55 protein-coding genes (2 of these 55 cut by a window edge) are annotated in these 56,508 nt (G+C 61.6%); 34 read left to right on the top strand and 21 right to left on the bottom strand.

The window, feature by feature from the left end; translation table 11 throughout:
• Nucleotides 1-822: the 5' portion of a homogentisate 1,2-dioxygenase gene (hmgA, locus tag ACFOGH_RS17625; RefSeq protein ID WP_380074479.1), read on the bottom strand. Its footprint begins 540 nt before the window's first position; the window shows 822 of its 1,362 coding nt (coding positions 1-822); its start codon is at nucleotides 820-822; its stop codon lies off the left edge, out of view.
• Between the two features lie 123 nt (nucleotides 823-945).
• Nucleotides 946-2,088, bottom strand: coding sequence for an MFS transporter (locus ACFOGH_RS17620; RefSeq protein WP_380074478.1), 1,143 nt, complete (start codon nucleotides 2,086-2,088; stop codon nucleotides 946-948).
• 73 nt (nucleotides 2,089-2,161) lie between these two features.
• On the opposite strand from ACFOGH_RS17620, the gene ACFOGH_RS17615 reads away from it, so the two are divergent.
• The 3 genes from ACFOGH_RS17615 to bktB are packed head-to-tail and all read left to right on the top strand — an operon-like array spanning nucleotide 2,162 to nucleotide 4,365.
• Nucleotides 2,162-2,587, top strand: a complete 426-nt coding sequence (locus tag ACFOGH_RS17615) for a MarR family winged helix-turn-helix transcriptional regulator (RefSeq protein WP_380074477.1) — start codon at nucleotides 2,162-2,164, stop codon at nucleotides 2,585-2,587.
• Entirely contained in the window at nucleotides 2,584-3,195 is a 612-nt protein-coding gene (gene maiA, locus ACFOGH_RS17610) for a maleylacetoacetate isomerase (RefSeq protein ID WP_380074476.1), read from the top strand. Before ACFOGH_RS17615 ends, maiA begins: the two co-directional genes overlap by 4 nt.
• A 9-nt stretch (nucleotides 3,196-3,204) precedes the next feature.
• Nucleotides 3,205-4,365: a beta-ketothiolase BktB gene (gene bktB, locus ACFOGH_RS17605; RefSeq protein WP_380074475.1), complete on the top strand. Its 1,161-nt coding sequence runs from the start codon at nucleotides 3,205-3,207 to the stop codon at nucleotides 4,363-4,365.
• Nucleotides 4,366-4,371: 6 nt separating this feature from the next.
• On the opposite strand, the gene pbpC is transcribed toward bktB, so the two are convergent.
• Together pbpC and ACFOGH_RS17595 are read right to left on the bottom strand one after the other, a co-directional pair.
• On the bottom strand, nucleotides 4,372-6,414 hold the full coding sequence (pbpC, locus tag ACFOGH_RS17600; protein WP_380074474.1) for a penicillin-binding protein 1C: 2,043 nt from the start codon (nucleotides 6,412-6,414) through the stop codon (nucleotides 4,372-4,374).
• Nucleotides 6,411-11,789, bottom strand: a complete 5,379-nt coding sequence (locus ACFOGH_RS17595; protein WP_380074900.1) for an alpha-2-macroglobulin family protein — start codon at nucleotides 11,787-11,789, stop codon at nucleotides 6,411-6,413. Before ACFOGH_RS17595 ends, pbpC begins: the two co-directional genes overlap by 4 nt.
• 234 nt (nucleotides 11,790-12,023) lie before the next feature.
• On the opposite strand from ACFOGH_RS17595, the gene ACFOGH_RS17590 reads away from it, so the two are divergent.
• Entirely contained in the window at nucleotides 12,024-14,567 is a 2,544-nt protein-coding gene (locus ACFOGH_RS17590; RefSeq protein WP_380074473.1) for a hybrid sensor histidine kinase/response regulator, read from the top strand.
• A gap of 27 nt (nucleotides 14,568-14,594) precedes the next feature.
• On the opposite strand, the gene ACFOGH_RS17585 is transcribed toward ACFOGH_RS17590, so the two are convergent.
• Together ACFOGH_RS17585 and ACFOGH_RS17580 are read right to left on the bottom strand one after the other, a co-directional pair.
• A complete protein-coding gene (locus ACFOGH_RS17585; RefSeq protein WP_380074472.1) occupies nucleotides 14,595-15,104 on the bottom strand; it encodes a transcriptional regulator in 510 nt (169 codons plus the stop codon).
• Between the two features lie 49 nt (nucleotides 15,105-15,153).
• The gene (locus ACFOGH_RS17580) at nucleotides 15,154-16,023 is read right to left on the bottom strand and encodes a hypothetical protein (protein WP_380074471.1); all 870 of its coding nucleotides are present in this window, start codon (nucleotides 16,021-16,023) and stop codon (nucleotides 15,154-15,156) included.
• Nucleotides 16,024-16,282: 259 nt separating this feature from the next.
• Between ACFOGH_RS17580 and ACFOGH_RS17575 the strand changes: the two genes are divergently transcribed.
• From ACFOGH_RS17575 to ACFOGH_RS17560, 4 genes are all read left to right on the top strand, one after another.
• Entirely contained in the window at nucleotides 16,283-18,187 is a 1,905-nt protein-coding gene (locus ACFOGH_RS17575; protein ID WP_380074470.1) for a glycosyltransferase family 2 protein, read from the top strand.
• A gap of 73 nt (nucleotides 18,188-18,260) precedes the next feature.
• The gene (locus ACFOGH_RS17570) at nucleotides 18,261-19,076 is read left to right on the top strand and encodes a hypothetical protein (protein WP_380074469.1); all 816 of its coding nucleotides are present in this window, start codon (nucleotides 18,261-18,263) and stop codon (nucleotides 19,074-19,076) included.
• Nucleotides 19,073-19,804: an FkbM family methyltransferase gene (locus ACFOGH_RS17565; RefSeq protein WP_380074468.1), complete on the top strand. Its 732-nt coding sequence runs from the start codon at nucleotides 19,073-19,075 to the stop codon at nucleotides 19,802-19,804. Before ACFOGH_RS17570 ends, ACFOGH_RS17565 begins: the two co-directional genes overlap by 4 nt.
• 39 nt (nucleotides 19,805-19,843) lie before the next feature.
• Nucleotides 19,844-20,659 (top strand): glycosyltransferase, encoded by an 816-nt coding sequence (locus ACFOGH_RS17560; protein WP_380074466.1) that lies wholly within the window; start codon nucleotides 19,844-19,846, stop codon nucleotides 20,657-20,659.
• Here ACFOGH_RS17560 and rnhA read toward each other — a convergent pair.
• From rnhA to ACFOGH_RS17535, 5 genes are read right to left on the bottom strand one after another with little or no spacing between them, the layout of a single operon-like run.
• On the bottom strand, nucleotides 20,654-21,115 hold the full coding sequence (gene rnhA, locus ACFOGH_RS17555; protein ID WP_380074465.1) for a ribonuclease HI: 462 nt from the start codon (nucleotides 21,113-21,115) through the stop codon (nucleotides 20,654-20,656). The two genes, ACFOGH_RS17560 and rnhA, sit on opposite strands and share 6 nt — an antisense overlap.
• Before the next feature lie 28 nt (nucleotides 21,116-21,143).
• Entirely contained in the window at nucleotides 21,144-21,575 is a 432-nt protein-coding gene (locus ACFOGH_RS17550; protein ID WP_380074464.1) for a DUF3429 domain-containing protein, read from the bottom strand.
• Nucleotides 21,572-22,537 carry a 4-hydroxy-3-methylbut-2-enyl diphosphate reductase gene (gene ispH / locus ACFOGH_RS17545; RefSeq protein ID WP_380074463.1) on the bottom strand — a complete coding sequence of 322 codons (966 nt, stop codon included), beginning with the start codon at nucleotides 22,535-22,537 and terminating at the stop codon, nucleotides 21,572-21,574. The genes ACFOGH_RS17550 and ispH overlap by 4 nt, the downstream gene beginning before the upstream one ends.
• Nucleotides 22,538-22,586: 49 nt before the next feature.
• Entirely contained in the window at nucleotides 22,587-23,216 is a 630-nt protein-coding gene (locus tag ACFOGH_RS17540; protein ID WP_380074462.1) for a hypothetical protein, read from the bottom strand.
• On the bottom strand, nucleotides 23,217-23,789 hold the full coding sequence (locus tag ACFOGH_RS17535; protein WP_380074461.1) for a LabA-like NYN domain-containing protein: 573 nt from the start codon (nucleotides 23,787-23,789) through the stop codon (nucleotides 23,217-23,219).
• A 141-nt stretch (nucleotides 23,790-23,930) separates the two neighbouring features.
• Here ACFOGH_RS17535 and folK point away from each other — a divergent pair, with 141 nt between their 5' ends.
• The 11 genes from folK to ACFOGH_RS17480 all read left to right on the top strand — a co-directional run bounded on the left by folK (nucleotide 23,931) and on the right by ACFOGH_RS17480 (nucleotide 32,510).
• Entirely contained in the window at nucleotides 23,931-24,515 is a 585-nt protein-coding gene (gene folK / locus ACFOGH_RS17530; protein WP_380074460.1) for a 2-amino-4-hydroxy-6-hydroxymethyldihydropteridine diphosphokinase, read from the top strand.
• Nucleotides 24,516-24,610: 95 nt separating this feature from the next.
• Nucleotides 24,611-24,964, top strand: coding sequence for a DNA-directed RNA polymerase subunit omega (gene rpoZ, locus ACFOGH_RS17525; RefSeq protein ID WP_380074459.1), 354 nt, complete (start codon nucleotides 24,611-24,613; stop codon nucleotides 24,962-24,964).
• A gap of 47 nt (nucleotides 24,965-25,011) precedes the next feature.
• Complete coding sequence (locus tag ACFOGH_RS17520; protein WP_380074458.1) at nucleotides 25,012-27,129, top strand: RelA/SpoT family protein; 2,118 nt, start codon at nucleotides 25,012-25,014, stop codon at nucleotides 27,127-27,129.
• Between the two features lie 55 nt (nucleotides 27,130-27,184).
• Nucleotides 27,185-27,901 (top strand): DUF2062 domain-containing protein, encoded by a 717-nt coding sequence (locus tag ACFOGH_RS17515; RefSeq protein ID WP_380074457.1) that lies wholly within the window; start codon nucleotides 27,185-27,187, stop codon nucleotides 27,899-27,901.
• Nucleotides 27,902-27,946: 45 nt separating this feature from the next.
• A complete protein-coding gene (locus ACFOGH_RS17510; RefSeq protein WP_380074456.1) occupies nucleotides 27,947-28,705 on the top strand; it encodes a pyridoxine 5'-phosphate synthase in 759 nt (252 codons plus the stop codon).
• Nucleotides 28,705-29,166, top strand: coding sequence for a hypothetical protein (locus ACFOGH_RS17505; protein WP_380074455.1), 462 nt, complete (start codon nucleotides 28,705-28,707; stop codon nucleotides 29,164-29,166). The genes ACFOGH_RS17510 and ACFOGH_RS17505 overlap by 1 nt, the downstream gene beginning before the upstream one ends.
• A 3-nt stretch (nucleotides 29,167-29,169) precedes the next feature.
• Nucleotides 29,170-29,583 carry a holo-ACP synthase gene (gene acpS / locus ACFOGH_RS17500; protein WP_380074454.1) on the top strand — a complete coding sequence of 138 codons (414 nt, stop codon included), beginning with the start codon at nucleotides 29,170-29,172 and terminating at the stop codon, nucleotides 29,581-29,583.
• Nucleotides 29,584-29,662: 79 nt separating this feature from the next.
• A complete protein-coding gene (gene lepB, locus ACFOGH_RS17495) occupies nucleotides 29,663-30,442 on the top strand; it encodes a signal peptidase I (protein WP_380074453.1) in 780 nt (259 codons plus the stop codon).
• Nucleotides 30,439-31,128, top strand: a complete 690-nt coding sequence (gene rnc, locus ACFOGH_RS17490; RefSeq protein WP_380074452.1) for a ribonuclease III — start codon at nucleotides 30,439-30,441, stop codon at nucleotides 31,126-31,128. Before lepB ends, rnc begins: the two co-directional genes overlap by 4 nt.
• Nucleotides 31,121-32,074 carry a GTPase Era gene (era, locus tag ACFOGH_RS17485; protein WP_380074451.1) on the top strand — a complete coding sequence of 318 codons (954 nt, stop codon included), beginning with the start codon at nucleotides 31,121-31,123 and terminating at the stop codon, nucleotides 32,072-32,074. Before rnc ends, era begins: the two co-directional genes overlap by 8 nt.
• Nucleotides 32,075-32,174: 100 nt before the next feature.
• Nucleotides 32,175-32,510: a DUF1491 family protein gene (locus tag ACFOGH_RS17480; protein WP_380074450.1), complete on the top strand. Its 336-nt coding sequence runs from the start codon at nucleotides 32,175-32,177 to the stop codon at nucleotides 32,508-32,510.
• Here ACFOGH_RS17480 and ACFOGH_RS17475 read toward each other — a convergent pair.
• A complete protein-coding gene (locus ACFOGH_RS17475) occupies nucleotides 32,489-33,115 on the bottom strand; it encodes a Pr6Pr family membrane protein (RefSeq protein ID WP_380074449.1) in 627 nt (208 codons plus the stop codon). The genes ACFOGH_RS17480 and ACFOGH_RS17475 overlap by 22 nt on opposite strands.
• Before the next feature lie 72 nt (nucleotides 33,116-33,187).
• Between ACFOGH_RS17475 and recO the strand changes: the two genes are divergently transcribed.
• Nucleotides 33,188-33,919: a DNA repair protein RecO gene (gene recO / locus ACFOGH_RS17470; protein WP_380074448.1), complete on the top strand. Its 732-nt coding sequence runs from the start codon at nucleotides 33,188-33,190 to the stop codon at nucleotides 33,917-33,919.
• A 68-nt stretch (nucleotides 33,920-33,987) separates the two neighbouring features.
• Nucleotides 33,988-35,205, top strand: a complete 1,218-nt coding sequence (locus tag ACFOGH_RS17465; protein WP_380074447.1) for an MFS transporter — start codon at nucleotides 33,988-33,990, stop codon at nucleotides 35,203-35,205.
• 357 nt (nucleotides 35,206-35,562) lie between these two features.
• Here the strand turns inward: ACFOGH_RS17465 and ACFOGH_RS17460 are convergent, their stop codons facing one another.
• A complete protein-coding gene (locus ACFOGH_RS17460) occupies nucleotides 35,563-37,230 on the bottom strand; it encodes an acyl-CoA dehydrogenase family protein (RefSeq protein ID WP_380074446.1) in 1,668 nt (555 codons plus the stop codon).
• 151 nt (nucleotides 37,231-37,381) lie between these two features.
• Between ACFOGH_RS17460 and ACFOGH_RS17455 the strand changes: the two genes are divergently transcribed.
• A complete protein-coding gene (locus tag ACFOGH_RS17455) occupies nucleotides 37,382-38,152 on the top strand; it encodes a sulfite exporter TauE/SafE family protein (protein WP_380074445.1) in 771 nt (256 codons plus the stop codon).
• Nucleotides 38,153-38,297: 145 nt separating this feature from the next.
• Here ACFOGH_RS17455 and ACFOGH_RS17450 read toward each other — a convergent pair whose 3' ends face one another.
• Entirely contained in the window at nucleotides 38,298-39,896 is a 1,599-nt protein-coding gene (locus ACFOGH_RS17450) for a phosphoenolpyruvate carboxykinase (protein ID WP_380074444.1), read from the bottom strand.
• Nucleotides 39,897-40,263: 367 nt separating this feature from the next.
• Between ACFOGH_RS17450 and ACFOGH_RS17445 the strand changes: the two genes are divergently transcribed.
• The 7 genes from ACFOGH_RS17445 to ACFOGH_RS17415 are packed head-to-tail and all read left to right on the top strand — an operon-like array spanning nucleotide 40,264 to nucleotide 45,605.
• Entirely contained in the window at nucleotides 40,264-40,965 is a 702-nt protein-coding gene (locus tag ACFOGH_RS17445; RefSeq protein WP_380074443.1) for a response regulator, read from the top strand.
• A gap of 10 nt (nucleotides 40,966-40,975) precedes the next feature.
• Nucleotides 40,976-42,667 (top strand): sensor N-terminal transmembrane domain-containing protein, encoded by a 1,692-nt coding sequence (locus tag ACFOGH_RS17440; protein ID WP_380074442.1) that lies wholly within the window; start codon nucleotides 40,976-40,978, stop codon nucleotides 42,665-42,667.
• A complete protein-coding gene (locus tag ACFOGH_RS17435; protein ID WP_380074441.1) occupies nucleotides 42,664-43,083 on the top strand; it encodes an HPr kinase/phosphorylase in 420 nt (139 codons plus the stop codon). Before ACFOGH_RS17440 ends, ACFOGH_RS17435 begins: the two co-directional genes overlap by 4 nt.
• A gap of 7 nt (nucleotides 43,084-43,090) precedes the next feature.
• On the top strand, nucleotides 43,091-44,014 hold the full coding sequence (gene rapZ, locus ACFOGH_RS17430) for an RNase adapter RapZ (protein WP_380074440.1): 924 nt from the start codon (nucleotides 43,091-43,093) through the stop codon (nucleotides 44,012-44,014).
• A gap of 7 nt (nucleotides 44,015-44,021) precedes the next feature.
• Nucleotides 44,022-44,417 (top strand): PTS sugar transporter subunit IIA, encoded by a 396-nt coding sequence (locus ACFOGH_RS17425; RefSeq protein ID WP_380074439.1) that lies wholly within the window; start codon nucleotides 44,022-44,024, stop codon nucleotides 44,415-44,417.
• A 4-nt stretch (nucleotides 44,418-44,421) separates the two neighbouring features.
• Complete coding sequence (locus tag ACFOGH_RS17420; RefSeq protein WP_380074438.1) at nucleotides 44,422-44,691, top strand: HPr family phosphocarrier protein; 270 nt, start codon at nucleotides 44,422-44,424, stop codon at nucleotides 44,689-44,691.
• Nucleotides 44,692-44,723: 32 nt separating this feature from the next.
• Nucleotides 44,724-45,605, top strand: a complete 882-nt coding sequence (locus tag ACFOGH_RS17415; RefSeq protein ID WP_380074437.1) for a lysophospholipid acyltransferase family protein — start codon at nucleotides 44,724-44,726, stop codon at nucleotides 45,603-45,605.
• An 85-nt stretch (nucleotides 45,606-45,690) separates the two neighbouring features.
• Here ACFOGH_RS17415 and ACFOGH_RS17410 read toward each other — a convergent pair whose 3' ends face one another.
• Nucleotides 45,691-46,566: a 3-hydroxybutyryl-CoA dehydrogenase gene (locus ACFOGH_RS17410; RefSeq protein WP_380074436.1), complete on the bottom strand. Its 876-nt coding sequence runs from the start codon at nucleotides 46,564-46,566 to the stop codon at nucleotides 45,691-45,693.
• A gap of 161 nt (nucleotides 46,567-46,727) precedes the next feature.
• Between ACFOGH_RS17410 and ACFOGH_RS17405 the strand changes: the two genes are divergently transcribed.
• Entirely contained in the window at nucleotides 46,728-47,555 is an 828-nt protein-coding gene (locus tag ACFOGH_RS17405) for a DUF6473 family protein (RefSeq protein ID WP_380074435.1), read from the top strand.
• Nucleotides 47,556-47,600: 45 nt separating this feature from the next.
• Here ACFOGH_RS17405 and ACFOGH_RS17400 read toward each other — a convergent pair whose 3' ends face one another.
• The 6 genes from ACFOGH_RS17400 to ACFOGH_RS17375 form a co-directional block, all read right to left on the bottom strand.
• Complete coding sequence (locus ACFOGH_RS17400) at nucleotides 47,601-48,527, bottom strand: electron transfer flavoprotein subunit alpha/FixB family protein (protein ID WP_380074434.1); 927 nt, start codon at nucleotides 48,525-48,527, stop codon at nucleotides 47,601-47,603.
• Complete coding sequence (locus ACFOGH_RS17395) at nucleotides 48,527-49,288, bottom strand: electron transfer flavoprotein subunit beta/FixA family protein (protein ID WP_380074433.1); 762 nt, start codon at nucleotides 49,286-49,288, stop codon at nucleotides 48,527-48,529. The genes ACFOGH_RS17400 and ACFOGH_RS17395 overlap by 1 nt, the downstream gene beginning before the upstream one ends.
• Before the next feature lie 117 nt (nucleotides 49,289-49,405).
• Nucleotides 49,406-49,978, bottom strand: coding sequence for a cob(I)yrinic acid a,c-diamide adenosyltransferase (locus tag ACFOGH_RS17390; RefSeq protein ID WP_380074432.1), 573 nt, complete (start codon nucleotides 49,976-49,978; stop codon nucleotides 49,406-49,408).
• Nucleotides 49,978-50,187 (bottom strand): twin transmembrane helix small protein, encoded by a 210-nt coding sequence (locus ACFOGH_RS17385; protein WP_380074431.1) that lies wholly within the window; start codon nucleotides 50,185-50,187, stop codon nucleotides 49,978-49,980. The genes ACFOGH_RS17390 and ACFOGH_RS17385 overlap by 1 nt, the downstream gene beginning before the upstream one ends.
• A gap of 67 nt (nucleotides 50,188-50,254) precedes the next feature.
• Complete coding sequence (locus ACFOGH_RS17380; RefSeq protein ID WP_380074430.1) at nucleotides 50,255-51,079, bottom strand: SDR family NAD(P)-dependent oxidoreductase; 825 nt, start codon at nucleotides 51,077-51,079, stop codon at nucleotides 50,255-50,257.
• Between the two features lie 89 nt (nucleotides 51,080-51,168).
• Complete coding sequence (locus tag ACFOGH_RS17375; protein WP_380074429.1) at nucleotides 51,169-51,579, bottom strand: SH3 domain-containing protein; 411 nt, start codon at nucleotides 51,577-51,579, stop codon at nucleotides 51,169-51,171.
• Nucleotides 51,580-51,826: 247 nt separating this feature from the next.
• On the opposite strand from ACFOGH_RS17375, the gene ACFOGH_RS17370 reads away from it, so the two are divergent.
• From ACFOGH_RS17370 to lpxK, 4 genes are all read left to right on the top strand, one after another.
• Nucleotides 51,827-54,130, top strand: a complete 2,304-nt coding sequence (locus ACFOGH_RS17370) for a DNA topoisomerase IV subunit A (protein ID WP_380074428.1) — start codon at nucleotides 51,827-51,829, stop codon at nucleotides 54,128-54,130.
• Between the two features lie 140 nt (nucleotides 54,131-54,270).
• On the top strand, nucleotides 54,271-54,516 hold the full coding sequence (locus ACFOGH_RS17365) for a DUF4170 domain-containing protein (RefSeq protein ID WP_284323602.1): 246 nt from the start codon (nucleotides 54,271-54,273) through the stop codon (nucleotides 54,514-54,516).
• Nucleotides 54,517-54,529: 13 nt separating this feature from the next.
• Nucleotides 54,530-55,720, top strand: a complete 1,191-nt coding sequence (locus tag ACFOGH_RS17360) for a 3-deoxy-D-manno-octulosonic acid transferase (protein WP_380074427.1) — start codon at nucleotides 54,530-54,532, stop codon at nucleotides 55,718-55,720.
• On the top strand, nucleotides 55,720-56,508 hold the 5' portion of the coding sequence (gene lpxK / locus ACFOGH_RS17355) for a tetraacyldisaccharide 4'-kinase (protein ID WP_380074426.1). The gene runs 168 nt beyond the window's last position; only the first 789 of its 957 coding nucleotides appear in the window; the start codon lies at nucleotides 55,720-55,722; its stop codon lies beyond the right edge, outside the window. The genes ACFOGH_RS17360 and lpxK overlap by 1 nt, the downstream gene beginning before the upstream one ends.

Here is a 56,508-nt window from a genome sequence, read left to right as displayed (position 1 = left end):
GTGGCCGATGCGGGTGCGGTGGAACTGCCCGCACCATTTCACCACCACCGAAGACGGCACTTCGCGATCTTCAAATGCCGCAACCGGGGTCTTGAAGTCGCGCGGATTGGCCATGCAATTCGCGCCAATCGGCCCGCGTCCCGGCAATGTGAACTTTTGTCCGTAATTCTCGCAGACAAAGCCACGAGCGGGGCCTTCCAGCACTTCAACCCGATACACCAGCCCGCGCGGGATCACCGCGATTTCCTGCGGTTCCAGATCAATGATGCCCAGTTCGGTGCAGAACCGCAGGCGGCCTTGCTGCGGCACGATCAGCAACTCGCTGTCGGCGCTGAAGAAGTACTCATCCTGCATCGACTGCGTGACCAGATAGATATGGCTGGCCATGCCGACCTGCGTGTTCACATCGCCCGCCGTCGTCATGGTGCGCATGCCGGTGATCCAAGTCAGCGCGGCGTCGCCGTGCGGCACCGGATCCCAGCGGTATTGACCCAGCGAGATCACATCCGGGTCGATATGCGGCGCAGATTTCCAATATGGCACGTCGATCTTTTCAAACCGATGCGTGTGCTTCACCGAAGGGCGGATGCGATAGCACCAAGTGCGTTCGTTCTGGTGGCTGGGCGCAGTAAAGGCGGTGCCGGAAAGCTGTTCGCCGTAAAGCCCGTAGTTGCATTTCTGCGGCGAGTTCATGCCCTGCGGCAAGGCACCGGGCAGCGCCTCGGTCTCAAAATCATTGCCGAAACCGGGCATGTAATGGGCATGGGTGCCAAGCGTGGTGGCCGCGCGGTGCAGACCAGAGGGCAGGCTTTGGGTGTTCATGTCAGCCTCGTGCAGCGGGATTCGGGGCGGCGTAAATCTATGTCTGGAAAATATCGTTGCAAGTGCAACGATGTCAAGGTGATTGTCCAAGGCATGGCCAAACACCCGTAAAGCATTATCTTGTTAGCTGTTCATCGCCCGTAGATTGGCCAAGGCTGCAAGGGCAAGCGCACCCGTGACGCAGGCGGTCACCCAGAAAAAGCCATGCGGCCCCATCGCGCCCAGAAACGGCGACATGATCAGCGGCGCGAACACGCCACCGACCAACCCGGCACCGATGATCGTCGGGGCCACCTTGGGATTGTCACCCATCTTGCGCGTTGCGGTGACATATTCGGTCGGGAAGAACATGCCCGCGAAAAAGCCCAAGCCCACAAATCCCACACCCGGCGACCACAGCGCGGCGATCAGCGCCGACGCACAGGCACCCAGCAGCGCCAGCGTGAACAGCGTGAAGGCAGGAAGCCATGTGGCCACCACCATCAGACACAGGCGCGCGGCGAGAAACGCCAGAAAGAACGCCGACAACAGTTGCGCCGCGGCAGTCTCCGACAGCCCGGCCTTGATCAGGGCGGTCGGGCCTAGCCCGGTCAGGCAGGCCTCGACGCTGATTGCCACCGCGCCGAACACCAGCATCGGCAGGTTCAGCCGGAACGGCATGGTCGATGCGGTCGCCGTCACGCTTGCCTCGCGCCCCGCAGGCCCGGCGCAGGCGGTGATCACCACACCGATCACCGCGCAGATCGCAAAGCTCAGCACCGGATCATTGCCAAGCGCCACGAACACCAGTGGCGCACCAATCGCCCCGATGCCGAAGGTGGCGTTCAACAGGCTCAGCATCGCAGGCCCGCGCGCGCCAAACGCCCGCAACATCCGCGGGTTGAACACCACCGTAGCACAGCCATAGCCGGCTCCAAAAAGCACCGCGCCCAGCAGCGTCAGCGGCCAGCCCAAACCCAGTGCCATCAGCCCGACGCCCAATGTCATCAGCGCAACCACCCATTGCGGCGTCGCACGCGCGCCCACCACGAACATCGCCGCCACGCCAATCGAACAGCCGATCCAATGCGCCGAGATCAACAGCCCCGCAGTGCCGATCTGAATGTCAAAGCTGCGCGCAAACACTGGCAGGGCAGGGCCATAGAGCGCTGTTCCCGCACCCATCAGGATGAAACTCGCGATACTGACGGTCAGCAGCGCAAGGTTGGATTTGATCAGGTCGCGCACATCACACTCCGGGTTGCCGCGCCCGGTGTCCCTTGCCAACACGGCACTGTCAACGGCCCCCGCTTGCGAAATCTTTCCCCAGCAGGCAGGCTTGTGCAAAACGAGGCCACAGATGACGAGTTTTGATCTTTCCGCTTTCCTGCCCTATCAATTGGCTGTTGCTGCCAGCCGCATCTCAAAAGGATTTTCCGAGCTGTATCGGGCCGAATTTGGCCTGACGATCCCGGAATGGCGGGTTCTGGCGCATCTGGCGCAGTCGGATCAAGTCTCGGTGCGCGAAATTCAGGCCAAGGTCGATATGGATAAATCCAAGGTCAGCCGTGCCGCCGCCCGGCTTGAAACCGCGGGCCTGATCGAAAAGCGTGAAAACCTAGAGGATCGTCGCCTGCTGGACATGCGGTTGACCGTCAAGGGTCGGGATCTGATTGCACGGATCGTGCCGATTGCCGATGCCTATCAGGCGCAGGTGCTTGCTCAGATCGGCCCCGATGCGGCGATGTTTCGCACCATTCTGCTGCGTTTGCTGGAGGAAAGATGATCAGGCTTTATGACTATTGGCGCTCGTCCGCGGCGTATCGCGTGCGGATGGCGTTGAACCTGCTGGACTTGCCCTACGAAAGCCACCCGGTTGATCTGCTAAAGGGTGAACATCGCAGCGCCGAAAATCTCGCGCGCAACCCGCAAGGCCTTGTGCCGACGCTGGAAATCGACGGGCTGCGGTTGACGCAATCTTTGGCGATCATCGAATATCTTGACGAAACCCGTGGTGGTCTGTTGCCCAAAGATGCAGCCGCGCGGGCGCAGGTGCGGGTCTTGTCCTATGCCATTGCGATGGAAATTGCCCCGGTCTGCAATCTGTCGGTGCGCGATCATGTCGGCTCGATGGGTGTTATGACCAGCGAGGATTGGACGCGCCACTACATCACCAAAGGTCTGACTGCGTTCGAGGCGATGTTGACGGGCAAGAGGCTTTACTGCCACGGTGATCAGGTCACGATGGCCGACCTTTGCCTTGTGCCGCAGGTCTTCAACGCAGAACGTGTCGGTGTTGACGTGACGTTGTTGCCCAAAACCATGCAGATTGTGGCTAAGCTGCGGGAAATCCCCGCGATCGCCGCCGCGCACCCGGATCGCGTCAAACCCTGAAGGGCAGCCATGACCGACATCTATATCCTCTCAACTGCCCGCACCGCCATCGGTGGCTTTGGCGGGTCACTGTCTGCGATGCCGCCGATTGATATCGCAACCTATGCCGCTAAAGCCGCGATTGCACGGGCGGGGATCGAGGCCGCGCAGGTTGGCACCGTGGTTTTCGGCCATGTCATCAACACCGAGCCGCGCGATATGTATCTCGCCCGTGTCGCCGCCATGCAGGCGGGTGTGCCGGAAACCAGCCCTGCGATGAACGTCAACCGCCTGTGCGGATCGGGCGCGCAGGCCATCGTCTCGGCCATGCAGATGCTGATGCTGGGCGACGCCGAAATCGCACTCGCAGGCGGGGCGGAGTGTATGAGCCGTGCGCCCTACGCGGTGCAGTCCGCCCGCTTTGGACAAAAGATGGGCGATACCAAACTGATCGACATGATGACGGGCGCGCTGACCTGCCCGTTTGGCACCGGCCATATGGGCATCACCGCCGAGAATGTCGCCGCCCAATACGGCATTACGCGTGAGGATCAGGACGCCTTTGCGCTGGAATCACAAAACCGCGCCGCGTGCGCGATTGCCGAAGGGCGCTTTGTCTCGCAGATCGCGCCGGTCGAACTCACAGGCCGCAAGGGCCACACCATCTTTGCGCAAGACGAACATCCCAAGGCCACGACACTTGCGGCCCTTGCAGGCCTGCGCCCTGCCTTTGCCAAGGATGGCACGGTGACGGCGGGCAATGCCTCGGGCATCAATGACGGTGCTGCGGCGGTGATCCTGTCGCGCGGCAATCCGGGCGGCGCTGTGGCGCGCATCATGGGCTATGCGGTGGCGGGGGTTGATCCGAAAGTCATGGGCCTCGGGCCGATCCCGGCGGTGCAGGCGCTCTGTGCAAAGCTTGGGGTGACACCTGACAGTTTCGACGTGGTGGAATCAAACGAGGCTTTCGCGGCGCAGGCATTGGCGGTCAGCCGCGATCTGGGTCTTGATCCGGCAAAGGTGAACCCGAACGGCGGCGCGATTGCCTTGGGCCATCCTGTCGGAGCCACCGGGGCGATCCTTGTCGCCAAGGCGCTGGCCGAGTTGCAGCGTGCAGGCGGCAAGACCGCCCTTATCACCATGTGCATCGGCGGCGGGCAGGGCATCGCGCTGGCCATCGAAAAGGCCTGATCGGGCTCAGCGCAGCCGCACCTTTGCCCGCGCAGACCGGCCCGTGGCATCAATCACCGAGAGCGTGATGAAGCCACGTCCAAGGCTGTTCAGGATCGTCTCCCGCCCTCCCAGCGAGATCGCCACCGGCACCCCGTTTGCCAGCCAAGTATAGGGGGCCTTGCCGCCCGACACCCGCACCAGCAGGCCTTCGGGCAGCATTTCCACCTCGGCCCCATCCGGTGGGAAAGCCACGCTGGGCGCGTCCTTGTCGGGCTGGAACGCGGCATTGCGGTTGCGGAACCGCTGCAATGGCTGCGGCAACTCGGCATTCGACACCAACAGCGTCGCGGGCGGCGGATCGGGCTGCGGATCAAGATTGCGCTTCAGCCGCGCGAAGGCCTGAAACAGGATCGGTGCGGCCAGATCGGCACCAAAAGCCCCCGGAACCGGGGTGCCATCCGGTCTGCCCATCCAGACACCAATCACATGCCGCCCATCAAAGCCAATCGCCCAGGCATCGCGGTGGCCATAGCTGGTGCCGGTCTTGTAGGCCAAGCGATTTTCCGGTGCACCGGGCGGCGGTGCAAGCCCCGCCAGAATATCGCCCACCTGCCAGGCCGAGGCCGCTGACAATACCCGCTGTCCCTCCGGCCGCTCGCCATTGATGCGGTGCGTCAACGGCAGCGCAACACCGCCGCGCCCGATGGCGGCGTAAAGCTGCACCATGTCCTCAAGGCTGACGCCAATGCCGCCCAAGGCAATCGCAAGCCCCGCCTGCCCCCCCGGCACGTGATAGCGCACGCCCGCTTTATCCAGTGCTGCCAACAACTTGGCAGGCCCCAGCGCATCGGTCAGCGCCACTACGGGGATGTTCAGCGATTCCTGCAACGCCTCGCGGATACGGATAGTGCCGCGAAAATGGCGGTCAAAATTCTGTGGACGGTAGCCGTTGAAATCTGTCGGCTTGTCCTCGATCAGCGTTTCGGGGTGTGCGAGGCCATCGTCAAACGCCAAGCCATAGATCAGCGGTTTCAGCGTCGATCCGGGGCTACGAATCGCGCGGGTCATATCGACAAACCCCGCCCGCCGATCTGCCTGAAACGCCGCCGAGCCGACCGAGGCCAGCACCTCGCCCGAGGCATGATCGGCCACCACAATCGCCACCTGCAACCGGTCGCCCCGGCTGGCCACCACATCCGCCGCCAAACGCTCCAGCTTGGTTTGCAGCGTCTTGTCCAGCGTCAGTTGATGCCGCTGCTGCCCCGGTTCTTCGGCAATGATCCGGTCAGACATATGCGGGGCCAGCGCAGGGAAGGGGCGTCGCTGTGCAGGCACCACTTCTGTCCGCGCCGCAGCCATCTGCTCGTTGTCGATCAACCCATCGCGCAGCGCCCGCGCCAGCACCCGGTCGCGCGCATCCGTTGCCCGCGCGACAGATCGGTCCGGCCTGCGCGTCTCGGGGCTTTGTGGGATCGCAACCAGCAGCGCCGCCTCGGCGGGCGTCAACCGCACCGGCTCTTTGCCGAAATAGGAAAGCGTCGCGGCCCGGATGCCTTCCAGATTGCCGCCATAGGGCGCAAGATGCAGATACAGCGCCAGAATTTGCTGTTTCGACAGCCGCCGCTCCAGTGCCAGTGCCACCCGCATCTGCCGCAGCTTGCCGTCGATCTGCCCGGTGGTGCCTTCCTCCAGCAGTCGCGCCACTTGCATCGTCAGCGTCGATCCCCCCGACACGACATGCCCGTTCCACACCGCCTGCAAAGCCGCCCGCGCCAGCGCCTGCGGATCAACCCCGCCATGCTGATAAAATCGCTTGTCCTCATAGGCCAGCAGCGCCGCGACATAGCCTGCATCCACATCCGACAGCGCCACCGCCAGCCGCCAACGGCCATCCGCCACCGTATAGGCGCGCAACAACGCGCCGCCCCGATCCAACACCTCGACCGAGGTTTCCACCTGCAACGGCGGCAGCACCGTCGCATCCACCCATTGATCAAAGCGATCATGTGAAAAGGCGGCGAGCCCAAGGCCCGCCGCCAGCACAAACAGAAACCGCGCGCCCATCACTCGGCGATGGTAACGGTGCCCGCATCGGTCCGCCCGGTTAGATCGGGCCGATACATATCCTCAACCGAGGCTGCGGGGTGGTGGAACGTGCCGGGCGAGATCGCCCGCACCACATAGGCCAGCCGGAACGTCGCATTGTCATAGCGGTCAATCGCGGTCAGGAAACGGTCCTGCCGGAATTCGCTATGTGCCACTTCGGTTTCCAGATTCAGCTCCGACAGTGCCTCAGTCCCCGAGGACATCAGGTTCGGGTTGTCGATCTCAAACCCGGCGGGCAGCGGATCGGCCACCATCAACCGCGCCTCGCCTCGGCCAAACGGCGTGACTTCCAGCACGGTGATCAGACGGGTGCCCACCTTCAACCCCTCCAGCGTCGTCGGCTGGCCGTCCATCGTGTAGTAATTGCGGGTGATCGCATAGCCGCTGCCGCCTGCCGGTTCCGGCTCGGACGGCACGCCATAGGTGGTCACGGTCAGCGTGGTGTCGCTGTCGCTTTCGTTCTTCACCACCACCGGCGCGGTATTCGCAGCATCCAGCACCTTGACCAGCGGCCCCGACGCAGGTGCGCCGTCGATCAGGATGCCATCCGTGCCCTTGCGATCAATCAGCGCATTGGCCGCCAGCAGCGCCCAAGTGGCTTCCTGCGTTGAAAGCGCCGAAGTGGTGGCGATGCGCGAGGTCAGTGCCTCTTGATCCACCGCTTTCGAGCCTGCCTCTGCAGCCAAAGCCAGCACCGCCGCCGCATCGCGGTAGTTAGTGCCATAGTCGGCGCGGAAGATCTGCTCTTTCTCCGGCCCTTTCAGCGCTTCCAAGGCAACACCGGCACGACGGAACATCGCATCGGCGCGCGGCTGATCGCCATAGCTTGCCAAAGCCGCCCCGAGTTGCGCCATCGCGGCAGGCGTTGCAAAAGCATCGCCCTTCACATCGGCATAGTAGCGCAGATCGCCAATCGCCGCCGCGCCTTCGCGTGCCAGCACCATCAGCGCATAGGCCAAAGCCTCCCCGCCTTTGTCGAAATCGGCCTGATAGTTGACCTGATTGCGCAGATTGTCCAAGGCGCTGCGGAAGGCCTGATCCGGCACCGCATAGCCCCGCGCCTTTGCTCGACTGAGGAAGTCGGTGACAAACGCATCCAGCCAGAAATCGCCGCCATTCTCAACCGGCCCCCACAGTCCGAAAGAACCGTTAGAGGATTGATTGGTCAGCACTTCTTCCACGGCTTGTTCAACCCGCAGCTTGATGTTGTCCGCCCCAGGCAGATCCATCGCCACCGCAACCTGATCGAAGTAAAGCAACGGCAGCGCTTTCGAGGTGATCTGCTCGGTGCAGCCATAGGGATAGGCATCCAGCGCCGCCAAAACCCCCGGCGCATTCAGCCGTGCAATCGGCCCCACCGCCATCGTGGCCTTGCCCGAACCGGGGATCAGACCTGCGAAAGCGTTCGCATCAAAGGTGAACTCCTGCCCCTTTTTCAGATCAAGCCGCGACACTCGCACCACTTCCGGGTCGTTGATCTGCACCGGAACCGTCAGGGTTTTCTTCAAAACCTTCCCATCCGGCGTGGTCAACGCGACCTCGATCGTCTGATTGCCAATCGCATCTGCCGTCACCGGAATGGCAAATTTCGCCTTGGCTTTGTCCGCCAGATCAAAGCCAGACGGCACATCGCCCAGTTTCAACCCAGCCGAGGACACATCCAGCGACATCCGGCCCGAAGGCCCGGTGGCATGCACGATCTCCAGCAGCAGCCGCGATTTGTCCCCCGGTTGCATGAAGCGTGGCAGCGATGCCGTTACCACAACCGGATCACGCACCAGCACATCGGCGCTGGCTTGGCCGACACCCTTTTTCGACCACGCCACCGCCATCACCTTCACCGTGCCGTTGAACGAGGGCAGGGTGAACGAGGTGCGGGCATAGCCATCGGCACCCACCTGCACCGGGCCGGTGAAATACGCCACCAGTTCTTCTGTCGGAGGCGGCGCTTGCAGACGCGCCTGCGCCCCCGCATCACCGCCCGAACGGACCGAGCCTTCGGCGCCGTTCATCCCGTCAATCAACCGGCCATAGATATCACGGATGCCGACGCCCAGCTTGCGCTGGCCAAAGTAATGGTCTTGCGGGTTCGGCGGCTGAAAGCCGGTCAGGTTCAAGATACCCTGATCCACCGCCGCGATGGTGACATAGGCGGTATCGCCCGCCCCGACCCCATCGACCTTCACCGCCACCTCCAGCGGCCCACGCGGGGCAGCCTCGGCTGCGGTTTCCACCACTGCCTTCAGCGCCCGTGTGCCGGGGTCAATCGTGGCATGGGTCAGCCCCAACGCCCGCGCCGGATTGCGACCCGCCGCCACATCCATCGGACGCAGCACCGAAGCCGTCACATAAACCCCCGCGCCCCATTCATCGGTCACGGTCAGCGGGATCACATTCTCGCCTTCCTTGACCTCAACTGCCTGCATCGACACCAGACGGTTCGACAGCACGGTGATCAAAGCCGTGCCAGCGGCACGCGGCACGATGCGCAGATTGGCAGTGTCGCCAGCCTTGTAGGCCGGCTTGTCCAGCGACAACTCCAGCGTATCGGGCGAATCCGTGGCATCGGCGGGTGCATACCAGCCTGCATAGAAGTTGGTCGATGTTGCCGCAGGCGGGCCATCGGTGCGTTCCACCAACACCTCATACTCGCCCCATTGCACCGGGGCCGAGATCTTGGTGGGCTCGTTCCCCAGATCAGCGGTGCCTTCGGAAACCTTGGTGCGCCGGGTCACAGGCTCCCAATTCCAATAGCCACCATTCTGATACCACTGATAATTCACCTCAATCCGCGTGACGGTCCATTTCACCTTCATCGCCACCGGCTTGGTGTCTGCCCCGATCCCGATCAGATTGAATGTCGCGTCAGAGCCTTCCGGCACCACATCGGTGAACATTGGCTTTACACCGATCAAATCCGACGACGGCGCCAGCAGCTTGCTGACCTTGCGTTCCACCGGGCGGCCCGAGCCTTCGGCGACCCGCACCGTCGCACGTATTTCCAGCGGACGGCCCGGATCTTCCACCTCTGGCAGCGCCAGATCGACCACCGCCTTGCCCTCCGCATCGGTGCGCAGATCGCCGAACGAGTTCAGTTGCGCATCAAACGGCGCGTCATAGCGGCCAAACACATAGCCCGGCCAAGCCTCAAGCTCTTTGGCGGCACGCAGCAAAACCTCGCCTTCAATCGCAAGGTCAGCCCCTGGTGCGCCAAACAGATACTTCGCATCCACATTCACCTGCGGCACATCGCCCAGATGAATCGGCTGATCCGGCAGCGACAGGGTAAAGTCGATGCGCTCGGGCAGGAAATCTTCCACCAGAACGGTCTGGCTGGTCAGTGCAGCGGCTTCCAGATCGGCATAAACCTCCAGCGTCCACACCCCACGCGGGGCCGATCCACCCACCGGCAGCGCAAACACATGCCCGCCTGCACCGGCATCTGCCATCTGCGCGCGGCTGTATTCCACGCCATCCGGGCGCTTCAGAATCGCCGTCAGCGGCAGGTTCTCTATCGCCGCCGTCTCGGCATCGCGCGCCAATGCGGTGGCATAAATCGTCTCACCCGCGCGATATGCGCCGCGATCGGTGGTCAGGAACACATCGACCGGCGGTGCCGCCTCACGTCCCGCCACACCACGATCCGACAGATCAAATTCGGGATCGGTCAGCGACAGGAACGCAAGATCGGTATCGTCATGTGCCACGATCATCGCCGGGGCCAGCCCGCCTGTTCCCAGCGCCAGCGCCGCATCAAACTTGGCATAGCCCTGCGCATCGGTCTTGGCCGTGCCCAGCACCTCGTTGGTGTTCGACAAAAGATCGACGCTCACACCATCAACCGCCGCCGCCGTGCCAAGGCTGCGGACAAACACATGCAGCCCATCCACACCCGACATCGTGGTCAGCCCCAGATCCGAGATCACGAACCACTGCCAGCCCGCCGGCACCACATAGGGATCAACCCCCGGCACCGCCGCCCGCAATGCGTAAACGCCCGGAGGCTGGCCCTTCAGCGCCTCATCCAGCGGCAGGCGCGTGGTCACGTCGACGTTGACCTCTTGCTTGACCGCGCCTTCGCCCTTCCAGATTTCCGAGCCGATCTGGCTGCTGAAATCATATTCCTGATATTCCGCCATCGGCGTGCCGAAGTAACCATTCTGCAACGAACGCAACAGGTTACGATCCGTCACGCGATACAGCGACAGTTCCAGCTTTTCTGTGTTCACCGTCTCAACCGGAATCGAGGCTGCTCCCGTGCGCGGCAGCACATAGCCCCGGCCCGGAAAGCGCACGCCCGGATTACGGTCACGCACATAGGCCGTCACGCTAATCGACTTTGCCAGCGTCTGCCCATCCGCCGCAGGCAACCCCTCGCGGAAAGTGATGGTGTTGCGCGAGCCAAAGGTGACGCCCTCGACGCAAAGCTGCTGCCAGCCGTCGGTGGTTACGGTCAAACCTGCATCGGCCAACTGGACATAGCTTGCGTAATCTACCCCCGATTTCGCCAGATTTTCCGAGAAATTCACACAGATGCGCGGCCGCGCCGTGTCGGTCTGCACCACGTTATCGACAATGCGGAAGCCGTATTTGCCAATCGCATCATCCAGCGCCAGCGCCGTGTCATCGCGCGGCTGCAATTTCTGCGCCAACCGCAAAGCCTGCACTGTATCGCGCCCGCGGTCTGTGGCCTCCAACGCCGTGCCCATCGTCAGCAGAATCGAGTGCTGCTGCGCCTTGTTATCCGCCCGCAGATAGGCGTTGACCGATGCGTAATAAGCCCGGTCCAGATAGCCGCGATCCCCCGACTTCTGCCCCGCCGCCAGCAACAGCCGCGCATATTCGGCCCAGCCATCGGCAGAATCGGTCAGGTTCAGTGCGGCCCCGGCGTAATTGCTGGCCAGCAAGTAATCGCCATTTGCCTCGGCATCCGCGGCAGCGCCCAGATGATCTTCGGCCGAATATCCGTTGGTGGTATGCGTGTTGGCCAGTTGTGCGGCCTGCTGGGTGATGCTGCCCAACTCCCAATCCTGCACGAAATTCAGCTCGGCACGGCGGGTTTTGGCAAGTTCTTGCGCACCGCTGGCCGATTCCAGCACCTCGCCCGAATAGGCCCCGTCAAACGGCGCAGCTTCGCCGACCTTTGATTTCGGAAAACATGACCCATTGCGCGTGTTGAAGGTGAAGGCCTTGCACAATTTGTTGGTCAGACAAGCCCGCTGGCAGGCTTCCAGTGTAGTGTCGAAGATCGACGAAATATCACCCCCCGGCATGTCGGTGTTTTCACTGATGCTCAGGCGCTTGGCGGGAATCAGCTCTTGCGCCGCAACCGGCATCGCCGACGCAATAAACAGTGTTGAAACAGCACCCAACAGGGCACGACCGAGCCAAACGCGCATCGCCAAAATCCTCCTGAAATCAGTGACCCGACTGTCGCATGGGGGCCGCAGACTTGGCAAGCGGTGTGAAGCGCAGAACGAAACTTGTCATCTTAATCCATCATTCATTTTGTTGCGCCAGATTGCCCAAGACCCCCGCTGCGGCGGGGCACAGAATGTGATGGATCGGGCATGGATTTCGCAGAACGTCTGGCAAAGGAAAGGCGCGCGCGTTTGGCGGCAGAGCGTCTGCTTGAACAGAAAAGCCGAGAGTTGTTTGCTGCCAATGCCAAACTCGGCCTGCACGCCCGCGCCCTGTCGGATCAGATCGTCGAACAGCGTCAGGTGGTGAAATCCGCCCTGACCGAGGCCGAGCAGTTGAAGGGCCAGCAATCGCGCTTCGTCGCAGACCTTGACCGCGCCCATACCCAGGCCGTGATGGCAGAGCGGCGGCTGTGGGACAGTATCAACACCATTCAAGACGGCTTTGCGGTGTTCGATGCCAATCAGCACCTTATCGCCGCCAATGCCGCCTATCTCGCCGCCTTCAACGACCCCGAAATTGTGCCGGGCCTGCCCTACGCCGACCTTTTGTGCATCGTAGCAGAGGCGGGCTTGGTCGAACTCGGTGATCTGACGCCAGATGTCTGGGTCGCCGACATGCTTGCCCGATGGGAGGGCGAGGTGATCGAACCGATCACCGTGCAATTCAAATCCGGCGCATGGGTGCGCATGGTCGATCAGCGCGCCCGTGATGGCGATATGGTCACGCTTGCCATTGATATCACAGAACAAATGCGGATCTGGGCAGCGATCGAGGCCATTCCAGATGGCTTCGTGCTTTATGACAGAGAGGAACGTCTTTTGACCTGCAATCAACGCTACCGCGACATCTATTCCGCCTCAGCCCCGGCCATCGTTCCGGGCGCAAAGTTTGAGGATATCTTGCGCTATGGCTTGGCGCATGGCCAGCATGTCAGCGCAATGGGCCAAGAAGATCAATGGCTTGCCGAACGCCTCGCGCAACACCGCAATCCTGGTGGCCCGGTGGAACAGCAGCTTGCCGATGGCCGCTGGATCAGGGCGCAAGACCATCGCACACCAGACGGGGGGCGCGTCGGTTTGCGCGTCGACATCACCCATCTCAAAGCCCAGCAAGAGGCGTTAGAGGCCGCGCGCATCGCCGCCGAAGCCGCCAGCCGCGCCAAATCCGCCTTCCTTGCCAACATGAGCCACGAAATCCGCACCCCGATGAATGGCGTTGTGGGCATGGCAGAACTGCTCTGCGATACCACCCTGTCCGAAGAACAGCGGCTGTTTGCCGAAACCATCCGCTCCTCGGGTGAGGCGCTTTTGGTGATCATCAACGACATTCTCGACTTCTCCAAGATCGAGGCCGAACGTCTGACCCTGCACCCAGAACCCTTTGACATGGAACGCACAATCCATGAAATCGCGATGCTGCTACAGCCGCGCGCTCGCGAAAAAGGGCTCGATCTGATGATCGACTTCGATATGTTCCTGCCCACCCGCTACATCGGTGATCCCGGTCGGTTGCGGCAGATTCTGACCAATCTGATCGGCAACGCGGTGAAATTCACCGAAAAAGGCCATGTGCTGATCCGCGTCGTCGGGCTGGAAGGTGAGGCAGGTCGTCAGGATCTGCACATCACCGTCGAAGATACCGGCATCGGCATCGCGCCAGAAAACCTTGCGCATATCTTTGGCGAATTTAACCAAGTTGAAAGCCAGTCGAACCGCAAGTTTGAAGGCACCGGCTTGGGCCTTGCCATCACCAAACGGCTGGTCGAACGGATGCAGGGCGAGGTTTGGGTCGATAGCGATCTGGGCAAGGGCGCCTGCTTTGGCTTCCGTGTGCCGCTGCCGATTGCCGAAGACGCCGAAGAATTGCGCCTGCCCATCGCAGTCAAGCGGGTGTTGGTGGTGGACGATCAATTCATCAACCGCACGATTTTGGAACGCCAACTGGTTCCCTGTGGCATCACCGTCACCCTTTGCCGTTCCGGGGCCGAGGCGCTGGCGGCGCTTGCCTCTGCCAGCTTTGACGCCATCATCACCGATCACGAAATGCCCGAAATGGATGGTCTGACCCTCGCCGCCCGTATTCGCGCACAAGGCATCGAAACGCCGATTCTTTTGTTATCCTCCAGCCCCGCCAATGCGCGCGAAGGTGACGGTGCGCAGTATCTGGCGGCGACGTTGCAAAAGCCGATCCTGCGTGCCGATCTCTACCGCCGCCTGCAATCTCTCGTCGCGCCTGTATCCGAGGCCGCGCCCGCCGCTGCCCCGCCGCCCCAAACCGAACGCCGTCAGATGCGGGTGCTGACAGCCGAAGACAACCGTACCAATCAACTGGTGTTTCAAAAGATGGTTCGCGACATCGACATTGAACTGGTGTTTGCCAACAACGGCGTTGAGGCTGTCGCGCTGTTTCAGTCCTTCAAACCCGATCTGATCTTCATGGATATCTCGATGCCGGAAATGGACGGCCGCGACGCAGCCCGCGCCATCCGCGCGCTCGAGGGGGGAAAAACCCATATCCCGATCGTGGCGCTGACCGCACATGCGATGGATGGCGATGCCGAAGGCATTTTGGCTGCCGGGATCGACCGTTACATGACGAAACCTTTGCGCAAAGGCGCGATCACCGAAACCCTAGCGCAATACTGCCCGGATTTTGCCCGACCGATCAATTTGGCCGAACAAGCCGCCTGACTGCGCTGGCTTGTCTGGTCGCCTGTGTCAGACAAGCTGCTTGATCGCATCGCCCAAGCGGAAGCCCTTGCCGCCACCGGCCCCCCACAGCATCCGCCCCTGCCAGGCGGCAAAAATCAGCGCGGCGGTTTCCTTCGCCTTCGCGCTGACATCAAGCCGGGCCGCAATCGCCTGCTCGACCTTGCTGCGCCAATCCTTGGCCTGCTCCACCAGCGCAGGGTCGCGCAAACTCAGCGTCAACAATGCACCCGGATCAATCGGCCCTGTCAGCATTTTCAACAGTCCCGGCACGCCCTTATGCGCTGCTGCATCGGTCGAGGCGGCTTCGACCAAAGCGGAAAGATCTTGCCAAGCCTGAGAAATCGCAGATGAAATCATCGCATTGCAGCTTGAAAACCGCTGCACCAGCGTCGTCGGCGCCAGCCCTGTCGCCGCAGAAACCGCCGAAAAGGTCACGGCCTTTTCGCCACTCTGCAAAAGCAGGGTCAGAACCTGCTGAAAGACATCACGATCCGAGATCAGCTTTGTGCGTGCCATAATCGCAATATGATCGGATGATCAATAATTGCAAGCAATAGGTGAACGGCTATTCATTATCGGCATCGTCCTCCCCGGCCTTGTCGATCCGTTTCACTCCGGCTTGCCGTTTCAGCATCTTGCGGCTTGTCGCGGTCAGCCCGGTTTCCTTCAGCACTTTCAGTTGGCGGTAATGAATGGTGAAGATTTCACGATCTTGCGGCAGCGCATCACCTCGCAGCTTGCCGCCGAGGATAAAGTGTTGTTCTTCCGGCAGAATATTCCACTTTAGCCCCGATTTCTGGATCGCCAGCGGCAGCGAGATCTGGTCAAGATAGGGCCGTTTTCCCGGCACATCGGGATGCGCGTCAATGGTATGCGCCACATCCATCCAGACCTGCGGAAAGCTGCGACCGTCCGGGCTGCGGTGTTGCTCGGGGAAGGTGAACAAACCTGAACTGAAATACGGTATGCGCTGCCGCTCACCGGATTGGCGCATCAGTTTGATGCGCTCTTCTGGAATTGCCATGCCGCAAACGTCGTAAATCAGCTTCCAATCATCGCTTTTGCCCCAGTTCATCGAGGCCGCGGGCGTCAGCGAAACCGCGTTGTCCTGAATGATGTTCTCAACCCGGTTGGGCCGCAAGCATAGGATATCGCTGTCAAAAAATGCCGAGAACTCAGTGTCGCGCGGCTCCATCGTGGCGAGGATCTTGTTGCCATGCGGATAGGCAGGCGAAAACCGCCCGGCCACGGCAAACGGGCGCACTTCGCAGCCCATCCGGCGCAGCACCTCTGTTACGTTGGGCGAGACTTGGTCCAGCTTGATATCTGGGCAATAGCCAACCAAGGCCACCTGATCGCCGAATTGTTCGCGCAGCGACGCCGCCAAAAAGCAGGCCATGACTTCGTAGTCAGGCGGCTCAACAATAAAAAACACAGTCAGTTTCGGGGCCATATACCTGCTCGGACGGGAAAGTTGCGACAATTGGCAAAGATTAATCTGCATCTGCGCGCAAAGTCACGCACTCGCGGCAAATTTAACCCGCAATTCGTTGCCAAAATGGAAACGATTGTCTGCCAAGACACAGTCGCGCGGCGTTTTCTGCATTGGCCTTGCTGGGGGAATCCGGCTTGACCTATGATCGTGGCAAAACCGCGCAACTGTTTCAGGGGTTGCGCAAGGGGCAGGGCAGGGCGTGACGGAGAACAACGATATACAGCCAGCGCAAGCAACTCGGCCAAACGGCGCGGGCGATCTGTGGGGCACCGTCGATTTCCCGCTGAAGCGGCACGTCAGCCCGCATGGTCAGGTCACGGCCGTGTCGATGATGAAGGACGAAGGCGCGTACGTGATCGAATGGGTTGCGCATCACCTTGCCGTCGGATTCTCTGATCTTGTGGTCTATACGAACGATTGTTCGGATGGCACCGATGACATGCTGATCCGGCTGGAGGAACTGGGCCTGTGCCACCACCGCCGCAATGTCATTCCCGAAGGCATCAGGCCGCAGCCCTCGGCGTTGAACTATGCCCAAGACGAACCCGTCGTGCAGCAATCCGATTGGGTGATGGTGTTTGACGCCGACGAATTTCTGTCGATCCGCTATGGCGATGGCACGCTTGACAGCCTGCTTGCAGCCACCAAGGCGCAGGGGGCCAACGGCATTGTGGTGACTTGGCGGATTTTCGGCTCGGGTGGTGTGGTGGACTGGTCCCGCGCACCGGTGACAGAACAATATCTATGGGCAGCCCCGCAAGAATGGAACAAGGGGTGGGGGGTAAAGACCCTGTTCACCTTCAGCGCCGACAAGTGGAAACTGGGTATCCATCGCCCGAAAATGAAGACGAAGTGGCACGAGACTGACTTCCCCGATCAGGTGAAATGGCTGAATGGTTCGGGCCGCGAGATGGAGGATTACTTCAAGTTTCGCGGCTGGCGCTCTATCACCCGCACCGTCGGCTACGATTGGGTGCAGCTTAACCACTACGCCGTGAAGTCGGTTGACAGCTATGCCATTCGCAAGATGCGCGGCAATGTGAACAATAAGGCGGATAAGTACAACTCCGACTATTGGTCGCTGCAAGATCGCAACGAAGTCCGCGATGATACGATGTTGCGCTACACCGATCAGCGCAACCAGATCATCGCGCAATTGCTGCAAGATCCGGTTCTGCACCGCCTGCATCACGCCGCAATCGACCGCGCCGAAGCCCGCCTGGCCGAGTTGCGTCAGACCGAGGCTTATCATCAACTTGTCGCCGATCTTGCCCGCGCATCGGCTGTGCCAATCACGCAGATCGTCGCCAAACCGCCACAAGCACGTGACAAGGAAAAGATCGCGGCCTTGATGTCCGAGGTGGAAAAGCGCCGCGGCGCCAAGGCGAAATCCGAACGCCAGGCGCTTCCGAAAGAGCCTGTCGAAGCCGTGCCGATGGGGTCGTATCAGTCTGGCGACATTAACCTTTCGCAGGATATCGCGGCCGAGGTTTATCCCAATCACAGCATGAAACTGCCGCTCGACGCCCGGATTTTCACCGATGCGGCGCGGGCGCTGATCCAGTCTGGCAAGTTCGAACGCGGCCTTGCGCGCCGGATGCCGCAGGTGCTGGCCGAACAGGCCAAGGTGTTAGAGATTGGCTCTGCCGTCGGATTTCTGGCCGGGCATTGCGCCAACATCCGTCCTGATCTGCGGTTCTATCTGCACGAAGAAAATCCCTCCTTGCGGCAGATGATGGGCGTGGTCAGTGCGCTGAGCCATCGTGCATTTAACGACAGATTTGTGGTGGTTGATCAAAGCTTTGGCGATGATCCAGCAGCCGCGATTTTGGCGATGATCGCCGATGTGCAGCCGGATGCGCTGCTGTTGGCAGACCCGTTGCTTGGCCCCGAAACCCTGCAACTTCTGTTCTCGGCACGTCCCGCTCCATCCCCCGCGCAGATATTCCTCTATGGCCGCTTGCTGGAGCAGCACCATGCCGCGCTGCCCGAGATCGAGGCCTTGCTGGCAAGTTTGGGCTATGTGGCCGATTTCGGATTTGATGCCAATATCGCGCGCGGTTTTCGGCTGCAGCGCGCGTCCGACCAAGACGATAATACTTAACGATTTCCGATGCTGGACAGCCTGACGGCGGTGCGGCATTTTCAAGCAAAACGAAACAAACGAGGCAGTAACCATGTCCACCCCCGTTCGCAGACCCGTCGCCTCGCTTTGGATTGGCGAAAGGCTGCATTATCTCAATCAGCTTTGCCTGCTCAGCCATGTGGCGCATGGCCATCCGACCACGCTTTATTGCACCGACAAGGTGACGAACGTGCCCGATGGCATCATCGTCAAACCCGCCACCGACATCATGGCGATTGACATGGATATCGTGCGGCAGACCTCGGAAAGCTTTCTGTCGAACGTGTTTCGCTACAAGATGATCGAGAAAACCGATGCGATCTGGATTGATTGCGATGCGTTCTGCCACAAACCTTTCCCTGACGAGATGCAGAATATCTATGCAGGTCATGGCTTTAGGGGGGCACTGAACTGCGGTGTCGTCTATATCCCGCCGCAGGGTGCGTTGATCAAGCAACTGCTGGATTACTACGAAAATCTGCCCGACGCGCCGGCATGGTTCAACAAGCAACAGCGCAAACGCATCGAAAAGCAGGACACCAGCCTGCCGCAGGCTGTGCGGATCTACAACGCTGAACGCACCGCTTTTGGCCCGCAGGCCTTCACCTATTTCGCGCAGCAAACTGGCGACTTTGAAAAGGCGCTGACCTCGGATTACCTCTATCCGGTGCCGTTCCAGTTGAATGATGTGTTCTACGACCCCTACGGCCGGGTCGAGGGCCACTTCACCGACAACACCCTGTCTGTGCATCTTTATACCAACGGCACCAAGCCCTATTGGCGCAAGAATCCGCCGCTGCCAAATTCCTACGCCGCGCGGATGTGCGCGCAGATCGGCGTGGACGCATCCAAGGCGCTGGAGGAATGAACGAAGCTGACGAGGCCGATCCGCAGGTCAAGAAGGGCAAAAAGGACAAAGCCGCCAAGCCCTTACCCTCTACCCCCGAGGAGGTAGAGGCGCTGATCCGCCGTCAGAAGCGCAATCAACGCAAGGCCTGGGCCGAAGGCTATATGACGGCGATCACCGCCATGCTGAAACCCGGCGATCTGGTGATGGATTGCGGGGCCAATATGGGCGTCGTCACCACAGTTCTGGCGGCGACTGGCGCGGATGTGTTGGCTTATGAGCCTGATCCCTATGCGTTTTCCGTTCTTGAACAAAAGTTCGCAAATACCCCGAACGTCACCTTGATCAATGCCGCCGTCGGTGTTGGCGCGGGCAGTATTCGCTTGATGCGGGCGGATAATTTTGGCGATAATCCCGATGGGGCTTCGGTCAAAAGCACGATTCTGGATGGGGGGCGACGCATTGATGCCGAAAACGCGGTCGAGGTGACGCTGCTCGATTTTCCAACCCTTGTGCGAGAGCATGTCGCGGCGCGCGGAGAGATCGCTTTCGTCAAGATGGATATCGAGGGCGCCGAGCTGGACATCCTCGAAACTCTGGATCGTGAAGATCTGTTCACAAATATCCGCGCCTTGGTTGCCGAGACACATGAGCGCAAGTTCAAAGACCTGCGTGATCGCTACAAAACCCTGCGCGAAACCGTGGCTGCAAAGTATCCCGCCGGGAAGGTCAATCTCGATTGGATTTGAGCCATCACAGTGATGTAACGATGTCAAAGTGTTAGGCGGATGACAACACAGTGGCAGGATTTCGTGGCGCGTCAGGAAGTGCTGATTGCGCTGCGGTTTTCCTATTTCGGCAGTTCTGGCTGGAAAAGCGATTTCTCAAAGGATCAGGCGCTGCTGTTCGATCAGGATCGGCTGATCATGCGTCTGGGCCTGCTGCAAAGCCTGCCGCTGCCGTCGCTTGGCGCGCAAACCGATCAGAATTTTCACCTGATGATCTTGTCCAGCTATGCCATGCCGCGCTGGGCGCAGCGCAGTCTGGCCGAAGCCTGCGCCGAGGCTTTGCCCAAGGAGCGTTACACGATCCTGCCCCGCCGCGCCGGTATCGCGCACCGCCACTTGGCGCAGTTCATCGCCGCGCGCTACCCGGATCACGCCTCTGTGCTGCAAACGGTGCTGGATGATGACGACGGCTTTTCCACCGATCTGATCGCCAGAATGCGGGCCGAGATGGCGCAACTGCCGCCCCTCAATACCCCCGATGATCTGCGCTTTGTCTCGTTCAGCCGGGGCTATGGCCTTGATCTGTCATCGAAAGATGCCGAAACCTATGCGCTGTATCACCACCGCTATCCCTTCATCAATCTGGGGCTTGCCATGGCGGGCGCGCGGGCTGGCAGCAATATCCTGCAAATCCGTCACCGCAAAAGCCCGCTGAACCATCCGCACCGTCTGGTCGGCGGTCAACCGATGTTCGTGCGTTCGGTGCATGAGGCGAATGATTCACGCGTTGAAGTCACCACGAAATGGCGCGCTGTGCCGGATTGGCGTCAGGATGCCGATATGCGCGCGCGCTTTCCCTATCTGCCGCAGCTATGATTTTGCGGGCTTGAATGGGGCCATCCCGGCCCGTGCCAACTCATCCGCGCGCTCATTTTCAGCGTGCCCGGCATGGCCCTTGATCCAGCGCCAGATCACCTTGTGCTTGGCCTGCGCCGCGTCAAGCCGTTGCCACAGATCAACATTTTTCACCGGATCCTTGCCCGAGGTCTTCCAGCCATTGCGCTTCCAGCCGTGAATCCACTCGGTCACACCGTTTTTCACATAGGCGCTGTCGGTCACGATGGTCAGTTCGGAAACCCGCGTCAAAGCTTCCAGCGCCGAGATCGCAGCCAGCAGTTCCATCCGGTTGTTGGTGGTATGCGCCTCGCCGCCTGACAGCGTGCGCTCTTTCACCACCTGTCCGCCCTCACGCGCCAGCATCAAGACGCCCCAGCCCCCGGGGCCGGGGTTGCCCGAACAGGCACCATCGGTATAGGCAAAAAGCTCTGGCATGGGGTCGTCCGATCAGATCAAGGCGGCTTTACGCATAAAGCCCCACGGCCAGACATGCCAGCACCCCGGCCGACAAAATCAGCCGCAAACGCATCCACCAAGCCGGTGCGAGACCCTTGCGCCAGAAATGCCAGTCAAGCCCCAGCAGGCCCAGAAACCCCGCAACCAGCGCCAACAGACCCGACTGCGCATCGCCCATTGTGGTGAAAAACGCCCATAGCGCGGGCAGCACCGACAGCCCATAACCCACGGCGGCCTGCGTGCCTTCGGCCTTCGTGCTGAAGCCCCACAGCACGCCCGACATGAACGCCAGAATGATGATGCCATAATGCAGCATCAGCCGTTGCTCGAACCCCGCCAGAACCGCCGACTGTCCGGTCAGCGCCGACCCAGCAGCGCCCACAAACGGGATCAGCCCGGCCAAACCCAGCCACAACGCCGCGCGCGGAATAGCACTCATACCGCCTCACGCAGGATGCGGGGCACTTTGAACTCGATATTCTCCTGTGCGGTTTCAACCAGTTCCACCCGCGTCTCAAACCGCGCGCGGAAGGCGTCTATCACCTCGTTCACCAACACTTCCGGTGCCGAAGCCCCCGCCGTGACACCCACCGCAGTCGCACCTTCCAGCGCGCGCCAGTCAATCTCGGTCGCCCGTTGCACCAGTTGCGCATAAGAACACCCGGCCGAGCGTCCAACCTCCACCAACCGGCGCGAGTTCGACGAATTCGGCGCACCAATCACCAACAGCGCATCAATCTTGCCCGCAATCGCCTTCACCGCCGCCTGCCGGTTGGTAGTGGCATAGCAAATGTCTTCCTTGTGCGGCCCCACGATCGCCGGAAACCGCGCCTGCAACGCCGCCACGATCCCCGCCGTATCATCGACCGAAAGCGTGGTCTGGGTGATATAGGCCAGCCGCCCCGGATCACGCACCACCAGCCCCGCCACATCCTCGGCGGTTTCCACCAGCAGCACTTCGCCTTCAGGCAATTGTCCCATGGTGCCAATGGTTTCGGGGTGGCCCTGATGGCCGATCATCACCATCTGCAACCCCGCCTCGGAATGTCGTTGCGCCTCGTTATGCACTTTCGTGACCAATGGGCAGGTGGCATCCACCGCGATCATCGCCCGCGCCTCTGCCGCCGCAGGCACAGATTTCGGCACGCCATGCGCCGAGAAGATCACCGGGCGATCCACGGGGCATTCGTCCAGTTCCTCAACAAAAACAGCCCCTTGCGCACGCAGAGCATCGACGACGAATTTGTTGTGCACGATCTCGTGGCGCACATAGACCGGCGCGCCCCATTTTTGCAGCGCAAGTTCAACGATCTTGATGGCACGGTCCACGCCCGCACAAAACCCGCGCGGGGCGGCCAGATAAAGCGTCAGCGGTGGCAGGGCAGGGGGCGGCAGGGTCATGGCGGCTCTCATGTTTCGCACAAGACCTAAGGCCAAGGCCGGGTCTCGTCTAGTCTTGGGCGTCAAAGTAATAGGGGCCAGCGGCCAATTCACGCAGATGCACAGCCATTGCCGCCGCCTCTGCCGCATCGGCGAACGCCCGCAATGGCACCACAATCGCGGTTGAAAAGTTCAACACAAAGAGATGCGTCGGTGTTTGCAGCACCTGCCCGATCAATTCGGGTGACAGATAGGCGCATTCCAGCGTCAGAATATCGGTGCCTGCAACACAATCCACCCATTCCTCAAACTCGGCTTGCACTGGCACAGGCACCATCCGCCGCGCGCGCCCCTGCTGCCACAGGTTCAACCCCGCCAGCACCAACACCCACTGCACCACCATCACGCCGCCAAACACCGCCCAGTTGCGCCACGTCCCCGCGGCGCCCTGCACCGCATCCGGCAGCAACCCGAACACGACACCGCCCAGCATAAACCACGCCCCCAGCGCCCATTTCGCCCAACCCGACCATTCCCGCCGCAAGCGCAGATAGGCCAAGGCATCGGCGCGCGTCAGCGTATAGGTCCAGCGCTGCAACAACCCGCCATCGAAATCGCGGCTTGGCCGCAAAGCGAAAGCCGAGGCAGTTTCCTGCCCCGGCTTTTCATGCAGATCAGAAGTCTGGGGAACTTCCGTCACTTACTTCACATCAACCGCCACTTCGTCACGCTCAAGCCGGGGCTCGCGCGGCGGGCGACCGATCACGTCACGCAATTCGTCCAATTCGATGAAATTGTCAGCCTGACGGCGCAATTCATCCGCAATCATCGGCGGTTGGCTGCGGATGGTCGACACCACCGAAACCCGCACGCCCTGACGTTGCAGGCTTTCCACCAGCGGGCGGAAATCGCCGTCGCCCGAGAAAATCACCACATGATCCACGCGCGGCGCCAGTTCCATCGCATCGACCGTCAGCTCGATGTCCATGTTGCCCTTGACCTTCCGGCGGCCTTGGCTGTCGGTGTATTCCTTGGCCGGTTTCGTGACCATGGTGAAGCCGTTGTAGTTCAGCCAATCGACCAGCGGGCGGATCGGCGAGTATTCGTCGTTTTCCAGCAGTGCGGTGTAGTAAAACGCCCGCAGCAACTTGCCGCGACGCATGAACTCTTGACGGAGCAACTTGTAATCGATGTCAAACCCAAGTGCCTTGGCGGCAGCGTAAAGATTTGAACCATCAATGAACAGCGCAAGCCGTTCGTCCTTGTAAAACATAAGTCTTCCCCTCGAAAACAAATCGCCAATCGCGCTATCGTGAGTGGTCTACCTAATGTAGATGGACGGCGGCGATGAAGTTTGAATAGCAGGGTCGCGCGCCGACGAGCAAGCCAATCTGTTGTGAGGATAACAGCAACCATGTCTACAGAAAAGCACGCTCTGGTTGCGTTTGGCGCAAACCTGAATTTTTGCGACTTGTCGCCAAAATCAACAATTCTTGCCGCTATAGCGGAACTTGGCCGGGTGGGGTTGCCCGTCGTCAAGCTGAGCAACCTGTATCAAACGCCATGTTTTCCCGCTGGGGCAGGGCCGGATTACGTGAATGCCGCAGCCGTGGTGACGTTGCGTCATTTCAGCGCCGCCGCCGACATATTAGCTTGTTTGCATACGGTAGAGGCCAAATTCGGACGCGAGCGTGTGCAGCGCTGGGGGATGCGCAGCCTTGATATTGATCTGTTGGCGATAGGCGAATCAGTGTTGCCTGATCGTGAGACCTATCTCAAATGGAAGAATCTTCCCGCCGAAGATCAACGCCGCCTTGCACCTGATCAGTTGATCCTGCCGCATCCCCGTCTGGCCGAGCGGGCTTTCGTGCTGGTGCCGCTGCACGACGTAGCGCCAGATTGGCGGCATCCGCTCAGTGGTCTGACCGTCACGCAAATGCTGGCAGCCCTTCCCGCCCAAGACCGCGCCGAAGTCGTGCCGCTGCCATCCGCAGACTGACCCCGGCCATCCGTTCCTTGATTATCCGCTTGTCAAGCCTTGGCATCGCGCCTAAATAGGCAACTTCAAAGCCCCCACCCCTACTGGAGTCTTTCATGGCCCGCGTGACGGTTGAAGATTGCGTTGACAAGGTTCCGAACCGGTTCGAACTTGTCCTGCTTGCGGCCCATCGGGCACGCGAAATCCAGTCCGGCTCTGCCGCGACGGTGGATCGTGACAACGACAAGAACCCGGTGGTGGCCTTGCGCGAAATCGCCGAGGAAACCCAACTGGCAGATTCCTTGCGCGAACGCATGATCGAAGGTCATCAGACCCAGATCGAAGTGGACGAGCCGGAAGAAGATCAGATGGCTCTGCTGATGTCGGGCGAAATTGATCGTCCGATGCAGGATGACATGTCGGAAGAAAAACTGCTGCGCGCCCTCATGGAAGCGCAAGGCGAATTGTAAGGCTGGGCGAGCTGTAATTACGGGGTTTCCCGAAATGCGGGGCGGTGATGATTGACGTTGAAGACCTCATCGCCCTTGTCAAAAACTACAATCCCCGCTGCAATTCCGAACTGATCCGCCGGGCCTATGCCTATGGCGCGGCGATGCACGATGGCCAGATGCGCAAATCGGGTGAGCCGTATTTCACTCATCCCGTCGCCGTCGCAGCCATCCTTACCGAACAGCAACTCGATGATGCCACCATCATCACGGCACTGCTGCACGACACCATCGAAGACACCAAATCCACCTATGCCGAGGTCGCCAAACTGTTTGGCGAGGAGGTGGCCGAACTGGTCGATGGCGTCACCAAGCTGACCAACCTGCAACTGTCCAACACCGAATCGCAGCAGGCGGAAAACTTTCGCAAGCTGTTCATGGCGATGTCGAAAGACCTGCGGGTGATCTTGGTCAAGCTGGCCGACCGTCTGCACAACATGCGCACCATCAAGTCGATGAAGCCGGAAAAGCAGGCGCAAAAGGCCCGCGAGACCATGGAAATCTATGCGCCGCTTGCGGGTCGCATGGGTATGCAATGGATGCGCGAAGAACTGGAAGACCTGTCCTTCCGCGTGCTGAACCCCGAGGCGCGTAATTCCATCATCCGCCGTTTCCTGACCCTGCAACGCGAATCCGGCGATGTGGTGCATCAGATCACCGCCGACATCCGCGCCGTGCTGGAAAAGGTGCAGATCGACGCCGATGTTTATGGCCGCGCCAAAAAACCCTATTCGATCTGGCGCAAGATGCAGGAAAAAGACCTCGCATTTTCCCGCCTGTCCGACATCTACGGCTTTCGCGTCATCTGCGCTTCTGTCGCCGATTGCTACCGTATTCTCGGCGTGATCCACCAACGCTGGCGCGCGGTGCCGGGGCGGTTCAAAGACTATCTCAGCCAGCCGAAATCCAACGGCTACCGCTCGATCCACACAACGGTGTCTGGTCGCGACGGCAAGCGGGTCGAGGTGCAGATCCGCACCCGTGAGATGCACGAAGTCGCCGAAGCCGGTGTGGCCGCGCACTGGTCTTACCGCGAAGGCGTGCGCGCCAAGAACCCCTTCGCCGTCGATCCCGCCAAATGGATCGCCGCGATGACCGAACGTCTGGACGAGGGCGATCACGACGAATTTCTGGAAAACGTCAAGCTTGAGATGTATTCCGATCAGGTGTTCTGCTTCACCCCCAAGGGCGATGTGGTGCAACTGCCGCGCGGGGCCACGCCGCTGGATTACGCCTATTCCATCCACACCCGCATCGGCAATTCCTGCGTTTCCGCCAAGATCGACGGCATCCGCGTGCCGCTGTGGACACGGCTGAAAAACGGCCAATCGGTTGAGATCATCACCGCCGAAGGCCAGCGCCCGCAGGCCTCATGGATCGACATTGTCACCACGGGCCGCGCCAAGGCGGCGATTCGCAAATCGCTGCGCGAAGAAGATCGCGGCCGTTTTGTGCGTCTGGGACAGGAACTTGCCCGCGCAGCCTTTGAACATGTTGGCAAAAAAGCCACAGATAAGGCCCTGCGCACTGCCGCCAAAATGCTGGGTCTGCCCGATGAGATGGATCTGCTGGCAGCCCTCGGCTCGGCAGAACTGACCGCCCGCAAGGTTGTTGAAACCCTCTATCCCGAACTGGTCCAGCACAGCCCGGACGAGGTTGAATCCGCCCGCGCTGTCATCGGTATGCCCGATGATCAGACCTTCCGCCGCGCCCCCTGCTGCCAGCCTTTGCCGGGCGAGCGCATCGTCGGGATCACCTATCGCGGCCAAGGTGTGTTGATCCACGCGATTGATTGCCCCGCGCTGGAAGAGTTTGAAGAACAGCCCAACCGCTGGGTTGATCTGCAATGGCACGCGGGCCGCCATGCCCCCGTCAACACCGTTGCGCTGGATGTTGCCATATCCAACGACGCGGGCGTTTTGGGCCGGGTCTGCACCTTGATTGGCGAGCAGAAAGCCAACATATCCGATCTGCGGTTCACAGAACGTAAACCGGATTTTTACAGACTTATCATTGACGTGGACTTGCGCGACGTTGAACACTTGCACATGGTGATGACGGCCCTCGAGGCTGAAACCGATGTCGCACAAGTGTCGCGGCATCGTGATATGACACGCAAGCCCTGACGGATTATCCGCAGGGCAGCACGCCTTCTGGGCAGAAAGGAAGCGGGGCCGCTTTATGGTATTCAAACGACGGCAACCGCTGGGATGGGGCGCTTGGCTGCGCGAGATGGTCTACCCGAAAGGGGGCTTCAAACGCGCGACCCGCTACGTCATCCACCGGATGAGCAGACTGCCCGACGATCCCCACCGCATCGCGCGCGGCGTCTTTGCGGGGTTCCTCGTGGGCTTTCTGCCGCTGCCGGGTCTGCAATTCGTCGCCGCTTGGGCTGCCGCACGCCTTGTGCGCGGCAACCTGCTGGCGGCTTTGCTGGGCACGTTCAACACCAATCCCGTCACCACACCGTTCTTCGCGGTGTTTGCCATGTCCTTTGGTCATTGGATCATGGGTGTTCCGGGCAAGCTTAGCTTTGAGGCGATCATCGACGCCTTCTCTGTGGCTGGCGCCGATCTGTGGCGCAACATCGTCGCCCTGTTCACCCCGGCCACGATGCATTGGGGCGGTTTGATCCGCTTCTGGCACGAGATTTATGTGCCCTATTTCATCGGCGCTTTGCTGCCTGGTCTGGTGATTTCGGCCATCGCCTATTACGTCACCATCCCCTTGGTGCAGACCTATCAAAAGGCCCGCGCCGCCAAGGCCGATGATCGCCGCGAGCGCAGGCATCGCCTGAAACTCGCGGTCGCTGATGCCAAGAACCGCCTGCTGCACCGCACCGACAAAGACGGCGAAAGCCGTCCCGCCGGGGATGACACGGGGGCAGGTGCAAACTAAGGTTTGCGCGCTATAATCTGATCAAACGGGTAAAGGACAACGGCGATGGCACCTCTCGCGCGGCAACGGCTTGGCATCAACATTGATCACGTCGCCACCGTGCGCAACGCCCGTGGGTCGGCCTGGCCCGATCCGTTGCGCGCGGCGCTTCTGGCCGAAGCTGCTGGGGCCGATGGCATCACCGCCCATCTGCGCGAAGACCGCCGCCACATCCGCGATGCCGATATGGAGGCGATTGCGGCAGGCATCGGCATCCCGCTGAACTTCGAATGCGCCGCCACCGATGAGATGGCCGCGATCATTCTGCGCCTGAAACCACATGCCGTCTGCCTCGTGCCGGAAAACCGCGCCGAACGCACCACCGAGGGCGGTCTGGATGTCGCCTCCGACGCCAACCGCCTGACGCATTTCATCACCCCGCTGCGCGAGGCCGGTTGCCGCGTGTCTATGTTCGTCGGCCACGACCTCCGCCAACTCGAAGCCTCCGCCCGCATCGGTGCCGCCGTGGTCGAGTTGCACACCGGCCACTACTCCGACCTGCACGCCGAGGGCCGCATCGCCGAGGCCGAGGCCGAACTGGAAGCCCTGCGCAAGGGCGCCGCCTTCGCCCACAGCCTTGGGCTCGAAGTCCACGCGGGCCACGGCCTCACCTACGACAACGTCACCCCCATCGCCGCGATCCCCGAAATCGCCGAACTCAACATCGGCCATTTCCTGATCGGCGAGGCGATCTACCGCGGCCTCGGCCCCGCGATTGAGGAAATGCGCCGCCTGATGGACGCCGCCCGCGAAAGCGTCGCGTGATGCGGCGCGGGCTTGCCGATCTGGTCGCAATGGCAGCTCTGGCACTGGGCGCGCAGGCGGCGAGTGCCCAAACCGTGCAGCCCTGCGACGATGCCCGCAGCAATGCCTGGAACATCGCCGAACCGTGGGAGGCCAACAGCCGCCTGTTCGCCAAAGGCGCCGTGCGGCTTGCGCTGATCGACACGATCGAACCTGCCGCCGCCGCCTTTCACCTGCTGATCCTCTCCCCACCCTATGACGAACTCGGCGGGCGGCAATGTCGCGTTGTCTCGCTGGATGGGGCCACCGGCTTTGCTGGCCTTGATCTGGCCGCCGCCACTGCCGCCTACGATCGCGCCACGGGCCTGACCTTCGCCCTTCCGGCGCAGCGCTACCTGCCCGACACCGCCGATTTCGCCGCCGCGACCCTGCACGTCACCCTCAACCAAAGCACCGGCGCGATTGCCGCCAGTCTGGATTGATCCATGATCCTCGGCATCGGCTCTGACCTGTGCAATATCGAGCGGATCGAGGCCACTCTCGCCCGCCACGGCGACCGTTTCCGCAACCGCGTTTTCACTGAACGCGAGCAGAAAAAGGCCGAATCCCGCCCCCGCGCCGTCGCCGCCACCTATGCCAAGCGCTGGGCCGCGAAAGAGGCTTGCTCCAAAGCCCTCGGCACCGGCCTGCGCATGGGGATTTCGTGGAAAGACATGGCGGTGTCCAACCTGCGCACCGGCCAACCCGTGATGCACCTGACCGGCTGGGCGGCCGAGCGCTTGGCCCAGATGACCCCGCCCGATCATCACGCCATCGTTCACGTCACTTTGACCGACGATCACCCGTGGGCGCAGGCCTATGTCGTGATCGAGGCCCGCCCCGGCCCCGCGCCAACTTGACTCGGCAGCGCGCGGCGCGCATGTAGCGCAGACCAAAAAACCGCGCCGTGCGTGGAAAATCTGAAGAAAGACGAAGATCATGGCGAAATCTGAAGGCGGCATTGTCGAGACGGTAAAAACCGTGGTCTATGCCCTGCTGATCGCGGGCGCATTCCGCACCCTGTTCTTCCAGCCGTTCTGGATTCCGTCGGAATCGATGAAAGACACCCTGCTGGTCGGCGATTTCGTCTTCGTCAACAAGATGGCCTATGGCTATTCGAAATACTCCTGCCCCTTCGGCCTCTGCCCAATCTCGGGCCGCATCTTCGCCTCTGATCCCCAGCGCGGCGATGTCGTGGTGTTCCGCCATCCGGTCAACGGTTCAGATTTCGTCAAGCGTCTGATCGGCCTGCCGGGCGACAAGATTCAGGTGAAAGACGGCCTGCTCTACATCAACGGCGCAGTCGCACCGCAAGTGCCCGATGGCACGTTCGAAGAAGTGATGGAGCCGCAAGGCCCAATGAAATCCCGCCCGCGCTGCTCGAACGGCACCGTCGGTGATGGTGCGATCTGCCAGAAAGAACGCTTCCGCGAGACCCTGCCGAACGGCGTCGTGCATGATGTGATGAACATCGAAAACGATGGCTACGCCGACAACACCGATGTGTTCACCGTGCCGGAAGGCGAATACTTCTTCATGGGCGACAACCGCGACAACAGCCAGGACAGCCGCTTTTCGCAGGCCGTCGGCGGTGTCGGCTTTGTTCCCGCCGAAAACCTGATCGGCCGCGCCGACCGCATCATCTTCTCCTCCGCCGGTGCCTCGATGCTCTACTTCTGGACCTGGCGCGCCGACCGCTTCTTCAAGGCGGTGGAGTGAGGCTCGCCGCCGATCTCAAGGCCTTCGAGGCGCGCATTGGGCATCAGTTTCGCACGCCCGAACTGTTGTTGCGCGCCGTCACCCATGCCTCAATCTCGTCGGCCACCCGCCCCGACAACCAGCGTCTTGAATTCCTTGGCGACCGTGTGCTGGGCCTTGTGATGGCCGAGGCGCTGCTGGGTGCCGATACCGCCGCGTCCGAAGGCCAACTCGCCCCGCGTTTCAACGCGCTTGTCCGCAAAGAGGCCTGCGCCGAAGTCGCCCGCGAAGTGGGCCTTGGCGATGTGCTGAAACTGGGCCGCTCGGAAATGCTGTCAGGTGGCCGCCGCAAAGAGGCGCTCTTGGGTGACGCGATGGAGGCGGTGATTGCAGCCGTGTACCAAGACGGCGGTTTCGACGCCGCCCGCGCGCTGATACTGCGCCTATGGGGCGCGCGCATCGGTGCCGTTGAACAAGATGCCCGCGACCCCAAAACCGCGCTGCAAGAATGGGCGCAAGCCCGCGCCATGCCGCCGCCCGTCTATAGCGAACAGGGCCGTTCTGGCCCAGACCACCAGCCGATCTTCACCGTCGAGGTAAAGCTGGCCAATGGCGAGGCCGAATGCGCCCGCGCCGGATCGAAACGTGTGGCCGAACAAGCCGCAGCCCGCGCCCTGCTGGCCCGGATGGAGAATTCTGATGACTGAAGACAGCAAACTCACCGGACGGATGCCCGATGCCCCCGGCACTCGCGCGGGCTTTGTGGCGCTGATTGGCGAACCCAATGCTGGCAAATCCACCCTGCTCAACCGCATGGTGGGGGCAAAGGTTTCCATCGTGACGCACAAGGTGCAAACCACCCGCACCCGCATCCGCGGCGTGGCGATGGAAGGTGTGGCGCAGATCGTGTTCGTCGACACCCCCGGCCTGTTCCGCCCGCGCCGCCGTCTGGACCGCGCCATGGTCAAGGCTGCTTGGGGCGGCGCTGCCGATGCCGATGTCATCGTGTTGCTGATCGAAGCCAACCGGGGGCTGACCGAAGGTGTTCAAACCATCATCGACCGCATGAAAGACCAGATCCCGCAGGGTCAGCCGGTGGCTTTGGCGATCAACAAGATCGACAAGGTCAAGGCCGAGGTGCTGCTGGCCCTGGCCGAAAAGATGAACGAAGCGTTTGCCTTTGCGAAAACCTTCATGATCTCGGCCGAAAAAGGCTATGGCGTCAAAGACCTGCGCGAATGGCTGGGCGAGCAGATCCCCGATGGCCCATGGTTCTACCCCGAAGACCAGATCGCCGATCTGCCGATGCGGATGATCGCCGCCGAGATGACCCGCGAAAAGCTGACGCTGCGGCTGCACGAAGAACTGCCCTATCAGTTGACCGTCGAGACCGAGAAATGGGAAGACAAGCCGGACGGCTCCACCCGCATCGACCAGATCATCTATGTGTCCCGCGATGGCCACAAAGGCATCGTGCTGGGCAACAAGGGTGAGACGATCAAAAGCATCGGCCAAGCTTCGCGCGCCGACATTTCGGAGTTTCTGGGCCGCACTGTGCATCTGTTCCTGCAAGTGAAAGTGCGCGAAAACTGGCAGGACGAGCCAGAGCGTTATTCCGAAATGGGTCTGGATTTCAAAGACGGCGAGGCCTGAGGCCCCCGAAATTTGCGCTAAATTCCGGCGGGTTCTGAACCGGCGCGTTGGTGGTTGTGTCGAAGCCTCCGGCGGGGATATTTGGGCAGAGAGGATGACCATGACCGCGCGCCTCACCTCTGATCTTTGGGTTTCGGCTTATCTGACCCGTCTGCGGCTGGCGGATATCCCGGTTTACGTCACCGCCAAGGGCGATCCGACGGCGGGGGCGGTGTTGGTGAAGGTCGCGCTGCTGAACGGTCAGGCCCGCGCCTATCAGCGCAGTTTTGATCTGCTGGCGGATGCCCGCGTCTGGGTGGTGTTGGTCGAGGGGCTAGAGGCCGAGGTCGATGCCGTGATCGCCCGCCAGCGCAGCCGCGACCGCGATCTGTGGGTGATCGAGATGGAAGACCGTCAGGGCCGCACCCTGCTTGATCAGTCGGGATTGCGCGACTGAAGCATGCGCGACTGCAAGATACGGGCCAGCGCCGCCACCGCGCAGCACAGCAGCCCGACCGCCAGCAACAGCAGCGCCAGATTCCGCGCCACATGGCCCCAGCCCAAGGCATCAGCATTCAGAAACCCATAGGCCCAACTGCCGGTCTGCGCCCCCCGGATCAGCGCGTAGCTGACATATATCGCGGGCCAGATCAGCCATTGCGGCACATCCCGCCAGCGCACCGCCTTCGGCGCAAAGGCCAGCCACCACAGCGCATAACCTGCGGGCATCACGGTATGCAGCCCCAGATCGGCCCACCAACCAAGGCCCTCGGTGGGAAACTGGTTGCCCAGCAAAGCGTGATAAATGATCCCCACCGTCGCAATCGCCACCAGCAGCCCGGCGGCACGGGCAGCCGAAATCTGCCAGCCCTTGGTGATCGCCAGCAGATGCACCACCAGCAGGGCATTGGTCAGAATGGTGAAATACCCCGCCATCGCCCAAAGCCGATCCACCGCCAGCGCCACCCCGGTCAGCGCGTCAAACTGCGCACGCAGCGCAGCAAGGCCGACAACGGCAAGGGCAAATGCGGTCAGGCGCGTAAAGATCTGGCGGGCAAACATGCCTGCAATCTGCGGATATTTGATCAAATGGCAAGGCTTGCCCTGCGGTGACGCTGCGTCGATACTGCGGGCATGGAATGGCGCGATCAGGGGGCGGTGATTTCGGTGCGCCCGCAGGGCGAAACTTCGGCGATTGTCGAGGTGTTCACCCATGCGCATGGTCGGCACGCCGGGGTTGTGCGCGGCGGAGCCTCGCGTCGCATGGCGGCGGTGTTGCAGCCGGGCAGCCAAGTGGATGTCGTCTGGCAGGCGCGGCTTTCCGAACAGATCGGCAGCTTCAAGGTCGAACCCCTGCGCAGCCGTGCCGGGGTGCTGGCCGACCGGCTGAACCTTGCGGGCCTGAACGCCATCTGCGCCATGCTGCGTGCCGCCTTGCCCGACCGCGAGCCGCATCCCGCCCTTTACGCCCGCTCGATCGCATTGCTGGATGCGCTGCAAACCCCCGGCTGGCCGCCCGATTACCTGCGGTGGGAGTTGCATCTGCTGGAGGAACTCGGTTTCGCCCTTGATCTGACCCAATGCGCCATCACCGGCAGCCGCGAAGACCTCGCCTATGTCAGCCCCAAGACCGGGCGCGCGGTAAACCGCGATGCGGCGGGCGATTGGGCAGGGCGGCTGCTGCCCTTGCCGCAGGTGTTGCTGGGGCAGGGGCCCGCCAGCCCGGTAGAGATCGCCCAAGGCCTTGCGCTGACAGGGCATTTCCTGCACCGCGCGCTAGAGCCCACCCTGAACGGCAAGCCCTTGCCCGAGGCGCGTGCCCGTTTGCTGGCCATTATGGCGAAAAACAGCGCAAACCAAGAATAGTCGCGGACAGCCTAACTGCCGTCGCGCACAGCACAGACCCCATCCCCCAAGCCAAGCCAAAGTGCCGCATGGCCCTGCGGTATCAGTCACTGGAGTTGAAACACTCCGCCAACCCGAAACTTCAGCACTTCGCCTTGCTTGCTGGGCTAGAGGCTGCGGTGCGCGGCACGCTGATCTCCACCATTCCAATCGCGGTTTATGACGCTTTCGGCTCGGCGCAGAACCTGTCCACGGTTTACCTGACGGCGGGGGTGATCACGCTGTTCTGGGGCCTGCTGGTGCCGCGCCTGACGCAGATCTGGCCGCGCCGCTGGGTCTATTCGGCGGGCTGCGTGCTGTATCTGATCTCGATGGTGCTGTTCATCCTTGGCACGCAATGGTCGGTGCAACTGGGCATCCTGATCATGTCGATGGCCACCGTCACCTGTTTTGTCTGTTTCAACGCCTATGTGCTGGATTATGTGCCGCGCGCCGATCTGGGCCGCACGCAAAGCCTGCAAATGGTCTATGCCGCAGCCCCATGGGCGATTGGCCCGATGAGCGGCGTTTATATGCGGGCACTCTGGGCGCCTTTGCCGTTCATCGTGGCGGCGGTGTTCGCGGTGGTTCTGTTCGGGGTGTTCTGGTATCTGCGGCTGGGCTCGGGCAAGCAGATCACCCGCGCCAAAGGCCCCGCCGTCAATCCGCTGGCCTATCTGGGCCGCTTTTTCCGCCAACCGCGTCTGATCGCGGGCTGGCTGTTTGCGGTGATCCGCTCCTGCGGCTGGTGGGTCTATGTCGTCTATGTTCCGGTGTTCTGCATCGAGACCGGCTTGGGCGACAAACTCGGCGGCTTCATGCTGTCGGTCTCTAACGCCACGCTGCTGCTGTCGCCGTTCATGGCGTCATGGGTGCGCAAACGCTCGGTCCGCATCGCGCTGCGCTTGGCGCTGGCCTATTGCGCCATCCTGTTCTGTGCCGCCACCATCGCCGCCCCGGTACCATGGATCACCATCGCCTGCCTGTTCTTGGGGTCGTTCGGGCTGGTGATGCTGGATGTTTCGGGCGGCCTGCCGTTCATGATGTCAGTCAAACCGTCCGAGCGGGCCGAGATGGCCGCCGTTTACTCCAGCTTCCGCGATGTGTCGGGCATCGCCACCCCTGGCATGGCGTGGCTGGTGCTGTGGGTCGCCCCGCTGAACTTCATCTTCGCGGCTTCGGGTCTGGCCTTTGCCGCTGCCTATGTCATCGCGGGCGGGCTGCATCCCCGCCTTGGCATTCTGCGCCCATCCCGCGGCAGACCTTAGCGGACCACAACATGTTGTGGAAAGGGGCAGAATAGCCCGAGAATTCCACAAGTCATTCCCAGATGGGAAGCCTTGCACCCTGGGCGGATCGCCCTTCACATCCGACATTCTGGCGAAGGCCATCGCCTTCGCCATGCGGTGCAGGTGCCGCTGAAACCGCCGGGTCTCAAAGGCCCGGCCAGCGCGCGACGCAGCCATGGCTGGCGCTTCTCGCCCGCCGGGTCGGGCACTGGCCTCAGGGGGTTTCTTGCTGAGCCGACTACAGGGTGAGGCCGCGCACACGGGCGGGGAAACGCGATGCGTTTCCTGTTTCCGCCCAGAGCTTGCTGCACCCAACCGCGTGAATATCGCCCCGGCCTAATCCAGCAACCGCCGCGCAATCACCTGCGCCTGAATCTCTGCCGCCCCTTCGAAGATGTTCAGAATCCGCGCATCGCACAGGATACGGCTGATCTGATATTCCAGCGCAAAGCCGTTGCCGCCATGGATCTGCAACGCATTATCCGCCGCAGCCCAAGCCACCCGCGCGCCCAGCAGCTTGGCCATCCCCGCCTCCAGATCGCAGCGCTTGCCATGATCCTTAGCCCAAGCCGAGTGATAGGTCAGCTGCCGCGTGATCATCACCTCAACCGCCATCATCGCCAGCTTCCCCGCCACCCGCGGAAACGCGATCAGCGATTTGCCGAACTGCTTGCGATCAATCGCATACTGCATCCCGACTTCCAGCGCATTCTGCGCCACGCCAATCGCCCGCGCCGCCGTCTGGATGCGCGCACTCTCAAACGTCTGCATCAACTGCTTGAAGCCTTGCCCCGGCACCCCGCCCAACAGGTTCTCGGATTTCACCTTGAAGCCATCAAACGCCAGCTCGTATTCCTTCATGCCGCGATAGCCCAAAACCTCAATCTCGCCGCCAGTCATCCCCGGCGTTGGGAAAGGCTCGGCATCGGTCCCCGGCACCTTCTCCGCCAGAAACATCGACAGCCCGCGATAATCCGTCGTCTCAGGATCGGTACGCGCCAGCAGCGTCATCACATGGGTGCGCGCCGCATGGGTGATCCAGGTCTTGTTGCCCGTCACCTCCCAGCCCTCCGGCCCCTCAACTGCGCGGGTGCGCAAAGACCCCAGATCGCTGCCGGTATTCGGTTCGGTGAACACCGCCGTCGGCAAAATCTCTCCGCTGGCCAGCTTCGGCAACCACTGCGCCTTTTGCGCATCGGTACCGCCACACAGGATCAACTCGGCCGCAATCTCGCTGCGGGTCCCCAGCGACCCCACACCAATATAGCCGCGCGACAACTCCTCAGACACCACCACCATCGAGGCCTTCGACAAGCCAAAACCGCCGAATTCCTCAGGAATCGTCAGCCCGAACACCCCCATCTCGGCCAACGCCTCGATAATCTCCATCGGGATCAACTCATCGCGCAAATGCCAGCCATGCGCCTGCGGAGCCACCTTTTCATCCGCAAACCGGCGAAACTGGTCGCGGATCATCTCCAACTCATCATCCAGCCCGCTGGCCCCAAAGGTCGCGCGCCCCTGATTGTCCTGCATCAGCGCCACCAGCCGCATCCGCGCCGCAGGCGTATTGCCATCAGCCATCAACAGACCAGCCGCAGCCCCCGGAGCCGCCTCAATCCCCAGATCCCCCAACCGCGCCATCTCGCCCTGCGACATCGGGATGCCGCCGTAGATCTGGCTCAGATATTCGCCAAAGCCGATCTGCAGGATCAGCCCCTCCATCTCGCCAAACCGCCCATCCGCCTGCAACCGCCCCGCCCAAGCCCGCAACTGCCGCAAGGCTTCCGTATAGGTCGCAAGCCACGACAGGCTATGCGCCGCAAACTGCTGCTGTTCCATAGCGCTGGCCGAGACTTTGCCCGCCACCGTCACCCGCTCGCGCAGCGCCGCCCGCCCGCGCTCAAACAGCGCCTCAACCTCGGGAACCGCTTTGGCCGTCAACCCCAGCAGATCGGCCATCACACCATAGTTCTGATCCAAAGCCATCCCGTCCTCGCACATGCTGCATCTGCAAAATGACTAATCTCTTCGCATTCGCAGCGCAATAATAATTCGCATGAGTGTGACCATAAGACCGAAAATGTCGCATCGGATTTTCGGGATGCGCACCGCTTCTGGCTGCCTTAGACAGGGCTCGCAAGGGAGAGTGCAGATGGAATACATACTGGCTGGGCTGACCCCGCACGCCTTCGCGGCAGCGCTTGCCATCACCTGCTTTGCGGGTTTCGTCAAAGGCGCGGTGGGCTTTGCCATGCCGATGATCATGATTTCCGCCTTTTCCAGCTTCCTGCCGCCCGAAACCGCCCTCGCAGGACTGATCCTGCCCACGCTGATCTCAAACCTGAGCCAAGCCTTCCGCCACGGCCTCGCCCCCGCTTGGCAAACCGCCGTCACCTATCGCCGGATGCTGATCGCCACCGTGATCTTCATCCTGATCTCGGCGCAATTCGTCCGGGTGATTCCGCAAGACCTGTTCCTGCTGCTGCTGGGCATGCCGATCACCGCCTTCGCGGCCCTGCAACTGGCCGGGGTCGGACTGGCCTTGCGGTTGGAACACCGCGCCCGCGCCGAATGGATTCTGGGGGCGATTGGTGGGCTTTACGGCGGCCTCTCGGGCGTCTGGGGCCCGCCCTTGCTGGTTTACCTGCTGTCGATCAAGGCCGACAAACTCGAAACCGTCCGCGTGCAAGGCGTGGTGTTTCTGATCGGTGCGTCCGTATTGCTGGCGGCCCATCTGCACTCGGGCGTAATGACACCCAGCCGAACGGCGTTTTCCGCCGCCCTCGTCGTGCCCGCCATGATCGGTCAAAGCCTCGGCGTCGCCATCCAAGACCGCCTCGATCAATCGAAATTCCGCCGCTGGACGCAAATCTTGCTGGTGCTGACCGGCCTCAACCTGATGCGCCGCGCTTTGGGCCTCTGATCCCTAAACCTTAGCTAAAATTTGCCTTCATCTTGGCAAAAATACTCTGCCGGGTGCGCAGAAGTTTGCTACGAAGTAGCGAAGAAACTTCGTAGCGGGGGGTGCAAAACCCCCAGCCTTGATGCCGCAAACCAGCCTGCCCGTTTCAGCCGATCGCCGCCGCTTTCACATCGGCATCAATGAACGGCACATATTGCGCGAAATTGTCGGCAAACATGCCCACCAGCTTTTTCGCCTGCGCATCATAAGCCGCCTTGTCACCCCAGGTCGCACGCGGGTCCAGCAGGGTCGCATCCACCCCCGGCACCGAAACCGGCACCTCAAAGCCAAAGTTCGGATCGCGGCGGAATTCGCCTGCCGACAGGCTGCCATCCAGCGCCGCCGTCAACAAAGCCCGCGTCGCCTTGATCGGCATCCGCTTGCCCTGACCAAACTTGCCGCCGGTCCAGCCGGTGTTCACCAGCCAGCACGACGCGCCAAACTGCGCGATCTTTGCCTGCAACAGCTTGCCATAGACCTCCGGCCGCCGCGGCATGAATGGTGCGCCGAAGCAGGTCGAGAATGTCGGCGTCGGCTCGACAATCCCGCGCTCGGTCCCCGGCGTCTTCGAGGTGAAGCCGGACAGGAAGTGATACATCGCCTGCGCCGGCGTCAGCCGTGCAATCGGCGGCAGCACACCATAAGCATCACAGGTCAGCATGATCACATTCTTCGGATGCCCGCCCATCCCGGTATCCGAAGCGTTCGAGATATACTCTAACGGATAAGCGCAGCGCATGTTTTCGGTCAGGCTGCTGTCAGTGAAATCCAGCTCCAGCGTTTCCTCATCGAACACCATATTCTCGACCACCGTGCCAAAGCGCGAGGTGGTGCCGTAAATCTCCGGCTCTGCCTCTGCCGACAGGTTGATGGTCTTGGCATAGCAGCCGCCCTCAAAGTTGAAGGTGCCGCGATCCGACCAGCCGTGTTCATCATCGCCGATCAGTATCCGCGACGGGTCCGCCGACAAGGTGGTTTTCCCGGTGCCCGAAAGCCCGAAGAACACCGCCGAATCCACCGGATTGCCAATCGCATGGTTGGCCGAGCAATGCATCGGCATCACGCCTTTTTCCGGCAGCAGATAGTTCAGCAGCGTGAACACCGCTTTCTTGTTCTCGCCCGCATAGGCCGTCCCACCAATCAAGATCATCTTGCGGTCAAAGTTCAGCGCGATCACGGTCGAGGTGCGGCAGCCATGCTTGGCCGGGTCAGCCTCGAACGACGGGCAGTTGATCACCGTCCATTCCGGCACGAAGCTGTCCAACTCGGCGCGTGCCGGGCGGCGCAGCATGTGACGGATGAACAGGCCATGCCAGGCCAGTTCTGTCACCATCCGCACGTCCAGCCGGTAAACCGGATCGGCGCCGCCGAACAGGTCCTGCACAAAATACTCGCGCCCCTGCATATGCGCCAGCATATCGGCATAAAGCCGGTCAAACGCCTCCGGCGCCATCGCGGCGTTGTTGCCCCACCAGATCGTATCTTCAACAGCAGCAGTGCGGACGACGAATTTATCCTTGGGCGAGCGGCCGGTAAACTGACCGGTGCTGCACAGGAACGCGCCACCCTTGCCCAAGCGACCCTCGCCACGGGCAACGGCAGCTTCGACCAGCGCAGGCTCGATATAGTTATAATAGACGCGCCCCAGCCCGCTGATGCCCTGATCTTCCAACCGTTGCGATGGGTTCACGCGTCCGTTCGTCATCCTGCAAGCTCCCGTTCCCGCCAATATGCGGCGGTATAGTTTCCAACCCGGTATGCCCCAACTTTGGGCAATTCTGCGAAAACCCATGATCTGGGTCTCGTGTCTTTGGTATAACATGCGGATTTTTCAGGGAATAGGACGCGCCGCGACAGTTAGCGCAACCAAATTCGGGTTAGCGCAACCAAATTGGAGCAGATCGGAAAACTGCGGCAAATTAGTCATTCATTTGGAAATTTAGCGCCTGATGGAGTCTCTGGCATAGGGTGATTCGCAGTTAGCAGTTGCTAACGGGGCAAGGAAAACGGAATATGTGTCAAAAATCAGGCAAGCAGTTCAGGCAAGCCGAGCAGTATAGGGAAGCCCAAACATGGCAAGGATCGCCCTTGTAGACGACGACAGGAATATCCTGACGTCGGTGTCGATGACTCTTGAGGCTGAGGGATTTGAGGTAGAGACGTTCAACGACGGTCAATCCGCGCTGGATGCCTTCAACCGCCGTATGCCAGACATGGCCGTGCTGGATATCAAGATGCCGCGGATGGATGGCATGGATCTGTTGCAGCGCCTGCGCCAGAAATCCACCATGCCGGTGATCTTCCTGACCTCGAAAGATGATGAGATTGACGAGGTTCTCGGCCTGCGGATGGGGGCTGACGATTACGTCAAAAAGCCGTTCAGCCAACGGCTTCTGGTCGAACGCATCCGCGCGCTGCTGCGCCGCAATGATGCGATTGTCACCGGCGAAGTGGCCGTGACCGAAGAAACCAAGATCATGGAGCGTGGGCATCTGCGGATGGATCCGCTGCGGCATTCGGTGGCCTGGAAAGGCCGCGATGTCTCGCTGACCGTGACCGAATTCATGCTGCTGCAAGCACTGGCGCAGCGCCCCGGCTTTGTGAAAAGCCGCGATCAGCTGATGGACGTGGCCTACGACGATCAGGTCTATGTCGATGACCGCACGATTGACAGCCATATCAAGCGCTTGCGCAAGAAGATGCGCTCGGTCGATGACGATTTCTCGGCCATCGAGACGCTCTACGGCATTGGTTATCGCTACAACGAAGAGTGACAGCGAGGCCATGACAGCGGCGCAAAACATATCCATGAAAGACGCAACCCCGGCGAAAAAGCCGGGCGAGTTGCTGTTGGGTGAAGACTGGGTCTCGCCCGAGGTGGTGGCAGACAGCGCCCTGTCAGAAGGTCGCGGCCGGCGCGGGATTGTGTCGCTGAACCGCTCGCCCTTGGCGCGCAAGATTATCGTGTTCAACATCATGGCTCTGGTGATCTTGGTCGCCGGGGTTTTGTTCATGAATCCGTTCCGCGACAGTCTGGTGTTGCAGCGCGAAAAAGCGCTGGTGACAGAGGCGCAGCTGATCTCCAACGTTGTCGAAACCGTAGCGGCCAACACCAACGGCGCGCTGCCCACCCAGCTTTCGGGTCTGGCGATTGCGCCGGGGGTAGAGGTTTTTGTATTTGATCCCAAAGGTTTGCTTGTCACGCATGAGATTGGCCAAGCCCGTGCAGGCGATGCATTGCGCGATGATCGCAAAACGATCATCACCGATCTTCTGAATGGCATATGGGAGGCTGTCTCGGGCCTTGTCAGCATGGGCAACAAGCCGCCCGCCGCCGCCAATGCCGAGGCTTTGGCGCGTGACCTTTATGCCCGTGCGCTGACCGGCAATGTTGCGGTGAACACCGGACGCGGGCCCGATGGCGGCGCACAGTTTTCGGTGGCAAGCCCGGTGCAATACGGCGGTGCTGCGATTGGCGTCATCGTGCTGACCTCGGCCGAGGGCGAGATTGACCGTCTGGTGCGTTATGAGCGCGAGCAGATTCTGCAGATGTTCGTGATCGCGCTGCTGGTCTCGATCGGCCTGTCGCTGGTGCTGGCCTCGACCATCGCCAACCCGCTGTCCGATCTGGCGGCGGCGGCAGAACTGGGCCGTGACCGTGACGCCCGCAAGATGTCACCGGGCCGCGTGCGTATCCCCGATTTGGCGGCCCGCCCGGATGAGATTGGCCGTCTTTCGGTGGCGATGCGTGGCATGGTGGCCGCGCTTTACGACCGCATCGACGCGAACGAACAATTCGCCGCCGATGTCGCGCATGAGATCAAGAACCCGCTCGCCAGCTTGCGCTCTGCCGTAGGCTCGATGCGGATGGTGAAGAAAGAAGAACACCGCGAGAAGCTGCTGAACGTCATCGAACACGATGTGCGGCGGCTGGATCGCTTGGTTTCCGATATCTCCAACGCCTCGCGGCTTGATAGCGAACTGGTGAAAGAGGAAGAGGAAGAATTCAACCTTATCAAGACCCTCGCCAATCTGACCGAATATCTGGGTGATCAGGCGCGCGAGAAAAATGTTGAATTCATCACCGATTTCCCGACCGAACCGATCAAGATCCACGGGCTCGAGGGCCGCTTGGCGCAGGTGTTCGTCAATCTGATCACCAACGCGGTGTCGTTCTGCGATGATGGCGATGCGGTGCGGGTCTGGGCGCGCCGGCGCGAAAACCGCGTGCTGATCGTGGTCGAAGACACTGGCCCCGGCATCCCAGAACAGGCGCTGACCAAGGTGTTCAAGCGCTTTTATTCCGACCGCCCGCCAACACATTTCGGCAATAACTCGGGCCTTGGCCTGTCGATCAGCAAACAGATTGTTGAGGCGCATGGTGGCGTGATCTGGGCCGAAAACATCCGCCCGACCAATGCCGACCCCACCTCTGACCCGCTGGGCGCGCGGTTTGTGGTTGGTCTGCCGGTGTGACCAGCCTGCTGCTGCACGCCAGTTGCGTTGCGGTCAATACCCGCGCGGTGCTGATCCTGGGCGCTGCGGGGGCGGGCAAATCGGCGCTGGCTTTGCAATTGATGGCCTTTGGCGCCGAACTGGTGGCCGACGATCAAACCCAGATCACCGCGCAAGATCAACAGCTTGTCGCCACCTGCCCACCCGCGCTGTCTGGCATGATCGAAGCGCGCGGCGTGGGGCTGCTGCATGCGCCCCCCTGTGCCAGCGCCACGCTGCAACTTGTGGTCGATCTGGATCAGACCGAGACTGCGCGTCTGTCGCCACACCGGATCACAACTTTGCTGGGCGTTTCGCTTCCCCTTGTTCTTGGCGCGCAAACCCCCCATTTTCCAGCTTCGGTCTTGTGCTATCTGAAAGGGGCAAGGCTGGGATGAGGCTGACGTGACGCTTGTAACCGCACCGGGGCAACCCGAACCTGGACCAGAGCATCAACTGGTGCTGATCACCGGCCCCTCGGGCGCGGGGCGGTCTACCGCGATTCATGCGCTGGAAGACCTTGGGTTCGAGGTGATCGACAACCTGCCGCTGTCGCTGGTGCCGCGTCTGATTGATGGCCCCAGCCTGGGCCGCCCGATTGCGCTGGGTCTTGACGTGCGCAACCGCGATTTCAACACCACCGCCCTGATCGAACTGATCGACACGCTGACCCGCGATCCGCGCATCGGGCTGGAACTGATCTATCTTGATTGCGATCCCGGTGAGTTGATCCGCCGCTATTCGCAAACCCGCCGCCGCCATCCGCTTGCCCCGATGGAAACCCCCACCGAAGGCATCGCGCGCGAGATTGATCTGCTTGCCCCGGTCCGGGTGCGCGCCGATCATCTGATCGACACCACCGAGATGTCGCCGCATGATCTGAAGGCCGAGATCGGCAAATGGTTTGACCGTGACGCAACGGAACATATGGCGGTCTCGGTGCAGTCGTTCAGCTACAAACGCGGGCTGCCGCGCGGGTTGGATATGGTTTTTGACTGCCGGTTTCTGGCGAATCCCTACTGGCAGGTTGATCTGCGCGAGAAAGACGGCCGCGATTCTGCCGTGGCCGCGCATATTGAAAGTGACCCGCGGTTCGCGGATTTCTTCCAAAGGTTGCAGGGCCTTGTTTTGATGCTACTTCCGGCCCATCTTGCAGAGGGCAAGGCGCATCTGTCGATTGGCTTTGGCTGCACCGGGGGGCAACATCGCTCTGTTGCAGTTGCAGAAAAACTGGGCAAGGTGCTTGCAGAAGCGGGCTGGCCGGTGTCAAAACGGCACCGTGAATTGGAACGCAGGGCAGCGACGTCGCCTGCTCTAGGGTCGAGGTAAGACACGCGTGATCGGTATCGTGATCGTGGCACATGGCGGCTTGGCGCGGGAATATCTTTCCGCGGTTGAACACGTGGTAGGTCCGCAGACCTCCATGCGGGCGATCGCGATTGAGGATGACCACGACCGTGTCGCCAAACAGCGTGAGATTTGTGACGCCGCCGATGCGGTCGATCAGGGGCAGGGCGTGGTGATGGTGACGGATATGTTTGGCGGCTCGCCGTCCAATCTGTCGCTGATGGCCTGTGCCGCGTCCGAGCGGCGCATTATCTACGGCGCAAATCTGCCGATGCTGATCAAGCTGGCAAAATCGCGCGAACTTCCCGTGACCGAAGCCGTGGCTGCGGCGCTTGAGGCCGGGCGCAAATACATCAATTCGCTGGATCTGGGCGGGGGGGCCTGAACATATGGCCGCGCAAACGCTGCAAATCATGAACGAAAAGGGCCTGCACGCCCGCGCCTCGGCCAAGTTTGTCGAGGTCGTTGAAGAATATGACGCAACGGCACAAGTCAGCAAAGACGGCATGACTGTGTCGGGTGACAGCATCATGGGGCTTTTGATGTTGGCAGCCTCTCGCGGAACCTCTATTGAGGTCTCTACCAGTGGGCCTGCAGCCGCGGCGCTTGCCACGGCTCTGGCGGATTTGGTGGCCAACCGCTTCGGGGAAGAGTTCTGAGGCGCGCGACGGGGAAGGCTTAGGTAGGCTTCGTGACAGATACGCCACAGACAGAGACCGTCATTGCTGCGGGGCCGCCATCGGTCAAGCGCGAATATGACATGCGGCGGCTGTCCTATGCCGGCACCTTCACCAACCCGTTCAAGGCCGGAACCATCCGCGCGATTGAATGGCTGACGGCGAAGATCACCCTGCTGCGCCTGATCCGCGATTTTGAGCGTTCGGGCGCGCCGTTCGGCTCGCCGTTCTGGCCCAAGGCGATCAAGCAGATGGGCATCCGCATTGATACGCCGCCCGAAGAAATCGCGCTGATCCCGCCAACCGGGCCGCTGGTGGTGGTGGCAAACCATCCGCATGGGCTGGTCGATGGCATGATCATGGCCGAAATGGTCAACCGCGTGCGGTCCGATTTCAAGATCCTGACCCGCAGCCTGCTGACGGGTATTCCCGAAGTGGCCGAATTCATGATTCCGGTGCCGTTCCCGCACGAGGAAAACGCCCGCGAACTGGGTCTGCAGATGCGGACGGAAACCATGGCGCATCTGAAGGCGGGCGGTGCCATCATCGTGTTCCCGGCGGGCAAGGTCGCGATGTCGGAAGGCTACTTTGGTCCGGCGATTGAGGCCGAATGGAACGTCTTTACCCATAAGATGATCCAGCGCTCGGGGGCGACGATCCTGCCGATGCATTTCACCGGCCAGAACTCACGCGCGTTTCTGATCGCCAACAAGCTGTCGGATACGCTGCGGCAGGGCCTGCTGCTGTATGAAATCAAGCGCGCCCTGTTCAAACCACAGCGCCCTTATATTGGCGCGCCGATCCCGGCGACCGAATTGGACAAATGGGAAGGCAATCCGCGTGGCTTCTTGGCCTGGCTGCGTGAGCATACGCTGGATCTGGGCAAGAAGGCCTGACAGCCCGCATGGTTGACGGGCGGTGAATGGCGAAGCCTAACCTGTTGATCTCAAAGTGATATGAAGTGGTCCCAACGCGGGACCATCACCGCGTCGGCACCGGCGTCTCGCCGCGATAGTCATAAAACCCGCGCTGAGTCTTCCGCCCCAGCCAGCCCGCCTCGACATATTTCGACAGCAGCGGGCAGGGCCGATATTTGGTGTCGCCCAAGCCGTCATGCAGCACGTTCATGATGGCAAGGCAGGTATCCAGCCCGATGAAATCCGCCAGTTCCAGCGGCCCCATCGGATGATTGGCCCCCAGCTTCAGGCTCTCATCAATCGACTTCACCGAGCCGACGCCCTCATACAGCGTATAAACCGCCTCATTGATCATCGGCATCAGGATGCGGTTGACGATAAAGGCCGGAAAATCCTCGGCGCTTGCAGCGGTCTTGCCCAGACGGGCGACCACGGCAAGCAGGGTATCATAGGTTTCCTTGTCAGTGGCGATGCCCCGGATCAGTTCCACCAGTTGCATCACCGGCACCGGGTTCATGAAATGAAAGCCCATGAACTTCTCCGGCCGATCCGTGCGGCTGGCCAGCCGCGTGATCGAGATCGACGAGGTGTTCGAGGTCAGGATCGTCTGCGGCGCCAGATGCGGCAACAGCCCGTCAAAGATCGCGTTCTTGATGGCTTCCTTTTCAGTTGCAGCCTCGATGACCAGATCCAGCGGTCCCAGATCGGCCAGCACTTCCGTGGTCTTGATCCGCGTCATCGCCGCGGCCTTGTCCTCGGCGGCGAGTTTGCCCCGGCTGACCTGGCGTTCCATATTCTTGTCGATGGTGGCGATGGCCTTGGCCAGCATGTCCGGGTTTACGTCGTTCAACAGCACATCATACCCGGCCATCGCGAACACATGCGCAATCCCGTTGCCCATCTGCCCCGCCCCTACGATGCCCACCGACCGGATTTCCATACCAACGCCCCTTTGCTGCCGTGCGGCACCATACGCAGCCATGGGGGGCAGGCGCAACCCTGTGGCGCTTGGGAACAATTCGCCACAAATGCCCGCATTAGCGATTTGGAAAGGCGATTCGGGCAGAGTCGATCTTGGGTGTTAAGACGAATGGGTGGGCTATGGCGTATGTATTTCCCGGCGAGGGGTCGCTGGATTATTTTCCGTGCCGTTATGGCGACTCGCGGATTCTGTTTCGCGGGCCAAGGCGTGATATCGAACGGGCCTATGTGGCGGTGCTGGGGGGCACCGAGACTTATGGCAAATTCGTGCCCGCGCCTTTCCCCGATCTGATCGAGCGGGAGTTGGGTCTGCCGGTCGCCAATCTGGGCTGCATGAACGCAGGGCCGGATGTGTTTCTGAATGAGGTTGCGGTGACAAAGGTCGCGGCCCAAGCCACGGTGACGGTGGTGCAGATTCTGGGCGCACAGAACCTGTCGAACCGCTACTATGCCGTGCATCCACGCCGCAATGATCGCTTTCTGGGCGCCACGCCGCTGCTGCGCGCGATTTATCCGCGCGTTGACTTTACCGAGTTCAATTTCACCCGGCACATGCTGATGTCGCTACAGGCCGCCTCTGCCGACAAGTTTGAGGTGGTGGCCGAAGAGCTGCGCGCGGCATGGGTGACGCGGATGAAGCTGTTGCTGTCACGGCTGGGGCCACGGGTGATTCTGCTCTGGGTCTCTGATCAACCGCCACCACCGCCCACACGGCGGGTCAATCTGGAACGCCAGCCGTTGCTGATTGACAGCGAGATGATCGCCGCCATCCGTGCGCCCGCTGCGGAATATGTCGAGGCTGTCATCAGCCATGCTGCGCTGTCGCAGGGGGTAGAGGGGATGGCCTTTGCCCCGATGCAGGCCCCTGCTGCGGCGGGGTTGCCGGGGCCTGTGGCGCATCAAGAAGTGGCCGATCTTCTGATGCCCGCCATTCACCGGCTGATGTAAAAAAGGGCGCCGCAAGGCGCCCCTTCTGTTGCGATGCACACGAAGCTACAGCTTTTCGATCAGTTCCGGCACCACGGCGAACAGATCGCCCACCAGACCATAATCAGCCACTTGGAAGATCGGCGCTTCTTCATCCTTGTTGATCGCGACGATGACTTTGCTGTCCTTCATCCCGGCAAGGTGTTGAATAGCGCCGGAAATCCCGACGGCAACGTAAAGCTGCGGCGCCACGACCTTGCCGGTCTGACCGACTTGCCAATCGTTCGGCGCATAGCCCGAATCGACTGCTGCGCGCGAAGCACCCACGGCTGCGCCCAGTTTGTCCGCCAGTTTCTCGATCAGATCGAAGCTTTCCTTGCTGCCCACGCCACGGCCGCCCGAAACCACGATGCCTGCGCTGGTCAGTTCGGGGCGATCCGAGGTTGCGGTCTTGTCTTCGACCCAAGCCGACAGACCAGCTTCACCCGGCCCACCGATTTTCTCGACAGCCGCCGAGCCGTTGGCCTCAACTGCGGTAAAGGTGGCGGTGCGGACGGTGAACACCTTCTTCGCATCCGCCGATTTCACGGTTTGCACCGCGTTGCCAGCGTAGATCGGGCGCTCAAACGTGTCGGCATCGACCACGGCGGTCGCATCCGAGATCACCATCACGTCCAGCAAAGCCGCGACGCGCGGCAGCACGTTCTTGTTGAACGCGGTGGCAGCACCGCAGATGTGGCTGTAGTTGCCAGCCAACCCCACCACCAAAGCGGCGGTGGATTCTGCCATGCCATGGCAATAGGCGTGGTCATCGGCGAACAACACTTTGGAAACGCCCGACAATTTTGCAGCCTCGGCAGCGGCAGCATCGCCGCCCGTGCCAGCCACCAGCACATGCACTTCGCCAAGCGAAGCCACAGCGGCTAGGGTTTTTGCAACGGCGTCGGTCGCCAAAGCGCCTTCGTTCACATCCGCAATCAGCAGAACGGCCATCAGATCACCCCCGCTTCGTCTTTGAGTTTCGCGATCAGCTCGTCGACCGAGCCCACCTTCACGCCAGCCTTGCGGCCTGCGGGTTCAACGGTTTTCACCACGCTCAGGCGCGGCGCAACATCAACGCCGTAGTCTGCCGGGGTCTTGGCGGCCAAAGGCTTGGCCTTGGCTTTCATGATATTCGGCAGCGAGGCATAGCGCGGCTCGTTCAGGCGCAAATCGACCGAAACGATGGTCGGCATTTTCACCGAAATGGTTTGCAGACCGCCATCAACTTCACGGGTCACAACGGCCTTGTCGCCCTCAATCGCCAGCTCGGAAACGAAGGTTGCCTGGCTCCAGCCCAGCAGTGCCGACAGCATCTGCCCGGTGGCATTCATATCGTTATCAATGGCTTGTTTGCCGCACAGCACGATGCCGGGGGCTTCTTCCTTGACAACAGCGGCCAGCAGCTTGGCAACCGAAAGCGGCTCGATATCGGTGTGCACATTGTCGGTGGCTTCAATCAGGATCGCACGATCTGCACCCATCGCCAAAGCGGTGCGCAGGGTTTCCTGGCTTTGCTTCACGCCGATAGAGACCACGACAACCTCGGTTGCCACGCCTTTTTCCTTCAGCCGGATCGCTTCTTCGACAGCGATCTCGTCAAACGGGTTCATCGACATTTTCACATTGGCCAGATCGACGCCGGAACCGTCCGCTTTCACGCGCACTTTCACGTTGTAGTCGATCACACGTTTGACAGGTACAAGAACCTTCATCGCGCATATCTCCGTTCAATGGCCCGAAGGCCGCCCAAGCTCTCGCAGACCTCATATCGTGTTGAGGGCTTGGGTAACAGACCAAAACCGACAGAAATTTGCGGCGGGACGTCGCGTCTAGCGCGTCAATCCCGGCACCCACAACACGTCGTCTTGGCCATCATTATTCGCGATCCGGCCCGCCACAAAAAACCAATCCGACAACCGGTTGAGGTATTTCACCGCCTCGGGGTTCACCACTTCGGTGGCTGCCAGTTCCACCACCAGCCGCTCGGCCCGCCGCGACACTGTGCGGCACAGGTGCAACTGCGCCGCCAAGGCGCTTCCCCCGGGCAGGATAAAGCTGCGCAGCGGGGTGAGGCGCGCGTTCATCGTGTCAATTTCGGATTCCAGCCGCGCTACTTGCGCCGCGATCATCCGCAGGCGCGGGTAGGGGGCGGTGGCATCATTCTCGATATCCGGGGTGCAAAGATCGGCACCCAGATCGAACAGATCGTTGGAAATCCGCTGCAAGGCGGCGTCGATTTCGCCGCTGGCATGTTGCCGCGCCAGCCCGACCGTCGCATTGGTTTCGTCCACCGTGCCATAGGCATTGACCCGCGCCGAATGTTTCGGCACCCGCGCGCCATTGCCCAAGGCCGTTTCGCCCTTGTCACCCGTTTTGGTGTAGATCTTCGACAGAACGACCATCAGTTGCCCCCCCGGCTGCGCCACCAGGCGTAGCCGACGATGATGATCACCGCCCCGGCCTGCGCGATAATTCTGTATCGCATCAAGCGGTTAGAGTGTTTGCGGTTGAACTCGCCGCCTTTGGCGAAGCTGCCAATACCGATCATCAGAATGATCAGCACCAAAAAGCAGGCAAGCACACCAATGATGAAGATAGGGTCGCTGAACATGCGGTTTCCTTTCGCGTTGCCCCTGATTTAGGCGCTTGATGCGGAAAAGCGAACTGCAAAACGCCGATCAGCCCTTCGAGATCATCCAATCCAGCGCCCATGTCGGCAGGATACGCCGCGCAAAGCCCATCAGATGGGTCGGCGTGGTGACGTAATAGCGCGGTTTCGGGCGGGCCGATTCCAGCGCGTGGATCAGCTTTTCGGTGACGGCGGATGCTGGAAGCTCCCACCGATCCTTGGGGCCAGCCTCGTAAAGCCGCCCGCGCAAGGACGCGTATTCTGCCGCGCGGGCCGAGTTTTGCCAATCAATCCAACGCTCAAAATGCGGGATCGCCTTTTCCCGGATCGCGGTGCCGATCGGCCCCGGCTCGATCAGGATCACCTTGATGCCGGTATCGGCCATCTCGATGCGCAGCACATCCGTCAGCCCCTCCATGGCGAATTTCGTCGCCACGTAAGCGCCGCGCCATTTCAGCGCCACCAGCCCAAGCACCGACGAGCAGTTGATAATCCGCCCGCCGCCCTGCGCCCGCATCAGCGGAATCACCCGGCGCGTCAGGTCGTGATAGCCAAACAGATTGGTTTCAAAAATCGACCGCAGCGCGCCACGCGGCAGGTCTTCCACCGCGCCGGGACAGGCAAAAGCGCCATTGTTGTAAAGCGCATCCAGCCTGCCACCCGTGCGCGCCACCACCTCGACCACCGCTGCCTCGACGCTCGCCTCATCGGCGTAGTCCAGCACGAAACTCTCCAGCCCCTCGGCGCGAAGCCGTTCGCAATCAGGCTCTTGCCGACAGGTGGCAAACACCCGCCAGCCCCGCGCTTTCAGGCCGCGTGCGGCGTCCAGACCGATGCCCGACGAGCATCCGGTGATCAAAATCGTGCGTTCCATGCCTGCTGCCCTTTTTGGGTTTTCCCCTTGGTAAGGGCTGGCGCAGGTTTCGACAATCTCTCAGTTGCAGAACGACTGCTTGCCGAAACTCACTCGCTCAGCAAGCGGCTGGCGATATAGCCCTCAACGCCATCGCCTTCGATTCGGATCAGCGACCAGCCATCCGCACCCTCGCCCTGCACCACCACCAGCACAGATTCGCCGCGACCCAGACGCCCCACCACATCAAAATCCTGACCGGGGCCTGACCGCACATTGGCCGATTTCGTGTTCACCACCATCAAAACGCCCGGCGTCAGATCGGGCGCGCTGGCTTCCGCCGCGCTTGCGGGCGTTACAACCGCCGGTGTCGCCGCCATCAGCGGCGCATCGGGCACAAAGGCGGCTTGCGTCAGACTGGCCACCACCGGCGTGGCGGGTTGCGGCGCGATCTCTGCCACAACAGGCGCAGCTTGCACTGTGCGCGCGGCTGGGGTCTCAGGCGCAGTTGGCTGGGCCATCAAGCCAAACCGTTGCTGACCATGGTTGGCCCCACCAAAAATCATCGCTGCATAAAGACCAGCGCAAAGGAAAAAGGTCAGTTTAAACATCTCGCCGGCACCCCACTGAAGTGCTGCACCCATAGCACGAGCCTACGCGGTGTAGAGTGGAAAAAACAGCGATTCTTCCCCCCTCGGCCATCCCTGCCGTCCTGCCCGATGCTTTTTCTGGCTGGACCAGATCGCAGGCCGGCACTACACCACATCCATGTCCGAACCCGATGATGACCCCAAGATAGAGTCTGTAACCCTTGCCGAGCCTTTGGCCCGCGCGATTGGCGAACGCTATCTGACCTATGCCTTGTCGACGATCATGCACCGGGCCTTGCCCGATGCGCGGGATGGTCTGAAACCGGTTCATCGCCGTATCCTTTACGCTATGCGAGAGCTAAAGCTTTCAGCGACCTCTGCGTTCCGTAAGTCTGCAAAAATATCTGGCGACGTGATGGGCAACTATCACCCGCATGGCGACGCTGCGATTTACGATGCGATGGCGCGGCTCGCGCAGGATTTCAACGTCCGCTATCCGCTGGTCGATGGCCAAGGCAACTTTGGCAACATCGACGGCGATAATCCGGCAGCCTCCCGTTATACCGAAGCCCGCCTGACCGCGATTGCCGAGACATTGATGGAGGGGTTGACCGAAAACGCGGTCGATTTCCGCCCCAACTATGACGGCACGCTGGAAGAACCCGTGGTGATGCCCGCCGCCTTCCCGAACCTGCTGGCCAATGGCTCGTCAGGGATCGCGGTTGGCATGGCCACCAACATTCCGCCGCACAACCTCGATGAATTGATTCTGGGCTGTCACGCCATGATGGCCGATCCCGCGATCAGCGATGAGGCCTTGGTCGAGATCATCCCCGGCCCCGATTTCCCCACCGGCGGCGTGATGATCGAACCCCGCGCCACGATGATCGAAGCCTATCGCACCGGGCGCGGCAGCTTCCGCACGCGGGCGAAATGGCAGGTCGAAGACTTGGGCCGTGGCACTTGGCAGATCGTGATCACCGAGATCCCGTATCAGGTGCAGAAATCCAAGCTGATCGAAAAGCTTGCCGAACTGATCCAGACCAAGAAAGTGCCGCTGCTGGCCGATGTGCGCGACGAATCCGCCGATGACATCCGCATCGTGCTGGAACCCCGCTCGCGCACGGTTGAGGCCGATATGCTGATGGCGGCACTGTTCAAGACCTCAGACCTTGAGGCCCGCTTCAGTCTGAACATGAACGTGCTGATCGACGGGCGGCAGCCGAAAGTGTGCAGCCTCAAGGAAGTGTTGCGCGCCTTTCTCGATCATCGCCGCGATGTGTTGCAACGCCGCAGCCAGCACCGGATGGAAAAGATCGACCACCGGCTTGAGGTGCTGGAAGGTTTCATCATCACCTTCCTGAATCTGGATCGCGTGATCGACATCATCCGCTATGACGATGATCCCAAAGCCGCTTTGATGGCCGAACATTGGGGCAAGCCGCACAAGCGCGCGATGTCCGAGAAAGACTATGTGCCGCCGAAACCCGGCGATGGCGAGTTGACCGAGGTTCAGGCCGAAGCCATCCTGAACATGCGCCTGCGCTCGTTGCGCCGTCTGGAAGAAATGGAACTGATCGCCGAGCGTGACGCCTTGATGGCCGAACGCGCGGGATTGGCCGATCTGCTCGACAGCGACCGGCTGCAATGGAAGCAGATCGGCGTCGAGTTGGACGACATCCGCAAGCGCTTTGGCAAAGACACCGTGATCGGCAAGCGGCGCACTGCTTTCGCCGAGGCGGGCGAGGTCGAGGAAGTCAGCTTTGAAGCGATGATCGAGCGCGAACCGATCACCGTGGTCTGCTCGCAAATGGGCTGGATCAGGGCATTGAAGGGCCATGTGGACCTTTCGGCAGAACAGAAGTTCAAGGATGGCGATGCCGCCCGCTTTGCCTTCCATGCCGAGACCACCGACAAGATCCTGCTGATTGGTGCCAACGGTCGCTTCTACACGCTGATCGGGGTCAACCTGCCCGGCGGGCGCGGCATGGGGGAACCCGTGCGCCTTATGGTCGATCTGCCGAATGATTCCGAGATTGTGGATCTGCAAATCTTCCGCCCCGGTGAAAAGCTGCTGGTGGCCTCCAGCGCCGGTGATGGCTTTATCGTCGCCTCGGATGAGGTTCTGGCCCAGACGCGGACGGGTAAGCAGGTGCTGACTCTTGGTGCTGGCGTGAAAACCGCGATCTGCCGCAAGGTGCAGGGCGATCATGTCGCGGTGGTGGGTGATAACCGCAAGGTGCTGGTGTTCCCGCTGACCGAACTGCCGGAAATGGCCAAAGGCAAGGGCGTGCGCTTGCAGAAATACAAGGATGGCGGGCTGTCGGATGCCACCACCTTTGTTCTGGCCGCTGGCCTTGCCTGGAAAGACCCGGCAGGCCGCACCCGGACCGAAACCGATCTGGCCGAATGGATCGGCGCGCGCGCCACGGCAGGCCGAATGGCCCCGCGTGGCTTCCCGCGCGACAATCGCTTCAACTGAACCGCATCGCTCCCGCAGCAAGGCCGGGGCAAGGGGGGGCAGGGGGGACATGCGTCCCCCCTGCCCCCCCTTCCGCCCTTGAACCAAGCCCGCGCAGCCGTTACCTTGCGCGGTGGTGCAGCAATCAGGAATCCTCAAGCATGGCGCAGCGTCTTCATCTGGTGTTTGGCGGCGAACTCGTCAGCCCGCAAAAGAATGTGTTCAAGGATGTCAGCCAGATTCATATCGTGGGCATGTATCCTGACTATGCGACTGCCTTCGGTGCTTGGAAGGCCGAGGCGCAGCGCACAGTCGACAATGCCCATATGCGCTATTTCATCGCCCATATTCACCGTCTGCGCGAAGAAGGTGTGCCGGGCTCGCTGACCGAGGAGATGGGCGCGTAAGCGACCGTTCTTTATGGCACTTTCGCTAGGCCGCACGCTGTATAACCTGACCGGACGCCGCGCGTCTGGCATCGAGGCGGCGCGGCCAGCTCGGCCTGCGGGCGATCTAATCTGGCTGCACGCGGCTGAGTTGGGCTGCGCGCGCGGCTTGCGGCAACTGGCGTTGCGGCTGGTCGAAGAATTGGGCGTGACGGTGCTGCTGACCTGTCCCGATGCGGTGCCGCTGACCGCCGATATGCTGCATCAGCCGCCGCCGCCCGACACCCCAGCCGAGGCGCGGGCGTTTCTGGCGCATTGGGCCCCGGCTTTGGCGATCATCGCCGAGGGCGAGGTGCGCCCCGCCCTGATGCTAGAGGCTGCCGAACGTCGCTTGCCGATGATCATGGTGGATGCCCGCGCGCCGTTTCTGCTCAAGGCGCGCGAGGGCTGGTATCCGGGTCTGATGCGTCAGGCCTTGCAATCGGTGCGGCAGGTGCTGGCGGTGGATGAAGCCGCCGCCCGTGCCTTTCGTCGTGCGGGCGCGCCAGAAGTCGCCGTCTCGGGCCGGATGGAGGAGCCATCGGCGGCGCTCAGCTATCACGAACCCGAACGCGCGGCGCTGGCGGCGCTGATGGCGACGCGCCCGGTGTGGCTGGCGGTGGATGTGCCAGCGGCAGAGGAGGCTGCGGTGATCGCGGCGCACCGCTCGGCCCTGCGGCTGGCACATCGGTTGCTGCTTATTCTGGTGCCGCAAGACCCGGCGCGGGGGGCGGAACTGGCTGCTGCGATCGAAGCCGCCGAAGGTTGGACCGTGGCGCAGCGCGGCCTTGATCAAGAGCCGGATGCCGAAACCGAGGTTTACATCGCGGATTCGGCTGTGGAATATGGGTTGTGGTATCGGCTGGCACCCGTCAGCTACCTAGGCGGGTCATTGCTGGGCGAGGGCTGCGCGCGCAACCCGATGGAGCCTGCGGCCTTGGGCTCGGCCATCATCTACGGGCCAAGGCCAGGCGGATATGGCAGCGTGTTCGGCCGCTTGGGGGCCGCGCAGGCGGCGCGGGCGGTCGGCTCTGCGGGCGATCTTGGTGATGCGCTCAGCGATCTTCTTGCCCCGGATCGCGCGGCGCGGTTGGCGCAGGCGGCCTGGACTTTGGCCTCGGACGGGGTCGAGGTCACCGACCGCGTGGTCGATTTCGCGCGCGGCGTGCTGGATGGGGAAAGCTGATGCGGGAACCGGGGTTTTGGCGCAATCCTGCGGATCGACCGGGCCTATGGGCGCGGCTGTTGGCGCCTTTGGGCTGGGTCTATGCCGCAGCCACGGCGCGGCGATTGCGCCGGGCGGGGTATCAGGCTTCGGTGCCAGTGATCTGCATCGGCAATATCAATGCAGGTGGCACCGGCAAGACTCCGACCACGATGGCGCTGATCGAACGGCTGATCGCACGCGGGCGGCGAGTCGCGGTGGTCAGCCGCGGGCACGGCGGCAGCCTCGCCGGGCCGGTGCAGGTGGCATCGGGGCATCGGGCCGATCAGGTGGGGGATGAGCCGCTGCTGCTGGCGGCCTTCTGCGATGTCTGGGTCGCCAAGGATCGCGCGGCGGGCGTGCAGGCTGCCGAGGCCGCGGGGGCTGAGGTGATCTTGCTGGACGACGGCTTTCAGAACCCCGCGGTGGTGAAGGACATCTCGATTGTCGTGGTCGATGCCGCCGTCGGCTTTGGCAATGGCCGCTGTATTCCCGCCGGACCGCTGCGGGAACCGGCTGCGGTGGGTCTCAAGCGGGCCGATTTCGTGCTGGCGATTGGCGACGGCTTTGCGGTGCAAGGCGTGCCGCTTCTGCGGGGGCGGCTGGAAGTGCTGCGGATGGGGATGGATTGGGCGGGCGAGCGGGTGCTGGCTTTCGCCGGGATCGGGCGGCCCGAGAAATTCTTCGCCACCCTGCGCGGTGAGGGTGCTGTGCTGGTGCGGGGCGAGGCTTTGGATGATCACCAGCCCTTGTCCGAGGCTTTGCTGGCG

The sequence above is a fragment of the Cypionkella sinensis genome, assembly GCF_042646385.1.
GTDB lineage: Bacteria > Pseudomonadota > Alphaproteobacteria > Rhodobacterales > Rhodobacteraceae > Cypionkella > Cypionkella sinensis.
The sequence above is the reverse complement of the archived record's forward strand: the minus strand, read 5'-3'. Positions and strand labels throughout refer to the sequence as shown.

Coding starts and splice junctions, on each gene's coding strand:
- ACFOGH_RS17615 (WP_380074477.1), top strand. CDS start 2,162: ATGACGAGTTTTGATCTTTCCGCTTTCCTGCCCTATCAATTGGCTGTT.
- maiA (WP_380074476.1), top strand. CDS start 2,584: ATGATCAGGCTTTATGACTATTGGCGCTCGTCCGCGGCGTATCGCGTG.
- bktB (WP_380074475.1), top strand. CDS start 3,205: ATGACCGACATCTATATCCTCTCAACTGCCCGCACCGCCATCGGTGGC.
- ACFOGH_RS17595 (WP_380074900.1), bottom strand. CDS start 11,789: ATGCCGGTTGCGGCGCAAGAGCTGATTCCCGCCAAGCGCCTGAGCATC.
- ACFOGH_RS17590 (WP_380074473.1), top strand. CDS start 12,024: ATGGATTTCGCAGAACGTCTGGCAAAGGAAAGGCGCGCGCGTTTGGCG.
- ACFOGH_RS17585 (WP_380074472.1), bottom strand. CDS start 15,104: ATGGCACGCACAAAGCTGATCTCGGATCGTGATGTCTTTCAGCAGGTT.
- ACFOGH_RS17570 (WP_380074469.1), top strand. CDS start 18,261: ATGTCCACCCCCGTTCGCAGACCCGTCGCCTCGCTTTGGATTGGCGAA.
- ACFOGH_RS17565 (WP_380074468.1), top strand. CDS start 19,073: ATGAACGAAGCTGACGAGGCCGATCCGCAGGTCAAGAAGGGCAAAAAG.
- ACFOGH_RS17560 (WP_380074466.1), top strand. CDS start 19,844: ATGACAACACAGTGGCAGGATTTCGTGGCGCGTCAGGAAGTGCTGATT.
- rnhA (WP_380074465.1), bottom strand. CDS start 21,115: ATGCCAGAGCTTTTTGCCTATACCGATGGTGCCTGTTCGGGCAACCCC.
- ACFOGH_RS17550 (WP_380074464.1), bottom strand. CDS start 21,575: ATGAGTGCTATTCCGCGCGCGGCGTTGTGGCTGGGTTTGGCCGGGCTG.
- ispH (WP_380074463.1), bottom strand. CDS start 22,537: ATGACCCTGCCGCCCCCTGCCCTGCCACCGCTGACGCTTTATCTGGCC.
- ACFOGH_RS17535 (WP_380074461.1), bottom strand. CDS start 23,789: ATGTTTTACAAGGACGAACGGCTTGCGCTGTTCATTGATGGTTCAAAT.
- folK (WP_380074460.1), top strand. CDS start 23,931: ATGTCTACAGAAAAGCACGCTCTGGTTGCGTTTGGCGCAAACCTGAAT.
- rpoZ (WP_380074459.1), top strand. CDS start 24,611: ATGGCCCGCGTGACGGTTGAAGATTGCGTTGACAAGGTTCCGAACCGG.
- ACFOGH_RS17520 (WP_380074458.1), top strand. CDS start 25,012: ATGATTGACGTTGAAGACCTCATCGCCCTTGTCAAAAACTACAATCCC.
- ACFOGH_RS17515 (WP_380074457.1), top strand. CDS start 27,185: ATGGTATTCAAACGACGGCAACCGCTGGGATGGGGCGCTTGGCTGCGC.
- ACFOGH_RS17510 (WP_380074456.1), top strand. CDS start 27,947: ATGGCACCTCTCGCGCGGCAACGGCTTGGCATCAACATTGATCACGTC.
- ACFOGH_RS17505 (WP_380074455.1), top strand. CDS start 28,705: ATGCGGCGCGGGCTTGCCGATCTGGTCGCAATGGCAGCTCTGGCACTG.
- acpS (WP_380074454.1), top strand. CDS start 29,170: ATGATCCTCGGCATCGGCTCTGACCTGTGCAATATCGAGCGGATCGAG.
- lepB (WP_380074453.1), top strand. CDS start 29,663: ATGGCGAAATCTGAAGGCGGCATTGTCGAGACGGTAAAAACCGTGGTC.
- era (WP_380074451.1), top strand. CDS start 31,121: ATGACTGAAGACAGCAAACTCACCGGACGGATGCCCGATGCCCCCGGC.
- ACFOGH_RS17480 (WP_380074450.1), top strand. CDS start 32,175: ATGACCGCGCGCCTCACCTCTGATCTTTGGGTTTCGGCTTATCTGACC.
- ACFOGH_RS17475 (WP_380074449.1), bottom strand. CDS start 33,115: ATGTTTGCCCGCCAGATCTTTACGCGCCTGACCGCATTTGCCCTTGCC.
- recO (WP_380074448.1), top strand. CDS start 33,188: ATGGAATGGCGCGATCAGGGGGCGGTGATTTCGGTGCGCCCGCAGGGC.
- ACFOGH_RS17465 (WP_380074447.1), top strand. CDS start 33,988: ATGGCCCTGCGGTATCAGTCACTGGAGTTGAAACACTCCGCCAACCCG.
- ACFOGH_RS17460 (WP_380074446.1), bottom strand. CDS start 37,230: ATGTGCGAGGACGGGATGGCTTTGGATCAGAACTATGGTGTGATGGCC.
- ACFOGH_RS17455 (WP_380074445.1), top strand. CDS start 37,382: ATGGAATACATACTGGCTGGGCTGACCCCGCACGCCTTCGCGGCAGCG.
- ACFOGH_RS17450 (WP_380074444.1), bottom strand. CDS start 39,896: ATGACGAACGGACGCGTGAACCCATCGCAACGGTTGGAAGATCAGGGC.
- ACFOGH_RS17445 (WP_380074443.1), top strand. CDS start 40,264: ATGGCAAGGATCGCCCTTGTAGACGACGACAGGAATATCCTGACGTCG.
- ACFOGH_RS17440 (WP_380074442.1), top strand. CDS start 40,976: ATGACAGCGGCGCAAAACATATCCATGAAAGACGCAACCCCGGCGAAA.
- ACFOGH_RS17420 (WP_380074438.1), top strand. CDS start 44,422: ATGGCCGCGCAAACGCTGCAAATCATGAACGAAAAGGGCCTGCACGCC.
- ACFOGH_RS17410 (WP_380074436.1), bottom strand. CDS start 46,566: ATGGAAATCCGGTCGGTGGGCATCGTAGGGGCGGGGCAGATGGGCAAC.
- ACFOGH_RS17405 (WP_380074435.1), top strand. CDS start 46,728: ATGGCGTATGTATTTCCCGGCGAGGGGTCGCTGGATTATTTTCCGTGC.
- ACFOGH_RS17400 (WP_380074434.1), bottom strand. CDS start 48,527: ATGGCCGTTCTGCTGATTGCGGATGTGAACGAAGGCGCTTTGGCGACC.
- ACFOGH_RS17395 (WP_380074433.1), bottom strand. CDS start 49,288: ATGAAGGTTCTTGTACCTGTCAAACGTGTGATCGACTACAACGTGAAA.
- ACFOGH_RS17390 (WP_380074432.1), bottom strand. CDS start 49,978: ATGGTCGTTCTGTCGAAGATCTACACCAAAACGGGTGACAAGGGCGAA.
- ACFOGH_RS17385 (WP_380074431.1), bottom strand. CDS start 50,187: ATGTTCAGCGACCCTATCTTCATCATTGGTGTGCTTGCCTGCTTTTTG.
- ACFOGH_RS17380 (WP_380074430.1), bottom strand. CDS start 51,079: ATGGAACGCACGATTTTGATCACCGGATGCTCGTCGGGCATCGGTCTG.
- ACFOGH_RS17375 (WP_380074429.1), bottom strand. CDS start 51,579: ATGGCCCAGCCAACTGCGCCTGAGACCCCAGCCGCGCGCACAGTGCAA.
- ACFOGH_RS17370 (WP_380074428.1), top strand. CDS start 51,827: ATGTCCGAACCCGATGATGACCCCAAGATAGAGTCTGTAACCCTTGCC.
- ACFOGH_RS17365 (WP_284323602.1), top strand. CDS start 54,271: ATGGCGCAGCGTCTTCATCTGGTGTTTGGCGGCGAACTCGTCAGCCCG.
- ACFOGH_RS17360 (WP_380074427.1), top strand. CDS start 54,530: ATGGCACTTTCGCTAGGCCGCACGCTGTATAACCTGACCGGACGCCGC.